This window comes from Gordonia phosphorivorans, assembly GCF_042432625.1.
Lineage (GTDB): Bacteria > Actinomycetota > Actinomycetes > Mycobacteriales > Mycobacteriaceae > Gordonia > Gordonia phosphorivorans.
Window position 1 is genome coordinate 115,343 of record NZ_JBHLWV010000027.1, and the last position, 56,540, is coordinate 171,882.

Sequence of the window (56,540 nt, forward strand, 5' to 3'; positions counted from 1 at the left end):
GCCCGGTGTGCGTGAAGCCGGGAATCACCGACGGCAACTGGGCCATGGCCCCCTGATCGGCGCGCGGATCGGCGACCAGGGTGAACGAGGTGTTGCGTCGCATGGCCGGGTCGCGGTTCCACTCGTCGCGGACATTCCCGGCGACGAGGGCGCCGAAGCTGTAGCCGGTGACGTGGATGGCGCTCTCCGGGCAGCGGGCGCGGAAGGCCCGTGCCTTCGCGTCGAGGGCGTCCTCGCCGCGCTCGGCGGACACATCGCCCGGGGTGAGGCCCACGGGGGCCAGCGAGGCCGGGTAGACGATGCCGGTGGCCCCGGAGGCGCCCGGCACGTGCCGGCCGTGCGTATCGCCCACACCCCCCACCGCGTACTCCTGGGTGTCCGGGCAGGCCCCGCCCGCCTGCGCGGCACCCGCGGCCAGCGCCACCGTCGCGGTGAGGGTGGGCGCCAGGAACGACAGCGCGAGGACGGCGACCCAGCGCGGGCGGCGACGGTCGTCGGACGGGACGGGGGTGAGGCATCGGGACATGAGCGTGATCTCCTGCGGACAGCGGGCCGGGGGCGGGAGCTCACGACGTTGTGAATTCCCTTGGCGGGCAAGCTCATCCGGTCAGACGATGCGCCGCTGTCTATAGAGATATCGGCTCAAATGCGACAAAGAACCGCCGCAGTGTTAACTGACAATGAACACCGTCAGACCCTACGTGCCGCTGGTCACACCCAGAGCGTTCCCGGCCGGGCCGCCGGCGTCGACGGACTCCACGCGGGCGTACGGCGTCTCCGGGCCGGACCCCTCGGGACGGACCAGATCGAGGATGGCCGCGGCGGCCGAGAGCAGCGGCGCACCCGCGCCCGACTCCGACGTCACGGCGCCCGGCAGTTCCAGCGCCAGTTCCACGACGTCGGTCAGCGTGGCGGGGAGCGCCGGCAGCACGACGTCACCGATCGCGTCGGGCACGACATGCGCCAGGGGCGGGGGCACGTAGTCCCGCAGCGGGGTGGGGGTGTACTCGACCAGGGACAGCTCGGCCGGCGGCACCAGCTCCGGGGCTACGGCCCGCGCCAGATCCTGCGTGACGTCGAGCAGCGGCTCCACCTCTTCGGGTGCGGGCAGAGAGGCCAGCAGTCCGAGAATCGGCAGCTGCGGCAGCAACACCGCCAGCAGGAGTCCGGTGGCACCGAGGGCGGCGCCCTCGACGATGTGATCGCCCGGGCTGTCCGGGATCTCGTTGCTGCGGTAGGTGTGTTCGCCGGCGAGGTAGCCGAGGAGGCCGGTCATCAGCGGCAGCGGATTCCGCGTGGGATCGCCCACGTAGCAGATGAAGTCGTTGCCGATCCGGCACACCGAACTGGTGGGGATGGTGCTGAACGGGCGCTGTCCGGTGTGCGTGAAGCCCGGGATGATCGACGGGAGCCGCGACATGGCGCCGTCATCGGCGCGCGGATCGGCGATCAGGGTGAACGAACTGTTCCGCCGCATCAGGGGATCGTGGTTCCAGCTGTCGCGGACATTGCCGGCGACCAGCGCGCCCATGCTGTAGCCGGTGACGTGGATGGCGCTTTCCGGGCACCGCGCACGGAACGTGCGCGCGGCCCGGTTCAGCGCTGCTTCGCCGCGTGCCACCGATACATCGCCCGCCGTGTGGCCCACCGGCGCCAGCGACGCGGCGTAGCCGATCCGGGTGGCGCCGGAGGCCCCGGGGACGAACCGACTCTTGGTGTCGCCCACGCCGCCGACGGCGAATTCCTGGGACGACGGGCAGGCGCCGACCGCCCGCGCCTCGCCGACCGGTAGCGCCAGGGCGGCCAGGATCAGCATCGGCAGGGTCAGAACGAGGAGCCCCGCGGATCGTCGGCGGGCATGGAAATGCCCGGGGCCGGTACCAGTAGACATCGGACGTACTCTCTTCAGACGTGCGCGCAGCGGCGGGACCGCTCCACGGATGTGGACGAGATCAGGTGTGATGGCGCACAGCTGCTGACCCGCGCTTCTGTGTGGTGCCGTACAATCTCTGGGTAATGCGATCCGGCCCACAGCCGGATCGCTCTGCTATTTAAATACCCCATGCCGCGACCGGTTTGGCCGACTTGCCGTGATTTACCCTTGCTCGGGCGAAGGTCGGCACGGATCCGACTCAAATCCATGTCGTCGCGCCCCGGATGGCGGATGGGCGGCGGTCCGGGCCCTGTGCCTACCCGTTGGTAGGGTCGGCGTGCATGAGCCATGTACTCGATGAAGCCATCCAGGTCACCGCCGGCCCAGACGGCGTTTTTCACGCCACGACCCACACCGCCTACGCCAACATGGTCGGCCCGTTCGGCGGTGTCACGGCGGCGACCGTGGTCAATGCGCTGCAGCGGCACCCGGAGGTGCTGGGCGAACCGCTCGCGCTCACGCTGAACTACGTCGCCCCCATCGCCGACGGCGACTGGGACCTGCAGACCGAGATCGTGCGCACCAATCGCACCAATCAGCACTGGATCCTGCGCATCGTGCAGAACGGCGCCACGGTCTCCACCGGTACCGCGGTGTTCGGCCTGCACCGCCCCACCTGGAGCAGCACCGAGGCGCAGCCGCCGACCGTTCCGCCCGTCGAGGACGTGGCCGTCCAGGACTTCCCGGATTTCATCGCGTGGGCCCGCAACTATGACAAGCGATTCGTCGTCGGCGGCCTGGCCGACGGGGCGAGCGAGGACTCGACGTCGACGCTGTGGCTGCGGGATCAGCCCGAGCGCCCGTTGGACTACCCGGCGCTGGCCTCGATCGCCGACACCTTCTACCCGCGGATCTTCCTGCGGCACGGCACCTACATGCCTGCCGGGACGATCACGCTGACCACCTACTTCCACGCCACGCCCGAGGAACTGGCGGCCCAGGGCAGCGCTCACGTGCTGGCGACCGCTCGCGGGGTCCGCTTCGGCAACGGGCACTACGACCAGAACGGCGAGATCTGGTCCGGGCGCGGCGCGGACGCGATCCTGCTGGCCACCACCCATCAGCTGGTGTACTTCAAGGACCCGCAGTAGCGGTTCGCACGAGGGCGGCCGACGGCGCAGAATCGGGCGAACTCCCCGATCCGGATCGGACGGCGTCCATAATCTAACGGAGTCCAAATACAGGCGGCGCATCGTGCGGCCGCGAAACTACTGGTCCACGGAAGAGGGGTGCCGCGATGACGGTGCGTGTGAGAAAGAATCTGGGTCGACGAGTGGGGGGTCTGCTGGTTGCGGCGGGTGCGACGCTCGCGCTGGCCGGGTGCGGCAGTGACGACTCGAGTTCGGCCGACGCCTCCGGCTCCGACACCAGCGGGGCGGTGTCGACGACGGCGGCGAAGGACGGTCTCGACGACGCGAAGAAGCTCGTGCTCCCGGCCGATCAGTTCCCCGCGGGCTACGTGGTCCAGGAGATCCCGGCCGGCCAGCTGGAAGCGACAACCGACCAGCTGCTGGACGCCATGAAGGGCGTGGAGGTCACGCCGGCCTCGTGCGCGCAGCTGACGCTGCTGCCCGATTCGATCGACGTGAGCTCCATCGGTCTGGCGGTGGCGATGAAGGGCAGTGCCAGTCTGAGCACGTCGGTCGCGCCCGCCCAGGTCAGCATGGCCGACCAGCGCAAGTCGGTGTCCGGCAAGTGCGCCAACCTGAAGATGAAATTCACCGAGGGTCAGACCGCCGGAACCACGGCCACGGTGGATCAGAAGGTGCTGAAGGCGCCCAAGACGAAGGCCGATCAGACCATGGTGGTGGAGCAGAAGACCACCATGAACGTCTCCGGCACCACGGTGAACTCGCTCGCCCGCATGGGATATGCCGAGGTCAACGGCTACCAGGTGTCCGTTCAGTACATGGCCGCGCCCGGCTCGACGATCGACTCCGCCGCGTTCGACAAGACGTTCATCGCCGCGGTGAACCGGGCGGTGGAGGGCACCGACTGACGCCGACACTCGACCCTGTTGCGGCACCGCCACCTTCGGGAGGCGGTGCCGCACTCGTTCGGCCGGTCACCGGCGTCCACTACAGTAGCGACAGTCACACTGTTAATTAAAGTGTCTTGTCGAAGGAGTCGCTGTGTCCCAGTTCGCCTCGGAGGTCTTTGTCTACGACGCCGTCCGCACGCCGAAGGGGCGGGTGAAACGCGCAGGTGGAACGCTCTCCGACGTGCCGGCCTATGAGCTGTTGGCGACGCTGCTGCGCGCGCTGCACACGCGCGGGTTGGATCCGGCGCTCGTTCAGGACATGGTGATCGGCACCAGTACGGCCGCGGGCGAGCAGGGCGGCGACATCGCCCGCGCCGCCGCCCTGTGGGCCCAGTGGCCCGACACGGTGCCCGGCGGCGTGGTCTCGCGCCTGTGCTGCTCGGGTCTGGACGCCATCGGCACGGCCGCGGCCAAGGTGGCCTCCGGCATGAACGACGTGGTGCTGGCCGGTGGTGTGGAGTCGATGTCGCGGGTGCCGATGCTCTTCGACAAGCCGGCCTTCGCCTTCGAGGGCGCACTGCAGGATGCGACCGGCTACGTCACGATCGGGGTGGCCGCGGACCTGACCGCCGCCGACGCAGGCTTCACGCGCGAGGAGCTGGACGCCTACGCCGTGCGCTCGCACCAGCGCGCCGCAGCCGCGCCCGCGTCGGCGTCGATCATCCCGATCACCGACGGTGAGACGGTGCTCCTCGATCGCGACGAGGGCGCCCGCCCGGACGCCGACGCCGCCGGCTTCGCGGCCCTGGCCACGCTGTTCGGCGAAGACCCGTCGTGGGACCTGGTCGCGCGGCAGCTGCCGGACTCGCTGCGTCCGGAGGGCGGCCTGCACACCGTCGGCACGGCCCCGCAGCTGTGCGACGGCGCGTCGGCCGCGGTCCTGGGCTCGGCGGCCGCGGGATCGGCGCTGGGCAGCGCGCCCGTCGGTGAGATCGTGGCCGCCACCCAGACCGCGGTGCGCTCGCCCCGGCTCACCGCCGGTGTGCAGGCGGCCCGCGAGGCGCTCGACCGCGCGGGTATCAGTGCCGCCGACCTCGACGTGATCGAAGCCAACGAGTCGTTCTCGGTGTCCCCGCTGCTGCTGACCCGCGAGCTGGGCCTCGATCCGGCGCGCGTGAATCCGAACGGCGGCTCGGTGGCCGTCGGCCATCCGCTGGGTGCCAGCGGCGGTTCGCTGCTGGTCAGTGCGCTCGATCAGCTCGCCCGGGTGGACGGCGAGTTCGCGCTGCTGGCGATCCCCGGGGGCCTCGGACTCGGCGCCGCCGTGGTGGTGCGGCGGGTATGAGCGCCTTCACCGGCGCGCTCGCGGCGCTGGACCTGACGCCGGTCGACGACGACCGGTTCACCGCGCCGAACATCGACCTGGGGGCACGCCGACTCTTCGGCGGCCAGCTGCTGGCTCAGATGCTGATCGCGGCGGCCCGCACGGTACCGGCCCCGGCCGCACCCCATTCGCTGCACGCCTACTTCCTGGCGCCGGGCGACAGCGACGCGCCGGTGGAGTACGCGGTGACGCGCACCCGGGACGGCCGACGGATGTCCAACCGGTCGGTGAACGCACTGCAGGGCGATCGGGTGCTCGCCACCGCGCTGGTCGCGGCGTCGGTCCCCGGCGACGGCTGCGCCCATCAGGCGCCGATGCCCGTCGTCGCGCCGCCCGAGGAATGCCCGACGCTGGCCGCGTGGGCCGAACCCTGGGGCGGACTCACCGAGATCTGGTCCACCATGGACATCGCCGAGCTGCGGGTGGTGCCCGATCCGCCGGACGGCACCACCATGGTGTGGCTGCGCGCCGCGGGCGATGCCGGCGACCGGCCCGAGGTGCATGCGGCGCTGATCCTGCTGATGGCCGACATCACCGCGTTGGCCGCCGGACTCGCCGCGCACGACGTCCCGATCGGCGGCGAACACCTCGGTGATCGGCCCTGGGGTGCGGTGTCGCTGGACCACGCGATGTGGTTCCATCGCGCCGCTCGCGCCGACGAGTGGCTGCTGTACGCGCAGCGGTCGCCGACGTCGGCGGCCGGGCGCGGGCTGGTGGTCGGGGATGTCTTCACCCGCGACGGCCGCTGCGTCGGGTCCTTCACCCAGGAAGGGCTTTTCGCGCAGGCCTGAACCGGTGTACGCGCCGACGACAACGCCCCGCCGAGAAACCCGGCGGGGCGTTGTGCGATTCGGGGGTCGTCGATCAGATGACGCCCAGGGCCAGCATGGCGTCGGCCACCTGGACGAAGCCGGCGACGTTGGCGCCGACGATGTAGTTGCCCGGCGCCTGGTACTTGTCGGCGGTGGTCAGGCAGTTGTCGTGCAGCGCGCCCATGATCTTGCGCAGGCGATCCTCGGTGTGGTTGAAGCTCCAGGAGTCACGCGAGGCGTTCTGCTGCATCTCCAGCGCGCTGGTGGCCACGCCGCCGGCGTTGGCGGCCTTGCCCGGCGCGAAGCTGACGCCCGCGGCCTGCAGCACCTTGATGGCGTCCGGGGTGGTCGGCATGTTGGCACCCTCGGCCACCACGAGGCAGCCGTTGCGGACCAGTGCGGCCGCGTCGTCGGCGTCGAGCTCGTTCTGGGTGGCGCACGGCAGGGCCACGTCGGCGGGCACGTGCCAGAGGCTGCTCTTGTCGCCCATCGTCGCGCCGTTGCCGCGCAGCTCGACGTACTCGCTCAGGCGGCCGCGGCGAACCTGCTTGACCTCCTTGAGCAGCTCCAGGTCCAGGCCCTTCTCGTCGACCACGTAGCCCGAGGAGTCCGAGCAGGCGATCACGGTGCCGCCGAGCTGGTGGATCTTCTCGATCGCGTAGGTGGCGACGTTGCCCGAACCGGACACGAGGACCTTCTTGCCCTCGAAGTCCTGGCCCTTGGCCTTCATCATGTCGGAGGCGAAGAACACGGCGCCGTAGCCGGTGGCTTCCGGACGGACCTGGGATCCGCCCCAGGTGAGGCCCTTGCCGGTCAGGACGCCGGACTCGTAGCGGTTGGTGATGCGCTTGTACTGGCCGAACAGGTAGCCGATCTCGCGACCGCCCACGCCGATGTCGCCGGCCGGCACGTCGGTGTACTCACCGATGTGGCGGTACAGCTCGGTCATGAACGACTGGCAGAAGCGCATGATCTCCAGGTCGCTGCGACCCTTGGGATCGAAGTCGGAGCCGCCCTTGCCGCCGCCGATGGGCAGCCCGGTGAGCGCGTTCTTGAAGATCTGCTCGAAGCCGAGGAACTTCACGATGGAGAGGTTCACCGAGGGGTGGAACCGCAGGCCGCCCTTGTAGGGGCCCAGCGCCGAGTTGAACTCGACGCGGAAGCCGCGGTTGATCTGCACCTTGCCCGAATCGTCGGTCCACGGCACGCGGAAGATGATCTGACGTTCCGGCTCGCACATGCGGGTCAGCACGTCGAGGTACTCCGGATGCCGGTCGATCACCGGGCTCAGGGACTCGAACACTTCCCGAACTGCCTGATGGAACTCCGGCTCACCCGGGTTCCGACGGATCACAACGTCGAAAACATCCTCGAGGGGACCACCCAATTCGCTCACGATTACAACTCCTTCGCTGCGGCAACGCAGCCGTCGTCACCCGGCGCCAGCCGGGTATTTCCGCTTGAACTCTATCGGCGCGCAGCCCGTCAGCGACAATCGGACCCCGCTCCGGCGGGGGTCGGGGTGGCCGCCGAGGATCAGTGATGCACCAGTTCGGGGAAGCGATCGGCTGCTGCGGGGCGCTTACCGCGGCTCAACTGAGCGGACACGATCGCCGCGATCACACCCACCACGGCGAACGCGATCGCGGGCGCCCAGAAGTCGCGCGGGGAGGCGCTGGTGGTGGGGTCGACGCCCGCGACGATCCCCAGCAGTACCGCGCCGAGCAGCGCGACGGCCGCCAGGACGCCCAGGCGCAGGCTCCACCGATGCGCGCTCTGGTACACCTCGTCGTTGATGAAGCCTGCGGGCCGATTGCCGACGTACTCCATCCGCCAGACGTGCAGCGCGCCGACGGCGCCGACGTGCTCCCAGCCGTCGTCCTCGCGGAAGGTGAAGTAGTCCGAGGGCGCCGGATTGGCCCGGCGGTCGACGACGTAGCGGACCTGGGCCTGCTCGCCCTCGTCGAAGCGGAGCCGCACCGGGCTCCACAGGTCGACGTCGTGCAGGTGACGTCCGCGTGCGGCCTGCCGCTCCAGGTAGCGCTCGAACGAGTCGGGAGAGAGGTGGCGCACGGGCGCCAGCCAAGCCGTCGTTGTCATGGGGGACCTCCTGATCCGAGACGACCGATCCTTTTCTCCACTGTGCGAGCGAATCCCCGACGAACGCAAGGCAGCTGAGACGAAAGGTAATCAACGTCTCACCAGGGGGTACGGCGCGATGCCGTCGGCCCCGCCGGGACGGGCGGGGCCGACGGACGCGGACTAGCGGATCAGGCGGGCTGCCGGATCAGGAGGATGGCACCGCCGCGGAGGGCTCCGTGGTGGCCGGGGCCTGGGAGGTCGCGGGGGCCTCCGTGGTGGGAGCCTCCGTAGTGGGAGCTTCCGTGGTGGGGGCCTCCGTCGTCGACGTGGCGGAGGTCAGCGTCTGCCACTGTGCTTCGAGCACCTCGATGGCCGTGGTGTGCCCGATCGGCGTGATCCGCCAGACGCGGTGGGTGTCGGCGTCGACGAGCGGGGTGACCGCCGGTTCCAGCAGATCCTCGCGGTGGAAGGTCAGCGTGCAGTCGCTGTTGGTGGCCGCGACCGTGCTCGACTCGAAGGTCGGCGGGAGGGTGCACGTGACCGTCGTGCCGTCGGCATCTCGGTACACGAGCGTGCCGATGGCGTCGCCGGTGCCGCGGAACTGCGTCGGTGCCGGTGCCGGCGCGCCGGTCTCCGACGGAACCTCGGTGTTCTGCGGGGTTTCGGTGCCCCCTGGGGCTCCGGGGCTCTGCGGGCTGCCGTCGGCAGGGGGATTCTGCTGCTCGCCCGGCACGGTGCCGTCGGTGGACGGCTGGTCGGTGGCGGGCTGGCCGCCGTTCTCGGTGGCGCGCTGCGCGACGGCCTGGTCGGCCTCGGTGGATCCGGCTGCGACGAGTCCCTGCTCCTGCGCCTCGTCGTCCGAGCCGAAGCTAGGCGCGGCGTTCGCCTCGAAGGCGTTCGCGACGAAGTTCGGCAGATCGGCGGGCCGCTCCGCCGGCAGTTCCAGGATGTCGCCGACGGCCTGGTCGATGAGGGTCTGGGTGCGCGCGTCGATGAGTTGCAGGACGGGCGCTGCGGCCGGGGCGGGTGCCGGCTGGTTCACGATCGTGTTGTTGGTGACGTAGGTGTTGTTGTAGGTCACCCGGTAGGTGTTGTTCACCGTGTAGTTGGTCCACGGGCTGCCGGTGACCCGGTAGCCACCGATCGGGGCGTTGGCCGGGGGACGCAACGGGTTGCCGCACGCGCAGACGGCGCGGGGGACGCCGGCGGCGTCGACGAACACCGGGGTGCCCGACTGCAGTACGGCCTGGTAGGCGGAGGCGCTGCCGCTGCGGAAGGAGTAGTTGGTGACCCAGGTGTCCGCGGTCAGCACCACGGGTGTCAGCGAGTTCAGGTACCACGGGATGTCGCTGGTGTGAATGCCCTGGACCCCGGCCCAGGCGCGGGCGGCGGCCGGGTTCGCGGCGAGTTGATTGCCGAGCGAGGCCGCATCGCACGAGGCGGTCCCGGTGGTGGCGTACAGGCCGGCAGCGGTGCCGTTGACCGCACGGACCCCGTTGTTCTGCGCGGTCTCCACCCGGGGCTGGATCGGTTGGGTCTTGTTCACCAAGGCCACCGAGGCGGTGAACGGATCGGGACCGGGATCATCGGCCGAGCGCAGGGTCAGCGCCGGGATCAGCGCCTTGCCGGTCTTGTTGAAGATGACCTGGTTGGCCGCGAACACCAGGACCAGTCCGAGGATCACCACCAACGCGGAGAGAATGATGGTGAGGCGTCGGCGACTGCGTTGCTGGGCGCCGGCCAGGGCGATCGTGGCGGCGGTGTGCGGATCTCCCGGCCCGAAGCCGGGCCCGGGACCGCCGGTGGGGGGATAAGTCATGACATGTCTCCTCGCGGATGGCCGACGCACCGTCGATCGATGATCGGCTGCGTATTCGTCATATCGCGGGGTCGCGGGCAGAAGTAACACCCGATCGGGAGATTCGTCCCTTTGGTGGACGCCGAATCACCGTGCCGCCGGATAATCGCGCGACCCGGGGTCGTTACGGCATAAACGGGGCGAAGCGGGTCACAATGGGGCAGGTCGAACGACGACCACGACACTTCGCATGCCGGAGAGGGGCAGACATGAGTGCACCGAAGAAGATGATCAAGCGGCTCGAGGAACAGATCCGTCGACTCACCGAGGAAGTCATGGCCTTGCGCGACGCGCTCCCCGTGGTCGGTAGCGGCGCACGACGCACCGAACCGGTCGCGGCTCCCCCCGCGCCGGAGCCGAAGAAGGCCAAGCCCGCTGCTGCCAAGCCCGCCGCGGCTGAGAAGGAAGCTCCGAAGAAGCCGGCCGCCAAGAAGCAGGCCCCGAAGAAGGAGGCCCCGAAGAAGGAGGCCCCGGCGAAGGCCGCCCCGGCCGCGGCGCTCACCGGCGCACCGGCCAAGCCCGCGATCGCCAAGGCCGACGAGAAGAAGGCCATCGAGAAGAAGGCCGCTGCCAAGCCCGCCGCTGCCAAGCCTGCCGCCGCCAAGCCCGCCGCCGGCAAGACCGTCGCCGAACTGCGCGCGGAAGCCAAGGCCAAGGGCATCACGGGCTATTCGAGCATGAAGAAGGCCGAACTCATCGCCGCACTCGGCTGAGGATCATCGGCCGACGGTCGCCGGCTGGGAGTCAGCGGCGGAAATCGTCAGCCGGCACGATCTGCGCCCCCAACGGGAGCAGGGAGACCGGCACCATCTTGAAGCTGGCGATGCCCAGCGGGATGCCGATGATCGTGATGCACAGGGCGATACCGGTGGCGATGTGGCCGAGCGCGAGCCAGATACCGGCGAAGATCAGCCAGATGATGTTGCCGATCGTCGACGGCGCCCCGGAGGACGGGTCGCGCACCACGGTGCGCCCGAACGGCCAGAGCGCGTAGTTCGCGATTCGGAAGGATGCGATGCCGAACGGAATGGTGACGATCAGAATGCAGCAGATGATCCCGGCGACCACGTAGCCGATCGCCATCCAGAACCCGCACAGGACCAACCACAGAATGTTCAGGATCGTCTTCATCCATCCATTGTGCGCCGCACGTGCCGCGAGTGCCCAGGGTCGGCCGGTTAGGGTGAAGAAATGAGTTCCCAGGTGACCCGCGAGGCGCTGTGGTCGACGATCACGACCATCGTCCTGATCGCCCGCTTCCTCGCCACGATCGCCACCGTGATGCTGGCTCTGCTGTGGTTGGTCGCCGCGGTGCGCCATACCCTGCTCAACGGCTGGCTGTGGTGGGCCCTCGGCGCCGCCCTGATCTGGCTGGTCACCACCTACCTCTACAGCGTCCTGCGCGTGCGCTACCCCTCCGGCAGCGAGCGCTGGGAGCCCTGAGCCGGAGGAGCTCCCCGAGTCGGGGAGTGCTGGGTCGCCGCTAGAACTGGACCGTCGGGGCCTGGGTGTGCCCGGCGGGCGCCTGGTAGAACTCGCGGGCCTTCACGCCCGACATCGGGGCGAAGAACATCCACGGCAGGGTCTTCACGGCCTGATTCAGGCGCGAGACGGCGTCGTTGTAGTACTGCCGAGCGAAGGACAGCTTGTTCTCGGTGTCGGCGAGCTCGGTCTGCAGGGCGCGGAAGTTCGGCGCGGCCTGCAGTTGCGGGTAGTTCTCGGCCACGGCGAACAGTCGGCCCAGGGCGCCGCCCAACTGTGCGTCGGAGGCTGCCTTCTCCGCGACGCTGGAACCCTGCGCCGCGTGCTGCACATTGGCGCGTGCCGCGGTGACCGCTTCCAGGACGCCCGCCTCGTGAGCGGCGTAACCCTTGACCGTGTTCACCAGGTTGGGGATCAGGTCGGCGCGCCGGGTCAGCTGGACGTCGATGCCGCCCATCGCCTCTTCGCACGCGATGTCGGCCTTGCGGAGCTTGTTGAAGCCCACGATCCCGATCAAGGCGGCGATGATGAACAGGGCGATCACGACGACGAGCACGATGATGAGCACGGTGGTCATGGCAATCCTCTTTCGATAGGGGATGAACTGTCAGTATGCGGGTGGTTCGTCGGGCGATGAGGGGTGGACGTCACCAGGAGCCGCCGCCTCCACCGCCGCCTCCGCCCCCGGAGAAGCCGCCCCCGAAACCGCCGCCGCCACTGCTCGACGACGACTGCGAGGCGGTGTAGGCCGACAACGACGACGACAGGCTGGACTCGAAGCTGTCGAAGGCCGAACCGCCCGCACCGAAACCGCCGACGCCGTGCCCGGAGTAGAAGCCGCCGCCGAACCACACGGGCTCGGGCGGCTCCTGACCGGTGGTGTAGCGGTACTTGTCGGCCCAGGCGTCGGCGCAGTCGAAGGCGATCGCGTACGGGATGTAGTCGGTGTACAGGTCCTTGCGGGCGCTGAAGTCGAGTCGTTCCTGATTGGAGCGGGTGGACAGCAGTCGCTCGAAGCCTGCTGCGCGCGACCACACCTCGCGACCGAGGCGGGTCCGGCGGGTCCCGACGCCGGATGCCCACAGGCCGGCGCCGCCCACCGCGAACGCGGCCAGGGGCAGCGTCCACACCGTCGCGGGCAGCACGGAGAAGACGGCCAGCGCCACGGCCGCGCCGAGGGCGACCAGCACCAGCAGCCGCCCGGTGCTCTCCGAGTGGCTGAGCTTGACGGTGCCGCTGGACGAACCCCAGATCTTCACGGCACTCGCGAGCGAACTCTGCGCGGTGTTCAGCATGGTGCCGGCCGACACCGAGCCGTTGGCGAGGAAGGTGTTGCCCGCCGATTCCAACCCGAGCGCGCGCAGCGTCGCCCGGTCGGCGGCGTCGACGCGGCGCTCGGATTCGGGGGTGGGCGTGGCGGTCACCGTCCAGTCGCTGCCGTCGCGGTCGAGGCGGACCGCGCCGATCTCGGCGAGGTGGAACAGGGTGGCCACCAGCGCGCGTCGGGGCAGCGCCTCATTGGCGACGTAGAAGGTCTGCGCCGGACCGAGGACCGCCCCGGCGACCTGGGGGTCGTCCGGCGGTCCGTACATGACCGGCCGCAGCGGCGGTGTTTCGCGGCTGCGCAGCGTCCACCAGAGACCCAGCCCGAAGGTGATCAGCGACAGCACCGCCAGCACGATCAGGGCGGCGACCGAGCGGCCGAGGACCGGATCGAACCGGATCGACCACGGGAGCACGGTGCGGTCCGGCGCCGGGAAGGGTAGGTCGGCGCGCACGGCGACGCCGGTCATCGGGGCCAGGCGTCCGGTGGTGACCACCCGGGTGGTGGCGTCCGGCGCGGTGATGGTGCAGTCGACGCCGCGATTGGTGGCGCAGGTGAAGGCGAGCGGCTCCGCGGGCAGCCGGATCGTGCTCTCGGTGCGCAGCATGGTCATCTGCCAGCCGTCGGCCACCACCCGCCAGATCAGGCGCGAGGCGTCGTCGTTGCCCCAGCTCGACGTGTCGTTGCGGCCGGCCGGGGTGTTGCCCGGGGCCAGCACGTCGTCCACCCGATACTTGATCACGTAGGTGTGTAGCCCGGGGGTCACATAGCGGTCGGGGTCACCGATCTTCGCCACCCGGAAACGATTGCTCTGCTGCCAGCTCAGTTCGAACGGCACCGCGGCGCCGTCGACGGTGATCGAGATGTCCTTGGGCGGATAGCGGACACCGCGATTGCTGGTGTCGGAGACGTCCCAGAAGCGGAAGATCCCGTGCCGCCCGTACGGGAATTCCGCGGTGACGGTCTCGGTGGCTTGCAGGGAACCGTCCCGGTCGACGGTGACATCGGCCTTGTAGTCGGTCACCACCACCGGGTCGGCGCCCACCGAATCCGACGACGACGTGAACCCCACCGCGGGCAGCAGCAGCGCGATGAGCGCGATCACCAACGCGGCCAACGACAAGAGCACGCGTTTCATGGACTCGCTCCTTGCAGCGGGCGGACGGGGGTCAGTGCGTTAGGGCGACCAGACTACTTGCCGCCGAGCATGCCGCCCAGGATCGACCCGAGCGGGTTGTTGCCGCCGCCCTTGCCGCCGAGGACGCTGCCCAGGATGTCGCCGAGGCCGCCGCCGAGACCGCCCTGGTTGCCGCCGCCGCCCAGCATGCCGCCGAGCAGATCGCCGAGGCCGCCGCCGGAGGCCTGCCCGGTGGTGGTGGACTGCTTGCCGCCCAGCTTGGACATCACGAAGCTGAGCACGATCGGAGCCAGCAGCGGAAGCAGCTTCTGAACCAGACCCTGGTCCACGCCCGCGGCCGGAACGGCGCCGCTGATGCCCTGCGCCACGGTGCCGGCCTGATCTCCGAACAGCTTGCCGACGATCTTCTCGCCGTCGGCGGCGTCGACCTGATCGAGGTCGATGGTGCCCTGGGCCAGGTCGTTGTCGTGCTGGGCCAGCGCGCCGGCGAGCGTGGCGGTGGACTTCTCGTCACCGGTCTGCGCGGCCAGGCCCGCGACGAGGCTCGGCAGTGCCTGCGAGGCGGCGGCCCGCACATCGTCGGGGGTGGCCCCGGTCTGCGCGGCCAGTTGGTCCAACGGCAGCCGGTCGAGGAGTTCGTTGAGATCAGTCATGGCTCGGATTCTGCCACGGCCGCAACGTCTCTCCGTCGCAACTGGAAGTATCCGGGGGACGGTCAGGCCAGGTGGGCGTCGAGGAAGTTCTTCGCCTGCCGGACGGCCTTGCGCGATTCCGGTGTGAAGTACGGGAACATCTGGAACACGTGACCCTGGCCGGCCCACTCCTGCAGTTCCGAGGTGCCGCCGGCCGCCAGGATGTTGGCGTGGACGGCGCGGGCGTCGTCGGCCATCACTTCGCGTTCGCCGAACTGGATCAGGGTGTCGGGGATCGTCATGTCCGGCGTCAGGGCCACCCGCATCCGGGCGTGCGCCCCGGCGGCCCCGCCGACGTACATGCGGAGCAGGCGCCGCGCGGCGACGGCATCGATGTGCGGATCGCGCACGCCGGTGCGTTCGAGCGCGCAGGCCATGTCGAACGAGGGGTCGTACAGCGGGGAGATCAGCAGCATGGCGCGCGGCTGCGGCACCCCGTCACGATGATTGGCGGCGATGAGGTCCTGGGCCAGGTGGCCGCCTGCCGAATCGCCGGCGACGATGATCTGGTCGGCGGCGAAGCCACGGCTCAGCAGCCAGCGGTAGCCGCGGATCGCGTCGTCGCCGCCGGCCGGGAAGCGATGTCGCGGCCCCAGGCGGTAGTCGAGGCTGAACGCGCCGATGCCGCTGCGACGGGTCAGCCGAGCCACCAGTCCGCGGTGGGTCCGGGGCGAACAGATCAGATAGCCGCTGCCGTGCAGGTAGTACAGAATGCTGCGCCCGGAGGCGGGGTCGGGGATGCCGCCGCCGAAGCGGTCGGCCTCATGCACCCACTCGCCGCGCACCTGCCCGCCGTGGTGCCCGGCGCGGAACACGGTGGCGCGGGTGCCGCGGGGCACCGGACTGATGGCGGCCAGGGAGGTGTTGAGGGCGGGTCGGACGGTGGTCAGCGCGGCCGGACCGACCAGCGGAACACGGGTGACCACGCCCATCATCGGGCGTGCGGTGCGCCAGATGTAGCCGTTGAGGGTGCGGGCGCGCAGTGAGCCGCGCCCGGCCAGACCGTCGGAGATCTCTGTGCTGCTCACGGTGAGACGATACGACGAATCTGCCTCATTACGGGCCGGTTTCGCGGCGATGACCACTCGATTTTGCGCGCGCCGAGGATGCCGTGGCACAATAAATTCACTGCGCTCGGCTTCGGTCGAGCGGGCCAGCAATGAAGCTGATCTCCCCGGCGGTGCGTTCGGCACTGATTCTTCCGGGACTTCTCCAGTACGTATGAGTGCGCAGCGTGGCGTACGGAGTAGGCAGATCCATGATGCACTTGCCGGGGCCCGTCGGGCTCTACGATCCGATCAACGAACACGACGCGTGCGGCGTCGCCTTCGTCGTCGACATGTACGGCCGTCGCAGCCGGGACATCGTCGAGAAGGCGATCACCGCGCTGGTGAACCTCGAACATCGCGGCGCCGCGGGTGCCGAGCCCAACACCGGCGACGGCGCCGGGATCATGCTGCAGGTTCCCGACCGGTTCCTGCGCGCCGTGGTCGACTTCGATCTCCCGCCGGAGGGCGAGTACGCCACCGGCATCGCCTTCTTGCCGCAGGCCGCCGACGACGTGGTCGACGCCATCGCAGGCGTGGAGAAGATCGTCGCCGCCGAAGGCCTGGTGCTGCTCGGATGGCGCGAGGTGCCGGTGGATGACGCCTCACTCGGCGCGCTGGCGCGCGATGCCATGCCGACCTTCCGCCAGGTGTTCATCGGCGGCGCCGCCGGTATGGACCTGGAACGGCGCGCCTACGTGGTGCGCAAGCGCATCCAGTACGAGCTGGGGGAGAAGGGCGCCGGCCAGGACGGCCCGGGCCGCGACACCGTGTACTTCCCGAGCCTGTCGGGCGCGACCATGGTGTACAAGGGCATGCTGACCACGCCGCAGCTGCGCGACTTCTACCTCGACCTGCAGGACGAGCGGGTGGAGAGCGCGCTGGGCCTGGTGCACTCGCGCTTCTCCACCAATACGTTCCCGTCGTGGCCGCTGGCGCACCCGTTCCGGCGGGTGGCCCACAACGGTGAGATCAACACCGTCACCGGCAACGAGAACTGGATGCGGGCCCGCGAGGCGCTGATCGACGCCGACGTCTTCGGCGCCGGTGCGGCCGACAAGATCTTCCCGGTGTGCACGCCGGGCGCGTCGGACACGGCCCGCTTCGACGAGGTGCTCGAACTGCTCCACCTGGGTGGTCGCAGCCTGCCGCACGCCGTCCTGATGATGGTCCCCGAGGCCTGGGAGCGCCACGAGGACATGAAGCCCGAGCACCGGGCGTTCTACGAGTACCACTCCGCCCTGATGGAGGCCTGGGACGGACCGGCGTCGGTGTGCTTCACCGACGGCACTCTGGTGGGCGCCGTGCTCGACCGCAACGGTCTGCGGCCGTCGCGCATCTGGGTCACCCGGGACGGTCTCGTGGTGCTCGGCTCCGAGGTGGGCGTGCTCGACATCGATCCCTCCGAGGTGGTCTCGCGGCAGCGTCTGCAGCCGGGCAAGATGTTCCTGGTCGACACCGCGCAGGGCCGCATCGTCGGCGACGAGGAGCTCAAGGACAGCCTGGCCGGCGAGCACCCGTACCAGCAGTGGCTCGACGAGAACCAGCTCAAGCTGGCCGATCTGCCGGAGCGGCCGAAGGTGTTCATGAACCACGATCGCGTGGCGCACCGGCAGCAGCTGTTCGGTTACACCACCGAGGATCTGCGCATGCTGGTGGCGCCGATGGCCGCCTCCGGCGCCGAGGCCATCGGGTCGATGGGCACCGACACCCCGATCGCCGTGCTGTCGGCACGTCCGCGGATGCTGTTCGACTACTTCCAGCAGCTGTTCGCCCAGGTGACCAACCCGCCGTTGGACGCCATCCGCGAGGAGATCGTCACCTCCCTCGGCCAGCGGCTCGGCGGGGAGCGCGACCTGCTCAATCCGGGCCCGGAGTCGGCCCGCCAGATCGTGCTGAGCCAGCCCATCCTGGACAACGAAGAACTGTCCCGGCTGGTCGACATCGACGCCGCCGCCACCGGCTTCCCGTCGGTGCACATCCACGGCCTGTACCCGGTGGCCGAGGGCGGCGCGGGTCTGCGTCGCGCCCTGGACGAGGTGCGCGCCCAGGTGTCGGCGGCCATCGCCGACGGCGCACGGATCATCGTGCTGTCCGATCGCGAGTCCAACGAGACGCTGGCGCCGATCCCGTCGCTGCTGATGACCGCCGCCGTGCATCACCACCTGGTGCGGGAGCGCACCCGGACGCGGGCCGGCATCGTCGTCGAATCCGGCGATGCCCGCGAGGTGCACCACATGGCGCTGCTGATCGCCTTCGGCGCGGTGGCGATCAACCCCTACATGGCTTTCGAGTCGATCGACGACATGGTCGATTCCGGGGTGCTGTCGGTGGACTACCCGACCGCGTGCGGCAACTACATCAAGGCCGCGGGCAAGGGCGTGCTCAAGGTGATGAGCAAGATGGGCATCTCCACCGTCCCGTCGTACAACGGTGCCCAGCTGTTCCAGGCCATCGGTCTGAGCCAGGGCATGGTGGACGAGTTCTTCACCGGCCTGCGCAGCCAGCTCGACGGCATCGGGCTCGACGAGCTGGCCGCCGAGGTGGCCGCACGGCACGAGCTCGCCTTCACCGAGCGGGCCTCCGAGCGCGCTCATCGCGAACTCGAAGTGGGCGGCGAGTACCAGTGGCGGCGGGAGGGGGAGTACCACCTGTTCAACCCCGAGACCGTGTTCAAGCTGCAGCACTCCACGCGCACCGGGCAGTACAGCGTGTTCAAGGAGTACACCAAGATGGTCGACGATCAGTCGGCCCGTCTGGGCACGCTGCGCGGGCTGTTCGACTTCAAGTTCGGCGACCGGGACCCGATCCCGATCGACAAGGTGGAGCCGGCCAGTGAGATCGTCAAGCGGTTCTCCACCGGCGCGATGAGCTACGGCTCGATCTCCGCCGAAGCGCACGAAACCCTGGCCATCGCCATGAATCGCCTTGGCGCACGGTCCAATTCGGGTGAGGGCGGGGAAGACCCGCGGCGTTTCATCCGGGACGAGAACGGCGACTTCCGGCGCAGCGCCATCAAGCAGGTGGCCTCGGGTCGGTTCGGCGTGACCAGCCACTACCTGACCAACTGCACCGACATCCAGATCAAGATGGCGCAGGGCGCCAAGCCCGGTGAGGGCGGCCAGCTGCCGCCGCACAAGGTGTACCCGTGGATCGCCGAGGTGCGTGGCAGCACGCCTGGCGTCGGCCTCATCTCGCCGCCGCCGCACCACGACATCTACTCGATCGAGGATCTCGCCCAGTTGATCCACGACTTGAAGAACGCGAATCCGGAGGCTCGGATTCACGTGAAACTTGTCTCCGAGCTGGGTGTGGGCACGGTGGCCGCCGGCGTCTCGAAGGCGCACGCCGACGTGGTGCTGATCTCCGGGCACGACGGCGGGACCGGCGCGAGCCCGTTGACCTCGCTCAAGCACGCGGGTGCGCCGTGGGAGATCGGGCTGGCCGAGACGCAGCAGACGCTGCTGCTCAACGGCCTGCGCGACCGGATCGTGGTGCAGGTGGACGGTCAGCTCAAGACCGGGCGCGACGTGATGATCGCGGCGCTGCTCGGCGGCGAGGAGTTCGGCTTCGCCACCGCGCCGCTGGTGGTCTCGGGCTGCATCATGATGCGCGTCTGCCACCTCGACACGTGCCCGGTGGGCGTCGCGACGCAGAATCCGCTGCTGCGCGAGCGCTTCACCGGTAAGCCGGAGTTCGTCGAGAACTTCATGCTGTACATCGCCGAAGAGGTTCGGGAACTGTTGGCGCGCTTGGGCTTCCGCACCCTGCAGGAGGCCGTGGGTCAGGTGGAGGCGCTCGACACCGGCAAGGCCATCGCGCACTGGGGCCAGGCGAAGGCCGGCAAACTCGACCTGTCGCCGATCCTGACGCAGCCGGAGTCGCCGTTCATGAACCAGGACCTGTACTGCTCCGGCACCCAGGACCACGGTTTGGACAAGGCTCTCGACAACGACCTGATCGAGAAGGCCCGCCCGGCCATCGAGTCGGGGACCCGCGTGCACATCGACACGCCCATCACCAACGTGAACCGGACGGTCGGCACCATGCTGGGCCACGAGGTGACCAAGGCCTACGGTGCCGCGGGTCTGCCCGAGGGCACCATCTCGGTGGCGCTCACCGGTTCGGCGGGCAACAGCTTCGGCGCGTTCCTGCCCTCCGGCATCACCATGCGGCTGACCGGCGACGCCAACGACTTCGTCGGCAAGGGCCTGTCCGGCGGCAAGATCGTGGTGTCCCCGTCGGTCGACGCACCCGCGGGCTTCCTCGCCGAAGAGAACATCATCGCCGGCAACGTCATCGGTTTCGGCGGCACCGCGGGCAAGATCTTCCTGCGCGGGGTGGCCGGTGAGCGGTTCTGCGTGCGGAACTCGGGCGTGCACGCCGTCGTCGAGGGCGTCGGTGATCACGGCTGCGAGTACATGACCGGCGGGCGCGTGATCGTGCTCGGCACCACCGGGCGCAACTTCGCGGCCGGCATGTCCGGCGGCGTCGCCTACGTCTACGACCCCAAGGGTGAGCTGGCCGGGAATCTCAACACCGAGCTGGTGGACCGGGAGGTTCCCGACGCCGACGACCTGGCCTACCTGCAGGCCATGCTCACCGAGCATCGAGACGAGACGCGGTCGCCGGTGGCGGCCAAGATCCTCGGCAACTGGGCCGTGGCCCAAACCAAGTTCGCGAAGGTCATGCCTCGCGACTACAAGAGAGTGCTTGTCGCCATCGACGTCGCCGAGCGCACCGGACGAGATGTGAACGAAGCGATCATGGAGGCGGCTCGTGGCTGATCCGAGAGGTTTTCTCAAGTACACCGAACGGGAGACGCCCACCCGGCGTCCCGTCGAACTTCGACTGCGTGACTTCCACGAGGTCTACAACAAGTTCGACAGCGGCACCCTGCAGAAGCAGGCGAGTCGTTGCATGGACTGCGGAATCCCGTTCTGCCACAACGGATGTCCCCTCGGGAACCTGATTCCCGAGTGGAACGACCTGGTGTTCCGCGGTCGCTGGGCCGACGGCATCGAACGACTGCACGCGACCAACAACTTCCCGGAATTCACCGGGCGGCTGTGCCCGGCGCCGTGCGAGGCCTCGTGCGTGCTGGGGATCAACGCTCCGGCGGTGACCATCAAGCAGGTGGAGGTGGAGCTGATCGAGAAGGCCTTCGCGGACGACTCGGTGGTTCCGGTGCTGCCGTCCGAACCCACCGGACGGTCGGTGGCCGTGGTCGGCTCCGGGCCGGCCGGACTGGCCGCCGCCCAGCAGCTCACCCGGGCCGGGCACGCCGTCACCGTCTTCGAGCGCGCCGACCGGATCGGTGGCCTGCTGCGGTACGGCATCCCCGAGTTCAAGATGGAGAAGCGGATCATCGACCGTCGTCTGGAGCAGATGACGGCGGAGGGCACCGTGTTCCGCACCGGCGTCAACGTCGGCGTCGACCTCACCGTGGAGGAACTGCGAGCCCAGTTCGACGCCGTGGTGTTGGCCAACGGCTCGACGATCGGCCGCGATCTGCCGATCCCGGGCCGCGAACTGACCGGCATCTACCAGGCCATGGAGTACCTGCCGCAGGCCAACCGCACCGCGGTGGGCGACGTGGTGCCCGACCAGGTGACCGCGGAGGGCAAGAAGGTCGTCATCATCGGCGGCGGCGACACCGGCGCCGACTGCCTGGGGACGGCGCTCCGCCAGGGTGCCGAGGTGGTCCACCAGTTCGAGATCATGCCGCGACCGCCGGCCGAGCGCGCCGAGCAGACCCCGTGGCCGCTGTACCCGCTGATGTACCGGGTGTCCTCGGCACACGAGGAAGGCGGTGAGCGCGTCTTCAGCGTCAACACCGAGCAGTTCCTCGGCGCCGACGGACACGTCACCGGGCTGCGTGCGCACGAGGTGCGGATGGTGGGCGGCCGGTTCGAGAAGGTGGAAGGCACCGACTTCGAGTTGGAGGCCGACCTGGTGTTGCTCGCGATGGGCTTCGTCGGCCCCGAGCGCGGCGATCTCCTGGACGAGTTGGGCGTCTCCTATGACCCGCGCGGCAACGTCGCGCGCGGCGAGGACTTCGGGGCCAACGGCGTCCCCGGAGTCTTCGTTGCCGGTGACGCCGGACGCGGGCAGTCGCTCATCGTGTGGGCCATCGCCGAAGGCCGCGCCGCGGCCGCCGGCGTCGACGAGTACCTGATGAGCAGCACCGAGCTCCCGGCTCCGATCGTGCCCACGCAGGTGGCGCAGCGCTGACGCGAGGGTTTCTCTACCGCCGCGCGGTAGAGCCGCGGGCGACCAGTTCCACCGGCAGGATTACGTCGGCGGGCCTGGTCGCCGGCTGGGCGAGGCTCTCCAGCAGCAGTCGGACGCCGACGGCGCCGATCTCGCGGGCCGGGGTGACCACCGTGGTCAGCGGGACCGGAAGCTGGGCCGCCACCGGGATGTCGTTGTACCCGACCAGGCCCAGCTGGTCGGGCACCGACAGGCCCCGATCGCGTGCGACGCCGAGGATGCCGATGGCGATGGAGTCGCTGGCGGCGAAGATCGCGTCGGGCGGGTCGGGGGCGTCCAGCAGACGGTGGGCGGCCTCGATGCCGCCGGCCACGTCGAACGCGGCATGCACGACGTGCTCGGGGGGCAGCGTGACGCCGGCGTCGGCCAGGGCGGCGACGAATCCGGCGAGGCGGTCGTTGCCGGTGGTGGCGTGCGGCGGTCCGCCCACCACGGCCGGGCGGCGGTAGCCGGAGTCGAGCAGGTGCCGGCCGGCGAGCATTCCGCCGCGGTGGTCGTCGCCCCCGACGTACGGCAGGCCCGAGTCGGCGTGCCGGTTCAGGGCGACGGTCGGCACGGTGAGACCGAGGTCGGCCACGAAGTCGGCGGCGGGGCCGTGCAGGCTGCTGAGCAGCAGTCCGTCGACCTGACGCCCGGTCAGCAGATCGATGGCGGCGCGCTGGTCGGCCGGATCGTCGGGCGGACTGCTGAGCAGCAGCGAATAGCCCGCGGTGCGTGCGGCCTCCTCGGCGCCCTGGTAGATGGTGGCCACCACGCCGTCGGTGAGGCGCGGCATCACCGCGCCGATGGTGGTGGTGCGTCGGGTGCGCAGGCTGGCCGCCCAGAGATTGGGCCGGTAGCCGAGTTCGTCGGCCACCGCGCGGATCCGCAACGCCGAGTCCGACCAGCCGTCGACCGGCTCGCTCTGACGCAGCACCCGCGACACCGTCGAGGTGTGCACCCCGGCGCGTTCGGCGATCTCCTTCATCGTCGGCGGGCGTGCGGTGCGCCTGGCTTCGGACATCTCGTGGACCTTCGGTTGGTGGGGATTGACCCGACGCCGGGACCCTGGTTAACCTCATTTCAACACGGTGCAATCGATTGCGCAAACGATTGTCGGGTCGGTGCGGCCGTGACCTCCGCTTCCGTATTCACGAAGGAACCCCCATGGCCGACACTCGCACCGTCACCGAACTCTTCGCCCTCGATTCGCTCCTGCACGACGACGAGCGGCAGATCCGCGACACCGTCCGGCAGTTCGGCGCCGAGCGGATCCGTCCGCACATCGCGGACTGGTTCGACGAGGCGCGTCTCCCGGCGCGGGAACTGGCCAAGGAACTCGGCGAGCTGGGCGTGCTCGGCATGCACTTGGAGGGCTATGGGTGCGCCGGGATGAGCGCGGTGACCTACGGGCTGGCCTGCCTGGAACTGGAAGCCATGGACTCAGGGATTCGCTCGCTGGTGTCGGTACAGGGGTCGCTGGCGATGTTCGCCATCCACCACTGGGGCAGCGAGGAGCAGAAGCAGCAGTGGCTGCCGCGGATGGCCGCGGGCGACGCCATCGGCTGCTTCGGCCTCACCGAACCGGACTTCGGTTCCGACCCCGGCGGGATGCGCACCCGGGCGGTGCGCGACGGCGGCGACTGGGTGCTCAACGGCACCAAGATGTGGATCACCAACGGGTCCATCGCCGATGTGGCCGTGGTCTGGGCCAACACCGACCTGGAGGAGGGTGCGCGCGGTATCCGCGGCTTCGTGGTGCCCACCGACACGCCCGGTTTCTCGGCCCCGGAGATCCGGGCCAAGATGTCCCTGCGCGCCTCGGTCACCTCGGAGCTGGTGCTGGAGGACGTGCGGCTGCCGGCCTCGGCCATGCTGCCGGAAGCGGCGGGGCTGCGCGGACCGTTGAGCTGCCTCAACGAAGCCCGGTTCGGCATCATCTTCGGCGCCATCGGCGCCGCGCGCGACTGCCTGGAGAGCGCCGTGGACTACGCGACCACCCGGCTGGTGTTCGACAAGCCGCTCGCGGCCTACCAACTGACCCAGGCCAAGCTCGCCGACATGGCGTTGGAAGTGGGCAAGGGGCACCTGCTGGCCTACCAGCTGGGGCGCCTCAAGGATGCGGGCGAGGTGGAGCCCGCGCAGGTGAGTCTGGGCAAGCTGAACAACTGCCGCGAGGCCATCAAGGTGGCGCGCGAATGCCGAACCATCTTGGGCGCCAACGGAATCACCCTCGCCTACCCGGCGATCCGGCACGCGAACAATCTGGAGTCGGTGCTGACCTACGAGGGCACCTCGGAGGTCCATCAGCTCAGTATCGGGCGCGCCCTCACCGGCGCCTCCGCGTTCCGGTGACCGCGTCGGTCGGCGCCCTCGACGGACTGGTGATCGCCGACTTCGGTCGCGTCCTCGCCGGGCCGTACGCCACGATGCTGCTCGCCGACCTCGGCGCCGAGGTGATCAAGATCGAACGGCCCGACGGCGGCGACGACACCCGCTCGTGGGGTCCGCCGTTCGCCGACGAGCAGGCCACGTACTTTCAGGCGGCCAACCGCAACAAGCGGTCGTGGGCGCTGAATCTGCGTGACGAGGCCGACCTCGCGGCCGCGCAGGCGCTGGCGGCCCGGGCCGACGTGGTGGTGGAGAACTTCCTGCCCGGCGCCATGGACCGGCTGGGGCTGGGCTATCGGGACGTGGCGCGGGTCAATCCCGGCGTCGTCTACTGCTCCATCACCGGCTTCGGCGGCCACAACGAACTGCCCGGCTACGACCTGCTGGTGCAGGCCGTCGGCGGCCTGATGAGGGTCACCGGACCCTCGCCGGACGAGCCGACCAAGGTGGGGGTGGCGCTGGTCGACGTGGTGACCGGCCTGCACGCGGCGGTGGGGATCCTGGCGGCGCTGCGCCATCGCGATGCGACCGGCGAGGGCCAGCGGGTGGAGGTGAACCTGCTGTCGTCGTTGCTGTCGGCACTGGTGAACCAAGCGTCGGGCTTCGTGGGCGCCGGAGTGGTCCCACGCGCCATGGGCAATCGGCACCCGAGCATCGCACCGTACGAGCTGCTGCCCACCGCCGATCGGGCGCTGGTGCTGGCCGTCGGCAATGATCGGCAGTTCGCCGCGCTGGCCGAGATGCTGGGTGCCGCGGAGCTGGCCGCCGATGCCCGGTTCGCCACCAACACGCAGCGGGTGGCGCACCGCGGCGAACTGCTCGAACGACTGACGGGGCTGCTGGCCGCCGATACCGCCGACGGCTGGTTCACCAGGCTCACCGCGGTCGGGGTGCCGTGCGGTCCGGTGAACGATCTCGCGGAGGCCTTCGCGCTCGCCGAGCGACTGGGCTTGGGTCCGATCGCCGAGATCGACGATCCGGGGCGGGACGGCCCGGTGCGGACCGTTGCGCACCCGATCACCTTCTCCCGGACCCCGGCGACCTATCGGACCGCACCGCCGGCGCTGGGCGAGCGATGAGGTCCGTCCCGGCTTCATGCCGTGCGCCGCAGTCTTGTGTGTTGCCGACGCCCGACCACGAAAGATCGCGACCGACCTCGCGAGGCGAGGTCGGTCGCGATCGTTCCGGCGTGGACTACTAGGTCAGATTGACCGTCACGCCGTCGGAGAACATGGAGTCGTGCAGCTCCAGGCTCTGCGCCGTGGCGCCCTTCGGCATATCGAAGACCAGCTTCACGTTGACGCTGTTGCCGGGGTTGATGCTGTCCCAGACAGCGATGTCGGTGTCGCCCAACGCGATCTGCGCGGAAGAGTCGCTCTCGAACGTGCGTCCCTGGCTGTCCTTCAGCTTCTGCTCGCTCGGGCTGAACGACTGCGGCTTGTCGCTGGTGTTGGAGACGGTGAGTGACACCACCACGAACTGGCCCTGGGCCTTCTCGGTGAGGTACGGGTTGTCGCCGACTTCCGAGAGCCCCGACTCGACACCGGTAACGGTGAACTCGAACTTGCCGTCGCGCACCGCGGTGTTCAGGCCGGCGGTCTTGCCCTTGTCGTTGCCCTTTCCTGCGTCACCCGAGGTGCTGGACGAGGAATCGGTGGAGTCATTGGCCGTTTCGCCCCCGCTGGTGGCGACGGCGACGATGACGATGAGCGCCACGATGCCGAGGAGGATCCACAACCACTTGCGGCTCTTCTTCTCGGGCGGTGGCGGCGGCGGGGGTGCGTAGTAGCCGGGAGGCGGGGTGCCGGGTGGGGGTGCAGTCGTCATGGCGTTTCCTTCGTGGTGCGGGCCAGAGAATGATCTGGAACATGCTGGAGGTTATGTGAAGGCTCGGACACTCAGCGCTTGTCGATCGTTCGAACGACACTGTGGCGGGGACGTGCGGCACGCCACAGGCGGCGCGCCGTGGACGTATCGCCGCGTAACACTTGGGGCTCTGAGCACGACATACTGGCCAAGAGCACATCCAGAGATTCCGGGGAGGGGTCGCATGTCATCGCCAGCCAGCGATCGGGGTCGACGACGGTCCGGGCGCGGAGTCGCCCGCAGTGTGTGGGGTCGACTCCGGGCACCGCGGTCGCTGGCCGCGGACCGTGAGCGCCTGGTCTCGACGGAAGAATTCCGCCGCCTGCGCCGCGCTGCTTGATCAGCGCCGCTGCACCCGATGAGACATTCGGGCACAGTGGAGGCGTGAAATCGGTCCTCGCCACCTTCCGTCGTTCTCCGAGACTCATCGTCGACGCGATCCGCGTCGCGACCCTTCGACAAGCCGTCGTGGCATTCTTGGTGGCCGGCGTGATGCTCCTCCTGGTCGGTCTGGCGACCGTGCTGATTCCGAATTCGGTGTTCACCCGGGAGATCCCGCCGACGGCGTGGAACTATCCGGTGTGGATCCTCACCGCGGTCCTGGCCGGTCTGCTCGCGGCGACCTATGTGACGAGCGGGGACGCACCCGCCGACGAGGACTCCGATCGCGAAGGTCGGTGGGGGATCGCCGGCGCCGTCCTCACCTGGTTCGCCGTCGGCTGCCCGGTGTGCAACAAGATCGCCCTGCTCGCGCTCGGCTACTCCGGCGCCCTGGCCTGGTTCGCGCCGCTGCAGCCGATCTTGGCGGCGCTCGCATTGCTGCTGCTGTGGTTCGCGCTGGCCCGACGACTCGAAGGCGCCCGCATGTGCGTCCTGCCTCCGGTGCCCGCCGACGCAGGCTCGACCGCCTAGATGTGATGTCCACCTAGACCGCGGCCCCCGCCCCGCGCCGCTCACCCATGTTCGCGCCGCTCACACACGTACGCGTCGGACGCGGTCGCCGCGAACGTACGTCTACCGACGCGGACGGCGAACCGGTCGCAACCAGCGGAAACCCACCTCGACGTGGTGGTCTGCGGGACCGTTTTTGTCGGGGGGTAGGTCTACCATGGTCCTAGAACACCAGAACTAGGAAAAGGTGTGCTGACTCGCTTGGGGAGGTGAGTGGCCGTGGCGCAGCGAACCGCATCCGCGTGGCCCGACGCCGACCTGACCAGTTGCGGCCTCCCTACTCCCGGCACCGACCTGGCGAACCTGCCCACCGCGTGCGTCGTCGGCGCGATCACCGCGGCCAAGAACGGCCACTGCTTCCTCGACTGGCAACTGTTTCAGTTCGCGCTGTCGCTGCACTCGCGTGTCTGCGCCTCGACGAGCGATCTCGTCGCGACCCAGAAGTCGCTGATCGATGCCGAAGCCCAGACGACGCTGGAATTGCAGATGAGTCTGGAGAGCACCGAGTACGCCGCCGAAGCGCTCCTCGCCGACGCCCTCGACGCTCGAGATCGACTGCCGCGCGTGTACGCGACAATGCGGCTGGGTCTGATCGACCGCGATCGCTTCCATCGGATCGCCCACGAGACTCGCTTGGTGGTCGACGAAGCCCTCATGAGACAGATCGACGCCCTGATCGCCGCCGAGATCACCGGCGCCCAGCGCGGCTACACATGGATCTCGGTTGCCAAGACCGGCGCGCTGGCCCGTCGGCTGGTCGCCGAGAACGATCCCGACGCCGTGCGCCGTGAACGCGAGGGCGCCAAGGACGGCCGCAGCCTCGGCCACCAGACCCTCGAAGCGGGGATGGCGCAACTGTTCCTCACCGCGACCGCGGAGGACGTGCGCCTCGCGCGGCAGATGCTCGACGCGGTGATCGCCGGCCGCTGCCCCGCAGACCCCCGCACCAAAACTCAAGCGCGCTCGGACGCGGCCATCGCGCTGCTGCAGCGCAAGCCGTTCACGTGCGCCTGCGACAGTGACGGCTGCACCGCGGCAATCAGCGACGTCGAACTCGACGCGCGCGCGGCCCGCATCGTCGTGCACGTCCTCTGCGACGCCACCACCCTCGAAGGTGGTGATAAGTGCGGCTACCTCGACGGGCACGGCCCGATATCAGCTGAGCACGTTCGGGAGATCGCCGCCCGCGGTGATGCCGTGATTCACCGGCACCGTCTCGATGACCTGCTGGCACCCAACCCTGCGAGTGCATCCGGCGCTGCGGAGCGTCCCGACGAGGCGGCGCTGCATCGACGAGCGCCCCGCTCCGACACCCCGGACGAGCGCCGGGGCGATGGCTCACGGCCCGAGGCCGGAAACGACGGACGACCGGCCGTCGTCATCGCCAAGACCGCTCTTCCGAGCGATCCGTACCGGCCGAATCTGCTCACCGACCTGATCGCGCGGTTCCTGTGGGGCACCTGCTCGATCCCGGGTTGCGAGCGCGCGGCGTTTTCGTGCGATCTGGACCATGTGGCCGAGTTCGACAACGTCCGTCCGGACCTCGGCGGGCCCACGTGCGTTTGCAACCTGTTGCCCAAGTGCCGCTATCACCATTTGGTGAAGACCAATCTGGAGGGCTTCGTCGACGACCTGTGGATCGACGAGGCTGGGCGCTACCACTCGAGCGTGACCACGCCCCTGGGCCAGACGGTGGAGGTGCTCGCACCCAACCAGTGGCTGATCCCGCGACTGGCCGACCTGCGCTGCACGCACCAGTTGGTCGGGGAGCGGGCGACCGGGACTGCGGGCGGCACCGTCGAGGATGCTCCGCGGCGGGCCCGCACCCGCACGGCGGCCAAGCACGCGCGACGTCGTGCCGAACGCAAGGCCAACCGGGAACGTCGCCTTGCCGAGCACTCCGATCCGGCGCCGGAACCCGAGCCCGCCGTCGACACCGTCGACGAGGACGACGACGAGCCGCCGTTCTAAGTGCTCGGAAAGCCCGCGATTAAGTCTGGCTGCCCGCGCGTACGCGTACGCGGATACCGCCGAGTTCCACCACGTCGCCGTCGTGCAGCTGCCGACCGCGGCGAGTCTCGAGTTCGTCGTTCACGGTGACGAGCTCATCGGCGAGGACCAGCTTGGCATCGGCACCCGTCTCAATGAGGTTGGCCAGCTTGAGGAACTGGCCCAGGCGGATGCTGTCGTCGCGAATCTCGATGTCGTCCACGCGGCCCATTGTGCCCGGTCCACGCGTGGTTCCCGGCGGTGACGTGTGTTACCGGGCGGTACAGTCAGGACGCCATCCGGCCTACACTCGGTGTCATGACCGCGATCGAATTCACGCCCACCGCTGACCTCGTCGACCAGATCGGCGACGATGTCCGCAGCTGCGACACCCAGTTCACCCAGTACGGCGGCAACCGCGAGTTCGTCGGAGTGGTGACGACCGTCCGCTGCTTCCAGGACAACGCCCTGCTCAAGTCGATCCTGTCCGAGCCCAATCCGGGCGGCGTACTGGTGATCGACGGTGCGGGCTCGCTGCACACGGCGCTGGTCGGCGACATCATCGCCGAACTGGGCCGCAGCAACGGATGGGTCGGCATCATCGCCCACGGCGCCATCCGCGACGCCAAGACGATCGGCACCATGGACATCGGTGTCAAGGCCCTCGGCACCAACCCGCGCAAGTCGTCCAAGACCGCCGCCGGTGAACGCGACGTTCCGGTGGAGCTGGGCGGCATCGTGTTCACCCCGGGTGACCACCTCTATTCCGACGACGACGGCATCGTCGTCGTGACGCCCTGATCCGACCCGGCTCGTTCCCACCTGATTTGGAGAAGAAGCATGGCTAAGCCCACCCCCGCGTATTTCAAGCGATTGGCCGCACTCGCGGCGATCGACGACCCGGCCGACCGCCCCGCCAAGCCGGTGCTGGAGGCGTTCAGCGGCGCCGAGATGGCCACCGTTCCGGTCGCCACCGTCGACGACCTGGTGCTCGCCGTGGAGCGTGCCCGCCTCGCGCAGCAGGACTGGGCCAAGCGGAGCACGGCCGAACGGGCCGCGGTGATCAACCGTTTCTCCGAGCTGGTGTACGACAACTCCGACGCGCTCATGGACATCGCGCAGGCCGAGACCGGCAAGGCGCGCATCTACGCCCAGGAAGAGGTCCTGGACGTGGCGCTGACCGCGCGCTACTACGGCACCCACGGCCCCAAGATGCTCGCCGAGCGCAAGGTGCCCGGCATGCTCCCCGGTGCCACCGACGTGCGGGTGCGCTACCAGCCCAAGGGCGTGGTCGGCGTGATCAGCCCCTGGAACTACCCGCTGACGCTCGCGGTCTCCGACGCGGTGGCCGCGCTGGTCGCCGGCAACGCCGTGGTGATCAAGCCGGACAGCAACACGCCCTACTGCGCCCTGGCGCTGGCCGAGCTGCTGTACCAGGCCGGACTGGCCCGCGAGCTGTTCGCGGTGGTGCCCGGACCGGGTTCGGTGATCGGGCAGGCCATCGTCGAGCACACCGACTACCTGATGTTCACCGGATCGTCGGCCACCGGGTCGCTGCTGGCCCAGCAGGCCGGTAAGCGCCTGATCGGCTTCTCCGCCGAGCTAGGCGGCAAGAACCCGCTGATCATCACCGCCGACGCCGACCTCGACCGCGCCGTCGAGGGTGCGGCCCGCGCCTGCTTCTCCAACTCCGGGCAGCTGTGCATCTCGATCGAGCGGATCTACGTCGACGCGTCGATCGCCGACGAGTTCAGCCGCAAGTTCGCCGACTACGTCGAGAACATGAACCTCGCGGCCACCTACGACCTGTCGGCCGACATGGGCTCGCTGGCTTCGGCCGATCAGATCAAGACAATGGAAGAGCACGTCGACGACGCCGTGACCAAGGGCGCCACGGTGCTGGCCGGCGGACGCAAGCGCGCCGACCTCGGACCGTTCTTCTACGCGCCGACGGTGCTGACCGGCGTCACCGACGACATGCTGTGCGCCCGCAACGAGACCTTCGGTCCGCTGGTGTCGATCTACCCGGTGTCCTCGGTCGACGAAGCCGTCGAGCGGGCCAACGACACCGAGTACGGGCTCAACGCCAGTGTCTTCGCCGGCAGCAGCGCCCTGGCCCAGCAGATCGCCGAGCGGCTGCGTGCGGGCACGGTGAACATCAACGAGGGCTACGCCGCGGCCTGGGGTTCGACCGCCGCGCCGATGGGCGGCATGGGCATCTCCGGTGTCGGCCGTCGCCACGGCGAGGAAGGCCTGCACAAGTACACCGAGCCGCAGACCATCGCCGCGCAGCGGTTCATCGGGCTCGACGGTATGGCGGGCGTGCCGCGCAACGTCTTCCTGAAGCTGACGCCGCTGGCGATCCGCACCCTGAAGTACCTGCCGGGCCGGTAGCCCGGGCCGTCGCCGTCGGCCGCGCTGATCTCAGGCGCGCCGGCGGCGGAGCACGGCCGCGAGCAGCACGAGGGCGGCCACCAGGGCCGCGACCATGCCGGGGGTGACGCGGTCGCCCGGAAGTTGCGTCGGCGAGGTGCGGCGCAGCTGTCGGAACAGGTCGCGGGCCGCGTCGGCCTGGGCGACGGAATCGTCGGTCGGGACGGGCGCGGGAACCGGCGCCGGAGCCTTTTCCGGTGCCTTCTCGGTAGCCTCGGCCTTCGGCGCCGGCGTCTTGGTTGCCGTCTTCTTCGCCGCCGTCTTCGTGGCCGCAGTCTTCTTCGCGGGGGCCTTCTTGGCGGGTGCCTTCTTCGCGGCGGTCTTCTTGGCGGGCGCCTTCTTGGCAGGAGCCTTCTTCGCCGCTGCCTTCTCCGCGGGCGCGTCGGCCGCGGGAGCCGGATCGGCGTCGTCGGGCTGACCGAAGGGCAGAGTGGGTTCGTTATCGGCCATCGGTGGGCGTCTCCTTACGGGTGGACGTTCAGGCGGGCGAGCAGATCGTTGTCGATCGCGGTCAGCTCACTGCCGATCGCTCGCTGCGCGGCGCGGCGCTGAGCGGGAGGCATGGTGTCGGCGGCGTCGGCGGCCACCACCAGATTGTTGAGGCGGCCGAGCATCGCGTTGACGAAGGCGGTCGATTCGGGGGTCGCGTCGGCCGCGCCCGCCTTGTGCACCGAGTCCTGGGCGGCAGCGATCCGCGCGCGCAGCGCGGCGCTGGGGCCGCCGAACTGGGTGAGAGTGGCGGCCGGAACCCCGGCGCGACGGGCCTGCAGCGCGGTGATCTCCGCGCGCGCGGCGATGGCGCCGCGGTACAGGATCGGGCCGGCGATCGGGGCGACGATGCGTCCCACGGTGAGGTAGCGGCGGATCTTCGCGGGGCTCAGGATGCCCTGCTTCTCGGCGGCCTTGGCTTGGGCGGCAATGGTTTTCGCTTCTGCGGCCGCGGTCTTCTGCTGGGCCTTGCCGGCGTTCTTCGTGGTCTTCCGCTCGGCCTTGTGGGCCTTCATGGCGTACTTGTGCTCGGCCTTGAGGGCCTTCTTGTGACGCTTGGCTTCCTCGTGGGCCCCGACCTTGGCTTCCAGCTGGACGCGAGTCTTGACGGCCTTCTCTTCAGCCTTACGAATCTTGGCTTCGGCCTTGCGCTGAACGCGTGAGGCCCGGCGGGACGACAAGAGACCCATGGTGTCCTTTCCTGCGGAAGACCGGCGCTTGACGCCTGACTGATACCAGCATTGCATAGTGTCATTAGGGGATGAGACGGTGGCGCGGCGTTGCCACATCGGTGATGCGGGGTTGGAGAGGTAGGCGGCAGGTGGGTTCAGCGGTCCTCGGTGCACGAGACCTGGCGGGGTGCGAGCACCGGTTGGCACTGGACTCGGCGGCACGTCAGACCGGCGACGGACCGGAGGTGCTGGAGTCTCCGGATGCGCGCCGCCGGATCGAGGCCGCGCAGGCCCACCGCGCCGAGGTGGTCAACACCCTCCGGGACCTGTTGGAGTCGCAGCCGACCACCGTCGTCACCATCGACCCGGACCTTCCCCGCCGGGAGCGCGCCGAGCTGACCATGCGTGCCTGCGCCGACGGCGTCGACTGGATCTTCACCGCGGTGCTCCCGACCGACGTCGAGGCCGGCCGTCGCGGACACGCCGAAGCGCTGATCCGGAGCGGCGCGGGATACGTACCGCTGATCATCGTGAACCATCGCATCACCACCCCGTCCAAGGTCGAGCGCGACCCGGACACCCCGGTCTCGGTGCAGACCAGTCCGCTGGGGCAGTGGCGGCCGGCTCCGGATGCCAAGCGCAGCGTCCGGAGCAACCGTCGCGACGCCCTCCGGTTGGCGCAGCTGGCCGCGATGCTCGAGGCCCAGGGCCTGGCGCCGTCACCGCGACGCGCGGACTGGGTGGGCGCGGTCATCGGGGTCGACGCCGATTGCATCCTCGCGGTGCCCCTCGAGTCGGTGATGGCGGAGTACGACGCGACGTTCGCTCGACGACGGGCCGTGGCCGCCGGGACGGTGGCCACGGCGCCCCGCCGGATCAACGAGTGCCGCAGCTGTGACTGGTGGCCGCAGTGCGAGGCCGAACTGGTCGCCGCCGACGACGTGAGTCTGGTGGTCGGCGGAACCGGCACCGCGGCGCTCACCGCCGCCGGGATCACCACGGTGGAGCAGCTGGCGGACTATCGGGGCGGCCCGCCCCAGGACTGGCCGGGCAACCTCGCCTTCCTGGACGCGGTGGTCGCGGCCAACTGCCGCCGCCTGGACGTTCCCCTGGTGCGGCGGCTCGACCGGCCGACGGTGTACCGCGCCGACGTCGAGGTGGACATCGACATGGAGAGCTACGGCGAACGCGGCGCCTACCTGTGGGGCACGCTGCTGACCGATCGCTCGGCACCCGAGCGCACCGCCCAGTACCTGCCGTTCGTCACCTGGGATCCGCTGCCGACCTTCGACGAGGGGCACGCCTTCGGGCGCTTCTGGTCGTGGCTCACCGAACGCCGTCGGCTGGCCCGCGAGGCCGGTAAGACCTTCGCCGCCTACTGCTACTCCGAACAGGCCGAGAATCGGTGGCTGCGCGCCAGCGCGGACCGCTTCGCCGGGCTGCCCGGGGTGCCCACGCGCGCCGAGGTGGACGCCTTCATCGCCTCCGACGAGTGGGTGGACATCTACGTCGCGGTGAACCACAACTTCATCTGCCCCAACGGGAAGGGCCTCAAACGCATCGCGCCGGTGGCCGGGTTTGCCTGGGACGACGCCGAGGCCAGCGGGGAAGCGTCGATGGAGTGGTACGCGGCCGCCGTGGGTCTGGACGGGGGCGTCGTCGATGCGAGCCAGCGGGACCGGCTGCTGCGCTACAACGAGGACGACGTGCAGGCCACCAAGGTGCTGCGCGAGTGGCTCAGCTCGGAGCAGATCCTGCGCCTGCCGACGGTCGCCGACCTCCTCGACTGACCCTCAGGGCAGCGGCACCGGCTGCTCGACCCGGCGGGCCGCGGCCTCGCGCGCTCGACGCCGACGGGTTGCGACGATCACCGCGGCACCGATCGCGAGGAGCGCGGCCACCGCGGCGAGCGTGCCGATCAGCAGCGGCAGCGAGGCGCCGACCAGGCCCTCCACCAGCAGCCAGACCGCGAAACCGAAGAACAGCGCGGCGGCGATCAGGGCGATGAGCCGTTCGGGCAGATGCTTGCCCAGGAGGCGACCCACCACGATGGCGACGGCGTCGGCGGCGACCATGCCCAGCGTGGAACCGATCCAGATGCCGAGCCAGTTGTTGTCGGTGGCCAGCGTGATGGTGGCGAACATCGTCTTGTCGCCCAGCTCGGCCAGCATGAACGCGCTCATCACGGCGAGGAAGACCGAGCCGCTCACGCGCGCGGCGCGCGAGGTCTCGTCGTCGGTCAGCTCGTCGCCGCGCAGCGTCCACAGGGCGAAGGCGAGCATGGCCAGGCCGCCGGCGATGGACATCATGTCGGCGGGGATCGAGGCGCCCAGGAAGTGCCCGAAGAACACCGACACCGCGTGCACCGCGGTGGTGGCGACCAGAATCGCGCCCAGCACCACCCACCAGCGGTACCGCAGGGCGTAGGTCAGGGCCATCAGCTGCGACTTGTCGCCCAGTTCGGCGACGAAGATCACGCCGAACCCGAGGATTGTCGCTGCGATCATGAAGGCCAGGCTAGGCACGCGCGCGAGCCGGTTGCAACACTCGTCGCGGCCGCATCATCGCAGGTCCCAGGGCCAAAACCGGAGTTTCGGGCACCCGGTTCGGTCGGCGTCGGTGCTCCGGCGCTTTGCGGGCCGGTGGTGAGGACCAGGCACAATGGCCGGGTGACGTCCCCAACTACCGATCTGCGTGCGCGCCCGATCGCCGGTCCGCTGCGTCCGCTGGAGATCGCGATCGTCGCGATCCTGTCCGGTCTGACCGTGGTGGCGGTGGTGGTGGCCGCGGTGATCCCGATGGCGACGGCCGCCGGGCTGTTCGCACCCGTGCCGATCGCCCTGATCGCCGCCCGCACCCGACCGCGTGCCGTGCTGGCCGCCTCGGTCACCTCCACCGCTGTCACGTTCGCCGTGGCCGGCATGGGTGCGGCGCTGTCGGTGCTGGCCGCGGCGGTGGTCGGTGGAGTGGTGGGCGAGGTGAAGCGTCGCGGCGGCGGTGCCGTGGTGCTCACGGCGGCGTCGTTGATCGTCGCGCCGGTGCTCGCCTCGGTCTCGGTGCTGGTGCTGTGGGTGCTGGTGCCGCTGCGCGAGCTCGCGCTGGAGATGCTGAAGAACCTCATCGAAGGCTTCGGCAAGGCCGTGGTGTGGGTCGGCGAGCGGTTCGGCGCCGACATCACCGGGGTGGGCGACTGGTTCAAGGGGCTGGCCACCAACATCGTCGACAACTGGTGGATCTGGCTGTGGGTGTCGGGCACCGTCGGTTCGCTGCTGTCGCTGCTGGTGGCGTGGTGGATCCTCAAGGGCGTGGTGAACCGGCTGGCTCACATCAAGATGCAGGACACCCTCGAAGCGCACCGCGATCTGCGGGCCGAGGAGGCGGTGGATCCGCTCCCGCTGCGCATGGTGGGCGTGGGCTACCGCTACCCGGGCACCGAGGTGGACGTCCTCGCCGGCATCGATCTGACGCTGATCCAGGGCGAGTTCGTCGCCGTGGTGGGGGCCAACGGATCGGGCAAGTCGACGCTGTCCAAGCTGCTGGCCGGCACGCCCGCGACCATCGGCATCATCGACCGACCGGGCGATCCCGGGCTCGGTCGCCGCGGCGGCACCGCCATGGTGCTGCAGCGTCCCGAAGCCCAGATGCTCGGCTCCCGCGTGGCCGACGACCTCGTGTGGGGGCTGCCCGCCGACCAGGAGGTCGACGTCGACGGCCTGCTCGCCGAGGTGGGTCTGACCGGCCTGGCCGAGCGCGAGACGTCGGACCTGTCCGGTGGGCAGCAGCAGCGGCTGGCGCTGGCCGCCGCGCTGGCCCGCGAACCCCGCCTGCTGATCGCCGACGAGGTCACCTCGATGGTGGATCCGGAGGGGCGCCGCGAACTCATCGAGATCCTCGCCGACCTGCCGCGCCGCCGCGGCATCACCGTCGTGCTGATCACCCACCGCGATGTGGAGGCCCGATCGGCCGACCGCGTGATCCACCTGGAGGCGGGGCGGATCGTGACCCATCATCCCGAGTGGATGCGGCCGGAGGCGCACACACCGGTGCTGCCCGCCGTCCACGACGGCGAACCGCTGCTGGAGGTCGACGACGTCTCGCACACGTATCTGGCGGGCTCGCCATGGGAGGTCACGGCGCTGCACCGGGTGGACCTGGTGGTCAACCGCGGCGACGGTGTCCTCATCGTCGGCGGCAACGGCTCGGGCAAGACCACTCTGGCCTGGATCATCGCCGGGCTGATCGAGCCCAGCAGGGGAGAAGTGCTGCTGGAGGGCACCCCGATGACCGAGCAGATCGGCAGCGTCGGCCTGGGCTTCCAGCACGCCCGGCTGCAGTTGCAGAAGACCACGGTGAGCGAAGAGATCATGGCCGTCGGCGGCGAATCGGTGGGCACCACCGAGGTGGCCCGCGTGCTCGACCTGGTCGCCCTGCCGCGGGAGATCGCCGCCCGCCGCGTCGACTCGCTCTCCGGCGGCCAGATGCGGCGCGTGGTGCTGGCGTCGCTGGTCTCCTCCGAGCCGAAGGTGCTGGTGCTCGACGAACCGCTGGCCGGACTGGATCCGGGCGCCCGCGAAGAGGTCCTCGACGTCCTCGCCGGGCTGCGGCACCGCGGCATCACCATCGTGATCATCTCGCACGACCTGGAGGCCCTCGACCGCGTCTGCAACCGGCGAGTGGAACTGGTCGACGGCACCCTGGAGGCACGACGATGACCCTGCGCACCCCGCCCCTGCGGCAACTGCCGGGCGACTCGGTGATCCACCGCCTGTGGGCCGGCACCAAACTGATCATCGTGCTGGTCCTGGGCATCATGACCTGGGTGCTGCCCACCTGGCCGAGTCTGGGTTTCGTGGCGCTGTTCGTGGTGATCTTCGCCGTGCTGGCCGGCATCCCGCTGGGCGCGATCCCGCGGCCGCCGTGGTGGTTCTGGGGCCTGATGGGGATCGGCATGGCGGTGACCGCGGTGTCCGCTGGCGGCTCGGGCGTGCTGGTGTTCCTGCGCGGTACGGCGCTGGGGCTGATCGTGCTGGCGATGAGCATCATGGTGGTGTGGACGACGCCGATGGCCGAGATCGCTCCGGCGATCGCCCGCCTGATGACTCCGCTGCGGTGGCTGCGCCTGCCCGTCGACGAATGGGCGGTCTGCATCGCGCTGTCGTTGCGCGGTCTCCCGCTGCTCATGGAGGAGATGCGGATGTTGCGCGCCTCGTACCGCCTGCGGCCCAAGTCGAACGCCAACTCCGGGCATCCGTCCGCCGAGATGTCGATCATCGACATGGTGGTGGCGGCGATGAGTTCGGCGATGCGCCGGGCCGCGGAGATGGGCGAGGCGATCACTGCGCGCGGCGGCACCGGGCGGCTCACCGCCTATCCGTCGCGGCCGGGCCGGGCCGACGCCGTCGCGTTGGGGCTGACGGCGCTGGCGTGCGCCGCTGCGATCACCCTGACCGTTCTGCTCTGACCCGTCGGACTCCGACTCGTCGGGCCTGTCTCGGATGCGCCGACGGCGGCCACCCCGGTGGGGGTGACCGCCGTCGGTCGTTCTGCGATGGAGCCGATCAGGCGGGGACGATGAGGCCCTTGCCCGCCGTGGTGGCGCGCGCGTAACGCTCGGCGGCGTCGTCCCAGTTGACGACGTTCCACCAGGCCTTGACGTACTCCGGCTTGACGTTCTGGTAGTCCAGGTAGAAGGCGTGCTCCCACATGTCCAGCATGACCACCGGGATCAGGGCGGCGGAGGTGTTGCCGCTCTGGTCGGTCAGCTGCTGGATCACCAGGCGGTTGCCGATGGTGTCGTAGCCGAGGATGGCCCAGCCGCTGCCCTGCAGCGTGGTGGCCGCAGCGGTGAAGTGCGCCTTGAACGCCTCGAAGCCGCCGAAGTCGGTGCCGATGGCCTCGGCCAGGGCGCCGGTGGGCTCGCCGCCGCCGTTGGGCGACAGGTTCTTCCAGAAGATCGAGTGGTTGGTGTGGCCACCGAGATGGAAGGACAGGTTGGCCGAGAGTCCGTAGACCTTGCCGGCGATGTCCCCGGCTTCGCGCGCGTCGGCCAGCTTCTCCAGGGCGGTGTTCGCGCCGGCGACGTAGGTGGCGTGGTGCTTGCTGTGGTGCAGCTCCATGATCTTGCCGGAGATGTGCGGCTCCAGGGCGCCATAGTCGTAATCGAGTTCGGGCAGGGTGTAGTCAGCCACGATCTTCCTCTCTTCGGTTGTATTTCCGGATCAGGTCCATTTTCTACACTTCCCCACCCGGGGGAGGTTCGCAAGTGGCCGCGCGAGGCTGGTAGACGGCCGCTTCTTCCGTACCCTGGATGCATGAGCCTCTTCGATCGGATCATGGCCGCAGCCGACGTCAAACGCGTCATGGTGAGTCGGGCCGAGGCCTTGCCCGGTCGCGACGCGACGATGCCGATCCCCGCCGAGCACGCGGTGCTCGGGCATCCGCTCCGCGGCGGGGCCGCGGCGGACGGGACCTACGCCGCGGGCGGCCTCGGGACGTGGCCGTCGCCGCTGCACACCATCGTGCTGGCGGGCGGCTGTTTCTGGGGTGTGGAGGAGATCTTCTGGCAGGTGCCGGGCGTCTATACGACGGCCGTCGGTTATGCCGGTGGCTACACCCCGAACCCGACGTACGAGGAGGTCTGCACCGCGCGGACCGGCCACACCGAGGCGACCCTGGTGGTGTTCGATCCCACGCAGGTGAGCGTGGACGAGCTGCTGGCGCTGTTCTTCACCACCCACGACCCGACGCAGGAGATGCGGCAGGGCAACGACGTGGGCACGCAGTACCGGTCGGCGATCTACACCGCCACCGCCGCCGACGCGCAGACGGCGGAGGCGGCGGCCGAGCGCTTCGCCCCGGTGCTGGCGGCCGCCGGTTACGGTCCGATCACCACCGAGATCGGAGAGTTGACCGGGGTGGGCGACGGCCGGTTCTACTACGCCGAACCGATGCATCAGCAGTACCTGCACCACAATCCGCACGGCTACCGCTGCCATGCGGCGACCGGACTGACCTTCCCCGCCGCGGACTGAGCGCCGTCGTGCCCGTGCACGTCACCGCCGATCAGGCGAATCGGACGCTGCTGCACCGCCAGCATCTGCTCGAACGCATCGACGAGGACGCCGTGGAGGTGATCGACCGGTGCGTGGGCCTGCAGGCGCAGGATCCGCAGGCCCCCTTCTATGCGCTGTGGTCGCGCCTGGCCGATTTCGATCCGGCCGAGGTGGACGAGCTGCTCTCCGAGCGGGAGCTGGTGCGGATGCCGTTGCAGCGCGGCACCGTCTTCCTGATGGATGCGCTGGACGCGCGGTGGATCCGGCCCGCGGTCCAGACTGTGTTCGACACGAGCCTGGCGCGCACCCATCTATCGGCGTTGACGGCGATCGACGTCGACGAGGTGGTGGCCGTCGCGCACGGCCTGCTCACCGAGGAGTCCCCGGAGTCGGGTGTGCCGGGGGCGAGGCTGCGGGCCGCGTTGGGCGAGCGGTGGCCCGAGGCGCCCGTCGAGTCGTTGACAGCGCTGGTGCGCGGACGCCTGCCGCTGGTGCAGACGCCCCCGCGCGGCCTGTGGGGCCGATCCGGTGCCCCCGCGTTCCGACTGCTCGACGACTGGATCGGGCCGGGTGAACCGGCCGTCGTCGACGAAGAGGCGCGCAAAGACCTGATTCGGATGTACCTGCGAGGCTTCGGGCCGGCGTCGGCGGCCGCCATCTCCGGCTGGACCGGGCTGACCGGCTTGGGGCCGCTGCTGAAGGCGATGGACGCCGACTGGGAGCTGGTCACCCTGGTCGGACCGGACGGCGGCGAACTGTACGACCTCGACGGTCTGCCGTTGATCGACGGCGACCGACCGGCGCCGGTCCGCCTGATCGCTCCCTTCGACCAGGTGCTGGTGGCCAATGCCGACCGGCACCGGATCGCCGCGCCGGAGGTGTACCGCGCCACCGTCACCCCCAACGGGCGATCGCCGGGCTTCGTGCTCGTCGACGGTCGACTCGCCGGCACGTGGCGGCTGGCCGACGGCGCGGTGGAGCTGACCGAGCTGGTCGATCTGCGGGCCGCCGAGCGCGCCGACGTGGAGCGCGAAGCGGCGCTGCTGGCGGACTTCGTCGCGTCGTGATCGCGCCTGTCCTCCGTTCGTGGGACGGGCGCATCGGAGCGACACGCGCAACTCGAAAGTAAAACTTGAGAGTGTCGGCGCGCGTGTTGTCCACACTCTGTCCACAGGAGTGCGTAGGCCGGGCGGGGTGGACAACGGCGAACGTCAAGGTGGCCGACGACCGACGTGCCGCCGAAAACGGCCCGAATATATGAGGAAAACGTCAGGTTCCGGGCTCCGACCTAGGTCTTGTCCACAAATCCACAGGGTTGTACACAGTAACCGGCGCGGTGGGGACAAGTTGTGGACAACCTGTGTTCTCCCGCCCTGTGGATAACTTGGCCCTACCTCGAGGGGTGATCGGCGTCGGGGATTTCGCGCCGATGTGGTAGTCGCCGTCGACGTCCGTCCGCTCACGGTGACCGCGGGTGCGGCGTGGACGATTGTGGAAACATGGAGAGCGTGAGCATGGACATCGAGCAGATCGACGTCGCCGGATTGCCGGACGACTTCACCGATGTTGACGACCGCGTCCTGTTGGACGTCCGCGAGGACTACGAGTGGGCGGCCGGGCACGTGCGCGGCGCCCTGCACATCCCTCTCGACGATGTGCCCGCGCGGCTGGACGAGGTGGACCCCGACCGCGAGTTGCTGGTGATCTGTCGAACCAGTGGCCGTTCCTTCCGGTTGCTCCAGTACTTGGCGATGCGGGGAATCGACGGAACCTGCGTGACCGGGGGCATGGTGGCGTGGGAGGCCGCGGGCAAACCGGTCGACGTGGAGACGGACGAAGCAGGGCCGGGGCAGTCGACTTGATGCTCGACGTCTGCCTCCGCTGCCAGATTCAGGCCGACCATCTGCCGGGCCGCGCCACCTGCCCGCGCTGCGGCGGCAATCTCGTGGTGCTCGACGCGCAGACGCGTCGCGCCGTGCAGGTCGCCGCGCCTGCGCAGGCACCGCCCAGGCCCCCGGCTCCCATGCCCCCGACTCCCATGCCCCCGACTCCCATGCCCGGGGCCCGGCGAGCGGCCCCCGCGCGCACGCCGCTGCGCTGGGTGGCCCATCGGCCGCTGAACACCCTGCCGCCCACCCGGCCGCCGCGTGCGGTGCGCGAGTCGCGCACGCCGCGCTACACCTACCTCCCGCTGTGGGGTTTGCACGACGTCGTGCCCGCGCCGGAGAGCGACGCCGTCGCGGCCCCCGATCCGGGGCGGCGCCTGCGCTGGGCGCTGCAGATCGTGTGGCCGATCCTGGCGGTGGCCGCCGGTTTGCAGCTGCTGCGCTACGCCCTCCTGATGCTCAACCGCTCCCATCCCATCCCGTACTGGCTGGATCTGGCCGTCGTCTGGCTGCTGCTGTTCGCGGGCGCGGCGGCCACCGGGGCGGCGATCTGGGCGCTGGTGCTGTTCGCACGATGGCTGGTGGCCGCGCGCGAGTCGGCCTATGCGGCGGTGGCGGCTCGTGATCCGCGTCGCCGCTGGCTGGTGATCGCGGGTGCGGTGACCCCGTTCGTCAACGTCGTCACCGCGCCGTTCCTCCTGCTGGAGGCGGCCGCGGCGGTCGGGGCGGACCAAGCACAGCGCGTGCGTCCGGCGATCAACCGCGTCGCGGTGGCCTGGGCCCTGGTCAGCGGCGTCGGCCTGATCGCGCTGGGCTACCGGATCGCGGCGTGGTCCAGCGGTTCGATCCAGGTGGGCGCGGACGCGATGATGGCCGCCCTCCTCACCTTCGTGGCGTCCGCGCTGTTCGCGGTCTGGGTGCGGCCCCGCCTGGCCGGGCTGGTGGTCACCGACGCCGCACCGGCGCCGCAGACCCGTCGTCTGGTGGTGGCCGCGTGAGCGCCGCCGAGGTGTCCCGGTCGGGGAAACCGGCCGTCGTGGCCCATCGCGGGTCGTCCGCCGATCACGCCGAGCACACGCTCGCCGCGTACGAGGCGGCCCTGCGCGAGGGCTCGGACGGACTGGAGTGCGATGTCCGCCTGACCGCCGATCAGCAGCTGGTGTGCGTGCACGACCGCACCATCGACCGCACCTCCGACGGCTCCGGCGTGGTCAGCGAACTGACCCTGGACCAGTTGCGCGAGCACGACTTCGGGTCCTGGCACAGCGGCACACCGGCCGCCGTGCTGACGCTCCCGGAACTGCTCGAACTGACGCTGGACTGGCACCGACCCGTACGGCTGTTCATCGAGACCAAGCATCCGGTGCGCTTCGGCGGACTGGTGGAACAGCGGTTGCTGGAGACGCTGCACCAGTTCCAGGTCGGGTCGCCGCCGTCGGCCGATCACAGCCGCGCGGTGGTGATCTCGTTCTCCGCCTCGGGAATCTGGCGGATCCGGCGGTCGGCGCCGATGCTGCCCACCATCCTGCTCGGCGAGACGGCGCGCGGGGTGAGCGCCGGTGCCGCGACGGCCGTCGGCGCCACCGGCATCGGGCCGTCGGTGCAGACCCTGCGGGCCCATCCGGATCTGGTGGACAAGGCCGCGGCCGGGGGTCGGGTCACGTATGCGTGGACCGTCGACCACCGCGAAGACGTGCAGCTGTGCGCGGATCTGGGGGTGCGCTGGATCGCGACCAACCACCCCGCTCGGGTGCGCGACTGGCTGGTGACCGTCGACTGAGAAGTCGGCAATGAGAGGCTGATGGCATGGCGAAGAAGAGCAAGCGCAACAGTGGCCCCCGCCCGGGCAGCAATCGGGCCGAGCGGGTAGCGGCCCGGAAGGCCCGGCAGGCGGCCTCGTTGGCGCCCCCGGTCCGGCCGTTCCAGGCGCTCCCGGCGGCCGAGTGCGATCTGGTGGCGCTGCGTGCCTTCGTGGCGTCGGCGACGGCCCAGATCTCGTTCGCCGACGGCTTCCAGGCACCCAACGAACTGGACTTCGCGACCATCCTGCCCGGTGCGGGCGCCGCACTGGTGCGCTCGCGGGATGCCGCCGCCTGGGGTGAGCGCGGTGCCGCGGCCGGGGTCGACGGCAAGGTGACGCAGGGCCTGGTGGCCCTGCAGACCGATCCGGAGCCGACGGATCTGGCGGCCTCGGTGGCCGCGGCCCTGCACTGGGCGGCCCGCGCCGAGCCGGGCAGCGAATATCGCGTCGGCTCGGATTCCGCACCGGGCCTGGCCGACATCGTCGACCCGACGAAGCCGCTGGACGTGGTGGTCTACAAGGACTTCTCCTGGTGGTTCGCCGACGACGTCGACGTGACGCCGCAGATTCGGGCCATGCTGGAGCGGGCCGAATCGACGATCATGCCGACGGCGCGACTGACCCCCAAGAGCGGTGTCGGGGCGCCGTGGTGGGTGGACGCGGGCGACCGCGCGCACCTGCGCTGGGTGCGGCCCGAGGACGAGGACACCCTGATGAAGGCGATGGCCCGCTTGCACGCGGCCGGGCACCTCACGATGGGCGAGGGCTCGCGGTTCGCCGGCTCCTTCCGTACGCACGGCCTGGTGGTGCCGGTCTTCGATCTGGACAACGACATGCATCACGAGGAGTGGTACGACGGCCTCGAGCAGCTCGACGAGTGGTTCGCCGAGGCTCTGGCCGACGACTCGGATCTGACCGCGGCCGAACGCAGCTCGCGGGCCGGCATCCTGGGGCGTCAGGTCACGTTGCGCTGAGCAGCTCTGCGGGCACCGGCTTGCCGCGGCGCAGGTAGTCGAAGAAGTCGGCCGTCGACTGGTCGGTGGCCAGTGAGTCGCCGTCATCGGTGTAGGTGGAACCGCCGGTCGGGACGGTGGTGGTCACCGTGTCGCCGTTGAGCTTGTACGCCAGCCAGGCCAGATGCCACAGGTGATCGCCCTCGGCGACGGTCAACGCGTCGACCGCGCCGTTGAGGAACGGCACCAGCTGGAACGGGTTGAGCAGCACGCTCGGACTCAAGGCGCGATGCATCAGCGCGGTGAGGAACTTGCGCTGGTTCACCACCCGTTCGAGGTCGGCGTTCGGGAAGGCGCGCGTGCGCACCAGGCCGAGGGCCTGCGCGCCGTCGAGTCGCTGGCAGCCGGACTTCAACCGCAGGCCCGCCTTGGGGTCGCGCAACGGCTGATCCAGGCACATCTCGACGCCGCCCACCGCGTCGACCAGGCGATCGAAACCGCCGAAGCCGATCTCCGCGTAGTGGTCGATGCGCAGGCCGGACAGGTCTTCCACCGTGCGCACCAGCAACTGCGGGCCGCCCTCGTTGAAGGCGGCGTTGATCTTGTGGCTGCCCATGCCCGGGATCGGCACGTACAGGTCCCGCGGAATCGAGATCAGCATCGCGGACCCGCTCGGCGGCAGATGGGCCAGCATGATGGTGTCCGTGCGCGCGCCGTCGCTGTCGCCGGTGGCGAGCTTGTCCTTCTGGTCCTGGCTCAGGTCCGCACGCGAATCGGTGCCGACGATCAGCCACGTGGTGCCCGGCGAACCGGCCGGGCGTCCGGAGTAGCCGGCGAGGGCGTCGACGCGATGCAGCTTCGCGTCGTAGTAGAACAGCAGACCCACCGGTAGCAGGACCAGGATCAGCAGCAACACCAGGAACCAGCGCAGCGGATGGCGTTTGCGGGTGCGCTTGGGGGCGGCGGGCGCCGTCGGCGGGCGGTTCGCGCCCTCGGGCGGGCCACCCCGGCGCGATCCGGCGTCCGGTCGGGTCCGGCGCTGGGCGGCCGGCTCGGCGGCCGGGATCGGCTCGGGTTCCTGACGCGGCGCGTAGCGGCGGGGTTCCGGAGCGGCCGCCTGCGGCGGGTTCCCCGGGGGTGGTGTGTGTATCGGGGCAGCAGGGGACGCGGGCCGCCCGGCCGGCTCGCGGGACCAGGCCTGCGGAGCCGGTCGCGGCGGCGGGCCCGGCGTCAGCGTGGTGCGGGGGTCCTGCGGAGCCGGTCGGCGCGGTGGGCCCGGCGGCCTCGCCCCGGGTTGCGGTGCTCCGGGTTGGGGACGGCGCGGCGGCATGGGCGGCGGCCCGGCCCGGTTCGGCGCCGGGACGGGCGGTGCAGGCGGTCGGGAACCGGGGGGAACGGCCTCCGGCGGACGGCCCGATCCGCCGGGCACCCGCCGATACGGCGGTTGCGGAGGCTGATTCATCCTGGCCAGAATACCGGCGCATCACGATGCGCCGGGTGTCCTGCCCGTCGGCCGGTCGGGATCAGCGGGGTTCGAGGACCTCGAAACCGGTGAACCGGGCCAGTTCCTCGGGGATCCGCACCGAGCCGTCCGGCTGCTGGTGGTTCTCCAGGATCGCCACCAGCCAGCGCGTGGTGGCCAGCGTCCCGTTGAGGGTGGCGGCGGTCTGCGGCTTGCCGTTCTCGTCGCGGTAGCGGGTGGCCAGTCGACGCGCCTGGAAGGTGGTGCAGTTGGAGGTCGACGTCAGCTCGCGGTAGGTGTTCTGGGTGGGCACCCAGGCCTCGCAGTCGAACTTGCGGGAGGCCGAGCTGCCCAGGTCACCGGCGGCGACGTCGATCACCCGGTACGGCACGTCGACGGCGGCCAGCATCGACTTCTCGAAGTCGAGCAGGCGCTGATGCTCGGCGGCGGCGTCCTCGGGCTTGCAGTAAACGAAGCCCTCGACCTTGTCGAACTGGTGCACGCGGATGATGCCGCGCGTGTCCTTGCCGTACGAGCCGGCCTCGCGGCGGAAGCAGGTGGACCAGCCGGCGTAGCGCTTCGGACCGTCGGACAGATCCAGGATCTCGTCGGAGTGGTAGCCGGCCAGCGGCACCTCGGACGTGCCGACCAGGTACATGTCGTCCTGCTCCAGGCGGTACACCTCGTCGGCGTGCGCGCCCAGGAAGCCGGTGCCGTCCATCACCTCGGGCCGCACCAGGACCGGCGGGATCATCATGGTGAAGCCGGCGGCGGTGGCCTTGGCGGCGGCCATGTTCAGCAGGCCGAGCTGCAGCATGGCGCCCGGGCCGGTGAGGAAGTAGAAGCGGGAGCCGGACACCTTGGCGCCGCGGGCCATGTCGATCAGCCCGAGGGACTCGCTCAGCTCGAGGTGGTCCTTGGGCTCGGCGATCTCGGTGGGCGTGCCCACGTGCTCGAGCACCCGGTAGTCGTCCTCGCCGCCGGGCGGGGTCTCCGGCGCGATGATGTTGGAGATGGCGCGGTGCAGTTGGTTGAAGGTCTGCTCGGCCTCGGACTGCTTGGCGACGGCGGCCTTCACCAGGGCGCCGAGCTGCTTGCCGCGTTCGAGCAGGGCGGTCTTCTCCTCGCCCTGGGCCTTGCCGACCAGTTTGCCCAGACCCTTCTGCTCGGAGCGGAGGCCGTCGGCTTCGACGATCGCGCCGCGGCGCGTGGCGTCGGCGTCGAGCAGCTGGTCGACGAGTGCCGGATCCTCGCCGCGTGCCCGCTGAGAGTCACGAACCAGATCCGGGTTCTCCCGCGCAATCTTCAGGTCAATCACGCCTCAAACCCTACTCGGAGCACAGCGCCGGACATCGCCAGGCATGATGGATCACGATGAGTGATCCCGAAGTCGATACCCAGAGGCCCGGCGGCGGCGACAACGCGCGCCGCCGGATGCCGGCCACCCGGCTGGTCGCGATGTTGGTGGCGGTCCTGGTCGGGGCGGCCGTGGCCGGCGGCGTGCTCGCGTGGCGCGGCGGATTCTCCGAGCCGGGTGGACTCGGCGACACCGTGATCGGCGAGGGCAACTCGTACACCGAGACCGACTTCACGCGCTCGAAGCCGGGGGATTGCCTCACGTGGGCCACCGAGACGGCGGGGACGCCGAGCAAGGTGGCCTGCAGCGAGCCGCACCGTTTCGAGGTGGCCGGCACCGTCGACACCGAGCAGTTCCCCGGCGCCGAGTTCGGTGCCACGGCGCCCTGGCCGGGACCCGAGCGATTCGTGACCATCCGCGACGAGCAGTGCGGTGTGATCGTCGACCGGTATCTCGGCAGCGGCGGTCTGGATCCGCAGGGCCGCTTGGCGGTGGGCTTGATGTATCCGTCCAAGTCGCAGTGGGAACGCGGCGCCCGAGTGCTGCGCTGCGGCATCGAGGAGCCGGGACCGGGCGGTACCCAGCTGGAGACCGCGGGTACCGCGGCCGACGCCGACCAGTCGTTCGCCTGGCCCGACGGCACCTGCATCGGCTTCGACGACGCGACCCGTAAGCCGACCACCCAGCCGGTGGACTGCTCCGAGCCGCACGCCTTCCAGACCACCGGCGTGGTGGATCTGTCGCAGCGTTTCGGCGGCCGCGACTCGGGTAAGCCGTGGCCGACCGTCGCCGCGCAGAACGAATACCTGCAGACCATCTGCCCCAACCAGACCAACCGCTTCTTCGGCGGCGAGAAGAACTTCGCAAAGACCACCCTCAATGTGCAGTGGTCGGTGATCTCCGAGGTCAGTTGGCACAGCGGCAGCCGCCGGGTGGTCTGCTACGTCGCACTGCCCGACCGCGGCGGCTTCGCCAAGCTGGTCGGCGATGCGCGCGAACAGGTGTTGATCAACGGGAAGGTGCCCACCGCACCGGCCCAGGGCCCGCCCGGCCGGGCCCTGCCCACCCCGGTGCCGTTGCCGCCGGGATACGCCCCGAGCGATCGGGAAATGCAAGCTCCCTCAGGAGGGTGACGTTGGCAGTCAAGATGTCCGACGAGAAGTTCGAGATTCTCGTCGGGGAGGCTTTGGATCTCCTCCCGGAGGAGCTCATGCGCGCCATGGACAACGTGGTGATCCTGATCGAGCCGTTCAATCCGGAGAACCGCAACCTGCTGGGTCTGTACACCGGGGTGGCGCTGACCCGTCGTACCCACGACTACAACGGCATGCCGGACACCATCGCGATCTACCGCGACATCATCCTGTCGATCTGCCACACCTCCGACGAGGTGCGTCAGCAGGTGGCGATCACGGTGCTGCACGAGATCGGGCACCACTTCGGTATCGACGACGACTGGCTCGACGCCCACGGCTGGGGCTGACCCCCGCACCATCAGTTTCCGTTCACGCCCCCGGTTTCGGGTCTACCCGTCGTTCTAGAACGACGGTGTCTCCCGAAACCGACGGTGCGAACCCAGATCGACGGAGCGTCACTCGCCGACGAGGTGGAAGTGGTGGAGCCAGCGCAGCACCTCCGGCACCACCCGGTTGCGCTCCAGGTCGGCCCAGACCCAGCGGACCACCATCACCCCGAGGGCACGCAGTTCGTCCTCGCGGCGCTTCTCCTCGCCGACGATGTCGGCCGGCGTCTGGCCGGGGCGTGCGTAGGTGCGGCCGTATTTGACCAGTCCGTCGAACTCGCCGACGAGACGTCCGCCCCACGAGAAGTCGGTGCGCGCGGTGCGCGTCCGGCACCGGTAGGGCACCTGCAACTGCGCGGGCGGTAGGTCGGCCAGGATGAACTGCGCGCGGCTCCACGATTCCCCGACCGACTCCGCGCCCGCGTCGGCGTACTCGAGTGCTCGCCGAGCCATCGCCGCGCCGCGTCGACGCCGGGCGGCGAGCTCCGCGCGGAGGCTGTCCAGCGTCGCTCCCAGGCGCAGCGCCCCGTCCAGCGCGGTCAGGGCCTGCGCGAACTCGGCGGCGCAGGCGACGTCGATCGTCGTCCGCTCCAGCGTGGTGACCCGAACGGCGTCGACGACGATCGCGGCGGTCGCCACGCCCGGGTGGATGTGGCGCTGATGGCACCGATCCCCGCGGCCGGCCTGCCCGCTGAGCAGGTGGACGCGGGTGTGCTCGGGCTTGAGCAGCGGCAGCCCGTGAACGGCCGCCGCGGATTGGTGCGACAGCACCGGGGCAGCGCCGCGACCGGCGGTGGCGAAGGCGATGCAGCGCAGGCGGTAGACGGCGTCGTCGCGCTGCGGGTCGTCGGGCAGGCGACCGGCCGGGGCGTAGGCGCCGTGGCCGAGGTGGATCAGGTCCCCGGCCCTGGTCCGGGCTTTGAGCAGATCATCGGTGTGGCCGTGGCGCAGCACCGCGGTGCGCCGCACGATGCCGAAGCGGTCGACGGGAAGGTCCATGGCACTTAGACGCGGTGACCCCCGTCGTCGGTTCCCTCGCCGCGCCTCACGCCCCCGGTTTCGGGTCTACCCGTTGATCCAGAACGACGGGTAGACCCGAAATCAGGGGTGTGAACTGAAAGCGCGGGTGTGAACGGAAACCGATGGTGCGGGGTCAGCCGAGGGGGTTCTCGTCGGGGGTGAAGTCGGTGAGGGCGCCCCAGCGGAGCAGCTGCCAGCCGTCCGGGGTCAGCTCCAGCTCCACCGAGTCGGTGTTGCGCAGATGGTTGCGCATGGCGAACTCCGGGTCGACGCCGGCCAGGTGGGCGGCCACCAGGCGGATCGCCGCGCCGTGCGAGACCACGTACACATCGCGCGGCGTCTCGACGGTGAGGTTTTCCGCGGCGAGGCGGTCGATCACCGGGACGTACCGGTCGCGGAGCATCTCCAGCGACTCGCCGCCGGGGAGCCGCACGTCCAGGTCGCCGTGGTGCCACGCGTGCACCACGTCCCGGAACTTCTCGTGGGCCTCGCGGTCGCTGCGGCCCTCGAGGTCGCCCACCTGGACTTCGTGGACGTCGTCGATGGCGGCGGTGTCGGTGTCCCACGCGGAGGCGATCAGCTCCGCCGTCTGCTGCGCGCGGTTCGCCACCGAACTCAGCAGCACCGCCGGCGCGGCCAGCGGGTTGTCCAACCCGAACCGAATGCCTTGGCGGGCACCGAAATCGGTGAGGTGAGCACCCGGCAGGGCAGTGTCGAGCTGCTGCAGCACATTGGCCGTGGTCTCGCCGTGGCGGACCAGGAACAGGCGGGCCATGTCAGTCTCCTCCTTGTTCGAGAGCCGCGAACCAGCGCAGGCTCTCCGCATGATCGGTGGGCGGCGTGGCATCGCCGTTGCGGTCGACGGGCCAGGAGCCCAGGTAGACGACGCGCTCGGCGCCGCGGTGCAGCGCGCGCAGCGCTTCGCCGACCGCGGCATCGTCCAGGTGCCCCGCGGCGTCGAGGAAGAAGCGGTACTGGCCGGAGCCGCCCCGGCGGCGCGGGCGCGACTCGATGCGGGTCAGATCGACACCGCGAGAAGCGAATTCGGTCATCGCGGTGACCAGCGAACCCGGTTCATTGGTGAGGTCGAGGATCACCGACGTGCGGTCGGCGCCGGTGCGCGCGGGCGGCGGGCCGGGTCGGCCGACGAGGAGGAAGCGCGTGTGTGCGTCGGGCGAATCGGCGACGTCGCGGGCCAGTGACACCAGGCCGTGTAGGTCGGCGGCGATCTGCGTGGTGACGGCCGCGTCCGCCAGACCTTGTGAAACATCTTGGGCCGCACCGGCATTGGACGAGGCCGGGACGAAGGTGGCGTGGGGGAAGCGCTCGGCCACCTGCTCGCGGACCTGCGCGGCGGCCACCGGGTAGGCGGCCAGGGTGCGCACCTGATCGGCGTCGAGTGATTCGCGCGCAGCGAGGGTGAAGGCCACGTCGAGCGTCACTTCGGCGTAGGCCTGGACGCGGTGCTCGCCGGGCGGCGACACCAGCGCGTCCATCGTCGCGGGCACCGAGCCTTCCAGGGAGCTCTCGATCGGTACGCAGGCGTAGTCGACGGCGCCGCTGCGCACCATCGCGATCGCCGCGGCGGGGGAGTCGGCGGCCACCGTGCGCGCCGATTCGGTGCCGTCGACCACGCCGCGCTGGAGCAGTCGGTTCAGCGCCATCTCGGTGAAGGTTCCGGCCGGGCCGAAGTATGCGAAGGCGGACACACTCACAGGGTAGTCGGTGGCGCGTGGGGCGATTGCTGTTGACGGCGGGACGCGCGGGCTTTAGGTTAGGTCACACTTAGTTAGGTCAACCTAAGACGAATCACTCCAAGACGAAGGGAAGGTCCCATGACCGGAGCCGAATCCACCGCAGTGTCCGCCCCGTGCGATGCCGAGCGCATTCAGTCGGCCTGCCGTCGTGCGCACGAGGGCACACTGTCGGTCGACGGGTGCGCGCCGATGGCGGTCGCCATGGTGCACCTCTTCGAGGCCGAGGCCTTTCTCCTGGTCCCGAGCAACTCCGTCGACTCGGACCTGCCCGCGACGTCGGGCTTCGGCGGCGCGGGGGTGCCGGCGATGCTGGAGCTGGCCGACTGCGCGCCGATCAGCCTGCGCGAGCGGGTGCGTTCGCTGGTGTGGCTGTCCGGCACGGTGCACGGAGTGCCGACGCAACTGGAGCGGGAGCTGGCCATCGAGATCGCCGGCGACCACCCCGACGCCCGGCTCCTGGACGTGGGCCACACCCACAGCCTGCTGCGACTGGCCGTGGACAATGCGGTGATCGCCACCGCCACCGGCGCCGCGGCGGTGGAAGCGGTGGCGCTCTCGACCGCTCAGCCGGACCTGTTCTGGGAGTACGAGAGCCAATGGCTGGCGCACCTGGATGCCGATCATCCCGACCTGGTGACCCGCCTGGCGGACCAGTTCCCCGAGCATCTGCGGCGGGGCCGCGTGCGGCCCCTGGGGCTGGACCGCTTCGGCATCACCTTCCGCGTGGAGACGCCGTCGTCCGACGACGACGTCCGGCTGTCGTTCGAGCGGCCGTGCACCGGTGTCGGCGATCTCTCGGCCGCCCTGCACCAGCTGGTGGGCGGCCACTGACCGTCGCCCGGCCGCCGCGCCGTTTAGGCTGACGGCGTGAATCTGTGGGCACGGGTGGTGCGGGCACCGGAACCGGACGTGCCGGTGGTGTCCGACCCCGCCGAGCGGCGCGCCCTGATCTGGGAGTTGGTGATCGTCGGGATCCTGACGTTCGGCTTCTCCGCCCTGGGCGCGCTGCTCGCGCTGATCGACGCCGAGCTCAGCGGCGGCATCGGGCAGACCACCGTGGCCCTCAATCCGGAGCAGGCGCAGGTCGGCGTTCTCGACCTCATCGCCCAGCTGATGCGGGCGACGAAGCTGCTCGCCATCGGTGGCCTCGGCGTCTACCTGTTGTGGCGCAGCGGGATTCGGTTGCCGTTGGTGGGCGTGAGGCGGCCCGCACGCCGGGACGTCCCGCCCGGCCTGGCGCTGGCCGCACTGATCGGCCTGCCCGGCCTCGGTCTCGTCGCGGTGGCCCGGCTGCTCGGCCTCAACGCCGCGCTGGTGCCCAGCGACACCGGCGGGCCGTGGTGGCAGTACCTCACGCTGGTCCTCCTCGCGATCGGCAACGCCGTGGCCGAAGAGGTGATCGTGGTGGCCTACTTCCTGGTCCGACTCCGCCAGCTCGGCGTGCGGCAGAACGTGGCGCTGGCCGCTTCGGCGCTGCTGCGCGGCGGCTACCACCTCTACCAGGGCTGGGGCGGCGGCCTGGGCAACGTGGTGATGGGCGTGATCTTCGGCCGGTGGTATCAGGCCACCGCACGACTGTGGCCGCTGATCATCGCGCACGCGACGATCGACGTGGTGGCCTTCGTCGGCTACGCGCTGCTGGCGCCGCACCTGACCTGGCTGACCGGCTGACGGTCGCCGCTGCCGAGCGCCCGGGCCCGTCCGGCGCGCATGGGTATGGTCGCGGAATGGAAGAAGTTCGGCTCAGCGCGCACGTATCGCTGCTGCGCGGCAGCAACGGCGGCGCGTACCCGTACGGGAATCCGATTCGGGTCCGCGGCGGCGACACCGTGGTCCAGATCGATTCGTCGCTGGAGGCGCCCGCCACGAGCACCGACCTGGTGCTGCTCAGTCACTACCACGAGGACCACGTCGTCGGCCTCGGCGAGACCGCGGCACCGCTGCGCATCCATGCCCGGGATCTGCCCGCGGTCACGTCGTGGGACGAGTTCTGCCGGTACATGGACTCCCCGCCGGAGGAGATCGGCGAGGAACTGCGGCGCCAGTTCCGCTGGTCCGCCCGCCCGGATGCCACCGCGCTGCACGACGACGAGGTGATCGACGTGGGCGGCGGCGTCCGCATCCGAGTGGTGCACCTGCCCGGCCACACCGGCGGACACTGCGGCTTCTTCGTGGAACCGGACGGGGTGTTCTTCCTGGCCGACGTCGACCTGTCGTCGTTCGGTCCGCTGCACGCGGATCTGGAATCGCGGCTGTCTGACGTGCGCTCCAGCCTGGCGCGCTGCGCCGAGATCGAGGCCGCAGTGTACACCACCTACCACCACAAGGGCCCGTACACCGAGCGCGCCGAGTACCTCGCCGACCTGCGGCGGCACACCGCGGCCGTCGAGGAGCGCGGCGCTCGGATCCGCGATCTGCTGGCGCAGGGCGTGCCCGCCGATCGACTGGTGGGCCGCGGCGTGATCTATCGCCTCGACGGACGACGCCCCTGGTACGCCGACGCCGTCGAAGAAGTCATCGTGGGTCAGTACTTGGCGGAGTTCACCGGCGGCGCACAGCGCGCCGACGAGATCGCGCGCTGACACCCGACCGCGCAGCAATACGGTCACAGTCACGCTTTTCACCAGGCCGAACGCCTGCCGCGCGGGACAATGGCGACATGACGATCCGACACGCAGGGGCATGGTTCTCGATCGCGGCGGCGGCCGCGCTGGTGCTGTCCGGCTGCAGCGACGACGCCGCCGCACCGTCGGCGACGAGCGCACCGTCGACCGTGAGCGTCACGGTCACCGAGTCGGCGACGGCGGCGTCGCCCGCCTCGCCCACCGCCCCGGACACGCAAGGACCGACGAGCCCCGCGCCCCTCACCGGGCAGTTGCCGGTCAGCCGCGATGCCTCCTCGGGTGCGCGCCTGACGGTGACCGATGTGCGCGTGGGTCGGCACGACGGTTTCGACCGCGTGGTGTTCGAGTTCGGCGGCGTCGGCACCCCGGGGTGGCGGATCGACTTCACCACTGATCCGCGGCAGGACGGCAGCGGCAACCCGGTGGCGGTGCCGGGTGCCAGCATCGTCGCGGTGACGATCACCGGTGTCGGATACCCCGGCGACACCGGTGTGCCCGCCTACAGCGGACCGAACCCGGTGCCCGGCGTTGGCAACGTGACGCAGGTGAATCTCGCGGGAGTCTTCGAGGGCCAGCAGCTGGCCTTCATCGGGGTCGACGCCGATCGGCCCGCCGTGCAGGTGAGCGCCCTGAGCGGACCGACCCGACTGGTCATCGACATCGCCCGGTGACCGGCCGCGGTCAGTCACCATCTATCGGGCGGCCCTAGATACGGGGATCGTTGGCCCCCAGGCTTCACACCCCGTCCGCTCCTGGAGGATGTCGTTAAACTCCCCTGCCTTACCTCGGGCAATCACTTCATCGGTTGCTAACTCTGGAGGCAAGAACCCCACATAAAGGTAGTAGCCCTCATCGTCCTCATCGAACCGCGAACAGGCAGTTAGGATCTTGAAGTCACCCGTGTAGCTGGAGAACTCATCGCCTCGATCGGGATTCACACGTCGAGAAAAGTTCAATCCTTCTGTAGCGACCAGCACGCCGTTCCCTAAGTCGCGCAGGTTCCCGTCACCGAATGAGGTTTCTAGCTGACTGGGGGCGAACAACTTACTGTTGAGTTCGTTGGCATCGATACCCACAAGATCGATGGGGTCGATATCACCTCGTTCATCCTGCGCTGGAGGCAGCGAGGGTCTACTTGGATCGGGCTGAAGGCCCTCCTCGGTCGAGCAGCCCATCAGAACTGAAATCATAAGGATCGCGGAAGACAATGCGGCTACTACGCCTCGCGTACGATGGTTACGCAATGAACTCCCCTGCCTTCCTTGGCGCTCTGCGCACTACCTTTGCAGTGACCGTGTCACTGGAAGTGGCCGAGAGTTCGGCCTTGACAAACTCATTGCTCAGACCGCCGGTGAATCCGACCGTCACTCCGCGCTGAGTTTCGTGAGAGAGCGTGCACGGGTGGCTGTTTGCATCGTACGAGCATGCTCCCGCCTGATCGTTAAAGTCAGTTTCGATCTCTGCCGTCAGCTGCGTTACTTCCTCCCGATAGTGGTGGCAGTTAGACCCGATCCGGGTTTCCGTCTGTCGACGGCGCTTGAAAACTGAACACTAACGGCGCTCGAAAAGTGAACACTCTGCTGACGATTGGAGGGTGATCACTTTGGAGGATTGGGCGTTGATCCGCAGGCTGGCCGCTGATGGTGTGCCGCACAAGCGGATCGCCGAGCAGTTGGAGATCAGCAGGACGACGGTGATCAAGGCTGTCGGGTCGCATGAACCGCCGAGGTATCGGAGATCGGCCGGGCCGACGTCGTTCACGCCGTTCGAGGCGCGGGTGCGTGAGTTGCTGGCCGAGACGCCGGGTATGCCGGCGACGGTGCTGGCTGAGCGGGTGGGCTGGACTGGGTCGATCCGCTGGTTCCGGGACAACGTCAAGCGGGTGCGGACCGAGGGTGCTCGGATCGATCCGGCTGATCGGTTGTCGTGGTCTGCCGGTGATGCGGCGCAATGCGATCTGTGGTTCCCGCCGTGCAAGATGATTCTCGAAGACGGTTCGCGATCGTTGCTGCCGGTGCTGGTGATGGTTCCGGCGTTCTCACGGCACATGTACGGCCGGATGATTCCCACCCGCACGAGCACCGATCTGCTGTTGGGGTCGTGGGAGCTGTTGCGCCAACTCGGTCGGGTACCGCGCCGCCTGATCTGGGATAACGAGCCCGGGATCGGACGAGGAAAACCGACTGAGGCTGCGGCGGTGTTCGCTGGGTCGCTGGCGACCAAGTTCGTGTTGCTGTGCCCTCGTGACCCCGAATCCAAAGGGATTGTCGAGCGCCGTAACGGGTTCTTCGAGACCTCGTTCATGCCGGGCCGTACATTCACCTCCCCGGCC

Annotated in this window: 53 protein-coding genes (2 of these 53 running past the window's edge); 30 read left to right on the forward strand and 23 right to left on the reverse strand. The window is 69.8% G+C overall.

Annotation, left to right across the window (positions count from 1 at the left end):
• Positions 1-526, reverse strand: the 5' portion of a protein-coding gene (locus ACFFJD_RS14885; RefSeq protein ID WP_382365526.1) for a cutinase family protein. It extends 500 nt beyond the left edge of the window; 526 of the gene's 1,026 nt are visible here — the first part of the coding sequence; it begins with the start codon at positions 524-526; its stop codon lies off the left edge, out of view.
• 171 nt (positions 527-697) lie between these two features.
• Positions 698-1,891: a PE-PPE domain-containing protein gene (locus ACFFJD_RS14890; protein WP_382365528.1), complete on the reverse strand. Its 1,194-nt coding sequence runs from the start codon at positions 1,889-1,891 to the stop codon at positions 698-700.
• A 323-nt stretch (positions 1,892-2,214) separates the two neighbouring features.
• Here ACFFJD_RS14890 and ACFFJD_RS14895 point away from each other — a divergent pair, with 323 nt between their 5' ends.
• The 4 genes from ACFFJD_RS14895 (at position 2,215) to ACFFJD_RS14910 (ending at position 6,089) form a co-directional block, all read left to right on the forward strand.
• Positions 2,215-3,024, forward strand: coding sequence for a thioesterase family protein (locus tag ACFFJD_RS14895; protein ID WP_382365530.1), 810 nt, complete (start codon positions 2,215-2,217; stop codon positions 3,022-3,024).
• A 146-nt stretch (positions 3,025-3,170) separates the two neighbouring features.
• Positions 3,171-3,932, forward strand: a complete 762-nt coding sequence (locus ACFFJD_RS14900) for a hypothetical protein (protein WP_382365532.1) — start codon at positions 3,171-3,173, stop codon at positions 3,930-3,932.
• Between the two features lie 133 nt (positions 3,933-4,065).
• On the forward strand, positions 4,066-5,259 hold the full coding sequence (locus tag ACFFJD_RS14905) for a thiolase family protein (protein ID WP_382365534.1): 1,194 nt from the start codon (positions 4,066-4,068) through the stop codon (positions 5,257-5,259).
• Positions 5,256-6,089 (forward strand): acyl-CoA thioesterase, encoded by an 834-nt coding sequence (locus ACFFJD_RS14910; protein WP_382365536.1) that lies wholly within the window; start codon positions 5,256-5,258, stop codon positions 6,087-6,089. The genes ACFFJD_RS14905 and ACFFJD_RS14910 overlap by 4 nt, the downstream gene beginning before the upstream one ends.
• 73 nt (positions 6,090-6,162) lie before the next feature.
• On the opposite strand, the gene gdhA is transcribed toward ACFFJD_RS14910, so the two are convergent.
• From gdhA to ACFFJD_RS14925, 3 genes are all read right to left on the reverse strand, one after another.
• Positions 6,163-7,506, reverse strand: a complete 1,344-nt coding sequence (gene gdhA / locus ACFFJD_RS14915; protein WP_382365538.1) for an NADP-specific glutamate dehydrogenase — start codon at positions 7,504-7,506, stop codon at positions 6,163-6,165.
• Positions 7,507-7,646: 140 nt separating this feature from the next.
• A complete protein-coding gene (locus tag ACFFJD_RS14920; protein WP_382365540.1) occupies positions 7,647-8,210 on the reverse strand; it encodes a DUF2812 domain-containing protein in 564 nt (187 codons plus the stop codon).
• Between the two features lie 187 nt (positions 8,211-8,397).
• Complete coding sequence (locus ACFFJD_RS14925; protein WP_382365542.1) at positions 8,398-10,011, reverse strand: DUF6777 domain-containing protein; 1,614 nt, start codon at positions 10,009-10,011, stop codon at positions 8,398-8,400.
• A gap of 248 nt (positions 10,012-10,259) precedes the next feature.
• Between ACFFJD_RS14925 and ACFFJD_RS14930 the strand changes: the two genes are divergently transcribed.
• Positions 10,260-10,763 (forward strand): Rho termination factor N-terminal domain-containing protein, encoded by a 504-nt coding sequence (locus ACFFJD_RS14930; protein ID WP_382365544.1) that lies wholly within the window; start codon positions 10,260-10,262, stop codon positions 10,761-10,763.
• A 31-nt stretch (positions 10,764-10,794) separates the two neighbouring features.
• On the opposite strand, the gene ACFFJD_RS14935 is transcribed toward ACFFJD_RS14930, so the two are convergent.
• Positions 10,795-11,181: a YccF domain-containing protein gene (locus tag ACFFJD_RS14935; protein ID WP_382365546.1), complete on the reverse strand. Its 387-nt coding sequence runs from the start codon at positions 11,179-11,181 to the stop codon at positions 10,795-10,797.
• 60 nt (positions 11,182-11,241) lie between these two features.
• On the opposite strand from ACFFJD_RS14935, the gene ACFFJD_RS14940 reads away from it, so the two are divergent.
• Positions 11,242-11,493, forward strand: coding sequence for a hypothetical protein (locus tag ACFFJD_RS14940; protein ID WP_382365548.1), 252 nt, complete (start codon positions 11,242-11,244; stop codon positions 11,491-11,493).
• 40 nt (positions 11,494-11,533) lie between these two features.
• Here ACFFJD_RS14940 and ACFFJD_RS14945 read toward each other — a convergent pair whose 3' ends face one another.
• The 4 genes from ACFFJD_RS14945 to ACFFJD_RS14960 form a co-directional block, all read right to left on the reverse strand.
• A complete protein-coding gene (locus tag ACFFJD_RS14945) occupies positions 11,534-12,109 on the reverse strand; it encodes a LemA family protein (protein ID WP_382365550.1) in 576 nt (191 codons plus the stop codon).
• Between the two features lie 70 nt (positions 12,110-12,179).
• The gene (locus ACFFJD_RS14950; RefSeq protein WP_382365552.1) at positions 12,180-13,994 is read right to left on the reverse strand and encodes a DUF2207 domain-containing protein; all 1,815 of its coding nucleotides are present in this window, start codon (positions 13,992-13,994) and stop codon (positions 12,180-12,182) included.
• A 53-nt stretch (positions 13,995-14,047) separates the two neighbouring features.
• Complete coding sequence (locus ACFFJD_RS14955; RefSeq protein WP_382365554.1) at positions 14,048-14,647, reverse strand: DUF937 domain-containing protein; 600 nt, start codon at positions 14,645-14,647, stop codon at positions 14,048-14,050.
• Between the two features lie 62 nt (positions 14,648-14,709).
• Positions 14,710-15,714, reverse strand: a complete 1,005-nt coding sequence (locus tag ACFFJD_RS14960; RefSeq protein WP_382365556.1) for an alpha/beta hydrolase — start codon at positions 15,712-15,714, stop codon at positions 14,710-14,712.
• Positions 15,715-15,944: 230 nt separating this feature from the next.
• Between ACFFJD_RS14960 and gltB the strand changes: the two genes are divergently transcribed.
• Both gltB and ACFFJD_RS14970 read left to right on the forward strand, forming a co-directional pair.
• A complete protein-coding gene (gene gltB, locus ACFFJD_RS14965; RefSeq protein WP_382365558.1) occupies positions 15,945-20,519 on the forward strand; it encodes a glutamate synthase large subunit in 4,575 nt (1,524 codons plus the stop codon).
• Positions 20,512-21,966, forward strand: a complete 1,455-nt coding sequence (locus tag ACFFJD_RS14970; RefSeq protein ID WP_382365560.1) for a glutamate synthase subunit beta — start codon at positions 20,512-20,514, stop codon at positions 21,964-21,966. Before gltB ends, ACFFJD_RS14970 begins: the two co-directional genes overlap by 8 nt.
• Positions 21,967-21,979: 13 nt before the next feature.
• Here the strand turns inward: ACFFJD_RS14970 and ACFFJD_RS14975 are convergent, their stop codons facing one another.
• Positions 21,980-23,008: a LacI family DNA-binding transcriptional regulator gene (locus tag ACFFJD_RS14975; protein WP_382365562.1), complete on the reverse strand. Its 1,029-nt coding sequence runs from the start codon at positions 23,006-23,008 to the stop codon at positions 21,980-21,982.
• Between the two features lie 143 nt (positions 23,009-23,151).
• Here ACFFJD_RS14975 and ACFFJD_RS14980 point away from each other — a divergent pair, with 143 nt between their 5' ends.
• Both ACFFJD_RS14980 and ACFFJD_RS14985 read left to right on the forward strand, forming a co-directional pair.
• The gene (locus ACFFJD_RS14980; protein WP_382365564.1) at positions 23,152-24,339 is read left to right on the forward strand and encodes an acyl-CoA dehydrogenase family protein; all 1,188 of its coding nucleotides are present in this window, start codon (positions 23,152-23,154) and stop codon (positions 24,337-24,339) included.
• Positions 24,336-25,454, forward strand: coding sequence for a CaiB/BaiF CoA transferase family protein (locus ACFFJD_RS14985; RefSeq protein WP_382365566.1), 1,119 nt, complete (start codon positions 24,336-24,338; stop codon positions 25,452-25,454). Before ACFFJD_RS14980 ends, ACFFJD_RS14985 begins: the two co-directional genes overlap by 4 nt.
• 118 nt (positions 25,455-25,572) lie before the next feature.
• Here ACFFJD_RS14985 and ACFFJD_RS14990 read toward each other — a convergent pair whose 3' ends face one another.
• A complete protein-coding gene (locus tag ACFFJD_RS14990) occupies positions 25,573-26,202 on the reverse strand; it encodes a DUF4352 domain-containing protein (protein ID WP_382365568.1) in 630 nt (209 codons plus the stop codon).
• Positions 26,203-26,709: 507 nt separating this feature from the next.
• Here ACFFJD_RS14990 and ACFFJD_RS14995 point away from each other — a divergent pair.
• Both ACFFJD_RS14995 and ACFFJD_RS15000 read left to right on the forward strand, forming a co-directional pair.
• Entirely contained in the window at positions 26,710-27,153 is a 444-nt protein-coding gene (locus tag ACFFJD_RS14995; protein WP_382365570.1) for a hypothetical protein, read from the forward strand.
• A gap of 258 nt (positions 27,154-27,411) precedes the next feature.
• Positions 27,412-29,163 carry a DUF222 domain-containing protein gene (locus tag ACFFJD_RS15000; RefSeq protein ID WP_382365572.1) on the forward strand — a complete coding sequence of 584 codons (1,752 nt, stop codon included), beginning with the start codon at positions 27,412-27,414 and terminating at the stop codon, positions 29,161-29,163.
• A gap of 19 nt (positions 29,164-29,182) precedes the next feature.
• On the opposite strand, the gene ACFFJD_RS15005 is transcribed toward ACFFJD_RS15000, so the two are convergent.
• Complete coding sequence (locus ACFFJD_RS15005; protein WP_382365574.1) at positions 29,183-29,413, reverse strand: RNA-binding S4 domain-containing protein; 231 nt, start codon at positions 29,411-29,413, stop codon at positions 29,183-29,185.
• A gap of 86 nt (positions 29,414-29,499) precedes the next feature.
• Here ACFFJD_RS15005 and rraA point away from each other — a divergent pair, with 86 nt between their 5' ends.
• Positions 29,500-29,982 carry a ribonuclease E activity regulator RraA gene (gene rraA / locus ACFFJD_RS15010; protein ID WP_382365576.1) on the forward strand — a complete coding sequence of 161 codons (483 nt, stop codon included), beginning with the start codon at positions 29,500-29,502 and terminating at the stop codon, positions 29,980-29,982.
• A gap of 39 nt (positions 29,983-30,021) precedes the next feature.
• Positions 30,022-31,575 carry a succinic semialdehyde dehydrogenase gene (locus ACFFJD_RS15015; protein WP_382365578.1) on the forward strand — a complete coding sequence of 518 codons (1,554 nt, stop codon included), beginning with the start codon at positions 30,022-30,024 and terminating at the stop codon, positions 31,573-31,575.
• A 30-nt stretch (positions 31,576-31,605) separates the two neighbouring features.
• Here the strand turns inward: ACFFJD_RS15015 and ACFFJD_RS15020 are convergent, their stop codons facing one another.
• The gene (locus ACFFJD_RS15020) at positions 31,606-32,064 is read right to left on the reverse strand and encodes a hypothetical protein (protein WP_382365580.1); all 459 of its coding nucleotides are present in this window, start codon (positions 32,062-32,064) and stop codon (positions 31,606-31,608) included.
• 14 nt (positions 32,065-32,078) lie between these two features.
• Positions 32,079-32,792, reverse strand: coding sequence for a DUF6474 family protein (locus ACFFJD_RS15025; RefSeq protein WP_382365582.1), 714 nt, complete (start codon positions 32,790-32,792; stop codon positions 32,079-32,081).
• A 131-nt stretch (positions 32,793-32,923) separates the two neighbouring features.
• On the opposite strand from ACFFJD_RS15025, the gene ACFFJD_RS15030 reads away from it, so the two are divergent.
• Positions 32,924-34,564: a TM0106 family RecB-like putative nuclease gene (locus tag ACFFJD_RS15030; RefSeq protein ID WP_382365584.1), complete on the forward strand. Its 1,641-nt coding sequence runs from the start codon at positions 32,924-32,926 to the stop codon at positions 34,562-34,564.
• Positions 34,565-34,567: 3 nt separating this feature from the next.
• Here the strand turns inward: ACFFJD_RS15030 and ACFFJD_RS15035 are convergent, their stop codons facing one another.
• Positions 34,568-35,281 (reverse strand): TMEM165/GDT1 family protein, encoded by a 714-nt coding sequence (locus ACFFJD_RS15035; RefSeq protein ID WP_382365586.1) that lies wholly within the window; start codon positions 35,279-35,281, stop codon positions 34,568-34,570.
• Between the two features lie 162 nt (positions 35,282-35,443).
• On the opposite strand from ACFFJD_RS15035, the gene ACFFJD_RS15040 reads away from it, so the two are divergent.
• Both ACFFJD_RS15040 and ACFFJD_RS15045 read left to right on the forward strand, forming a co-directional pair.
• Positions 35,444-37,486: an ABC transporter ATP-binding protein gene (locus ACFFJD_RS15040; RefSeq protein ID WP_382365588.1), complete on the forward strand. Its 2,043-nt coding sequence runs from the start codon at positions 35,444-35,446 to the stop codon at positions 37,484-37,486.
• A complete protein-coding gene (locus tag ACFFJD_RS15045) occupies positions 37,483-38,235 on the forward strand; it encodes an energy-coupling factor transporter transmembrane component T family protein (protein WP_382365590.1) in 753 nt (250 codons plus the stop codon). Before ACFFJD_RS15040 ends, ACFFJD_RS15045 begins: the two co-directional genes overlap by 4 nt.
• Before the next feature lie 97 nt (positions 38,236-38,332).
• Here ACFFJD_RS15045 and ACFFJD_RS15050 read toward each other — a convergent pair whose 3' ends face one another.
• Positions 38,333-38,962 carry a superoxide dismutase gene (locus ACFFJD_RS15050; protein ID WP_382365592.1) on the reverse strand — a complete coding sequence of 210 codons (630 nt, stop codon included), beginning with the start codon at positions 38,960-38,962 and terminating at the stop codon, positions 38,333-38,335.
• Between the two features lie 123 nt (positions 38,963-39,085).
• On the opposite strand from ACFFJD_RS15050, the gene msrA reads away from it, so the two are divergent.
• From msrA to ACFFJD_RS15080, 6 genes are all read left to right on the forward strand, one after another.
• The gene (gene msrA, locus ACFFJD_RS15055; protein WP_382365594.1) at positions 39,086-39,805 is read left to right on the forward strand and encodes a peptide-methionine (S)-S-oxide reductase MsrA; all 720 of its coding nucleotides are present in this window, start codon (positions 39,086-39,088) and stop codon (positions 39,803-39,805) included.
• Between the two features lie 8 nt (positions 39,806-39,813).
• Positions 39,814-40,893, forward strand: coding sequence for a winged helix DNA-binding domain-containing protein (locus ACFFJD_RS15060; RefSeq protein WP_382365596.1), 1,080 nt, complete (start codon positions 39,814-39,816; stop codon positions 40,891-40,893).
• 447 nt (positions 40,894-41,340) lie between these two features.
• Positions 41,341-41,688: a rhodanese-like domain-containing protein gene (locus tag ACFFJD_RS15065; protein ID WP_382365736.1), complete on the forward strand. Its 348-nt coding sequence runs from the start codon at positions 41,341-41,343 to the stop codon at positions 41,686-41,688.
• Positions 41,688-42,710, forward strand: a complete 1,023-nt coding sequence (locus ACFFJD_RS15070; RefSeq protein WP_382365598.1) for a DUF4328 domain-containing protein — start codon at positions 41,688-41,690, stop codon at positions 42,708-42,710. Before ACFFJD_RS15065 ends, ACFFJD_RS15070 begins: the two co-directional genes overlap by 1 nt.
• Complete coding sequence (locus ACFFJD_RS15075) at positions 42,707-43,492, forward strand: glycerophosphodiester phosphodiesterase family protein (protein ID WP_382365600.1); 786 nt, start codon at positions 42,707-42,709, stop codon at positions 43,490-43,492. The genes ACFFJD_RS15070 and ACFFJD_RS15075 overlap by 4 nt, the downstream gene beginning before the upstream one ends.
• Positions 43,493-43,518: 26 nt before the next feature.
• Positions 43,519-44,487, forward strand: a complete 969-nt coding sequence (locus tag ACFFJD_RS15080; RefSeq protein WP_382365602.1) for a DUF5926 family protein — start codon at positions 43,519-43,521, stop codon at positions 44,485-44,487.
• Here ACFFJD_RS15080 and ACFFJD_RS15085 read toward each other — a convergent pair.
• Positions 44,474-45,928, reverse strand: coding sequence for an LCP family glycopolymer transferase (locus ACFFJD_RS15085; RefSeq protein WP_382365604.1), 1,455 nt, complete (start codon positions 45,926-45,928; stop codon positions 44,474-44,476). The genes ACFFJD_RS15080 and ACFFJD_RS15085 overlap by 14 nt on opposite strands.
• A 61-nt stretch (positions 45,929-45,989) precedes the next feature.
• Positions 45,990-47,246, reverse strand: a complete 1,257-nt coding sequence (gene serS / locus ACFFJD_RS15090; protein ID WP_382365606.1) for a serine--tRNA ligase — start codon at positions 47,244-47,246, stop codon at positions 45,990-45,992.
• Between the two features lie 56 nt (positions 47,247-47,302).
• On the opposite strand from serS, the gene ACFFJD_RS15095 reads away from it, so the two are divergent.
• Positions 47,303-48,418 carry a septum formation family protein gene (locus ACFFJD_RS15095; protein WP_382365608.1) on the forward strand — a complete coding sequence of 372 codons (1,116 nt, stop codon included), beginning with the start codon at positions 47,303-47,305 and terminating at the stop codon, positions 48,416-48,418.
• A gap of 2 nt (positions 48,419-48,420) precedes the next feature.
• Positions 48,421-48,768 carry a metallopeptidase family protein gene (locus tag ACFFJD_RS15100; protein WP_345312624.1) on the forward strand — a complete coding sequence of 116 codons (348 nt, stop codon included), beginning with the start codon at positions 48,421-48,423 and terminating at the stop codon, positions 48,766-48,768.
• Between the two features lie 108 nt (positions 48,769-48,876).
• Here the strand turns inward: ACFFJD_RS15100 and ACFFJD_RS15105 are convergent, their stop codons facing one another.
• The 3 genes from ACFFJD_RS15105 to pheA form a co-directional block, all read right to left on the reverse strand.
• A complete protein-coding gene (locus ACFFJD_RS15105) occupies positions 48,877-49,806 on the reverse strand; it encodes a hypothetical protein (protein ID WP_382365610.1) in 930 nt (309 codons plus the stop codon).
• A 154-nt stretch (positions 49,807-49,960) separates the two neighbouring features.
• Positions 49,961-50,602 (reverse strand): histidine phosphatase family protein, encoded by a 642-nt coding sequence (locus ACFFJD_RS15110; RefSeq protein ID WP_382365612.1) that lies wholly within the window; start codon positions 50,600-50,602, stop codon positions 49,961-49,963.
• A gap of 1 nt (position 50,603) precedes the next feature.
• Positions 50,604-51,536: a prephenate dehydratase gene (gene pheA, locus ACFFJD_RS15115; protein ID WP_382365614.1), complete on the reverse strand. Its 933-nt coding sequence runs from the start codon at positions 51,534-51,536 to the stop codon at positions 50,604-50,606.
• 126 nt (positions 51,537-51,662) lie between these two features.
• Here pheA and ACFFJD_RS15120 point away from each other — a divergent pair, with 126 nt between their 5' ends.
• The 4 genes from ACFFJD_RS15120 (at position 51,663) to ACFFJD_RS15135 (ending at position 54,879) form a co-directional block, all read left to right on the forward strand.
• The gene (locus tag ACFFJD_RS15120; protein WP_382365616.1) at positions 51,663-52,415 is read left to right on the forward strand and encodes a DUF2470 domain-containing protein; all 753 of its coding nucleotides are present in this window, start codon (positions 51,663-51,665) and stop codon (positions 52,413-52,415) included.
• A 36-nt stretch (positions 52,416-52,451) separates the two neighbouring features.
• Positions 52,452-53,255, forward strand: coding sequence for a CPBP family intramembrane glutamic endopeptidase (locus ACFFJD_RS15125; protein ID WP_382365618.1), 804 nt, complete (start codon positions 52,452-52,454; stop codon positions 53,253-53,255).
• A gap of 56 nt (positions 53,256-53,311) precedes the next feature.
• Complete coding sequence (locus ACFFJD_RS15130; protein ID WP_382365620.1) at positions 53,312-54,166, forward strand: MBL fold metallo-hydrolase; 855 nt, start codon at positions 53,312-53,314, stop codon at positions 54,164-54,166.
• Positions 54,167-54,243: 77 nt separating this feature from the next.
• Positions 54,244-54,879, forward strand: coding sequence for an AMIN-like domain-containing (lipo)protein (locus ACFFJD_RS15135; RefSeq protein ID WP_382365622.1), 636 nt, complete (start codon positions 54,244-54,246; stop codon positions 54,877-54,879).
• A 21-nt stretch (positions 54,880-54,900) separates the two neighbouring features.
• Here ACFFJD_RS15135 and ACFFJD_RS15140 read toward each other — a convergent pair whose 3' ends face one another.
• On the reverse strand, positions 54,901-55,383 hold the full coding sequence (locus ACFFJD_RS15140; protein ID WP_382365624.1) for a hypothetical protein: 483 nt from the start codon (positions 55,381-55,383) through the stop codon (positions 54,901-54,903).
• 419 nt (positions 55,384-55,802) lie between these two features.
• Here ACFFJD_RS15140 and istA point away from each other — a divergent pair, with 419 nt between their 5' ends.
• Positions 55,803-56,540 carry the 5' portion of an IS21 family transposase gene (istA, locus tag ACFFJD_RS15145; protein ID WP_382365626.1) on the forward strand. Its footprint extends 474 nt past the window's final position, so 738 of the gene's 1,212 nt are visible here — the first part of the coding sequence; its start codon is at positions 55,803-55,805; its stop codon lies beyond the right edge, outside the window.

Excerpts from the sequence above, each read along its gene's own strand:
- ACFFJD_RS14890 (WP_382365528.1), bottom strand. The coding sequence starts at position 1,891 with ATGTCTACTGGTACCGGCCCCGGGCATTTCCATGCCCGCCGACGATCC.
- ACFFJD_RS14895 (WP_382365530.1), top strand. The coding sequence starts at position 2,215 with ATGAGCCATGTACTCGATGAAGCCATCCAGGTCACCGCCGGCCCAGAC.
- ACFFJD_RS14900 (WP_382365532.1), top strand. The coding sequence starts at position 3,171 with ATGACGGTGCGTGTGAGAAAGAATCTGGGTCGACGAGTGGGGGGTCTG.
- ACFFJD_RS14910 (WP_382365536.1), top strand. The coding sequence starts at position 5,256 with ATGAGCGCCTTCACCGGCGCGCTCGCGGCGCTGGACCTGACGCCGGTC.
- ACFFJD_RS14920 (WP_382365540.1), bottom strand. The coding sequence starts at position 8,210 with ATGACAACGACGGCTTGGCTGGCGCCCGTGCGCCACCTCTCTCCCGAC.
- ACFFJD_RS14925 (WP_382365542.1), bottom strand. The coding sequence starts at position 10,011 with ATGACTTATCCCCCCACCGGCGGTCCCGGGCCCGGCTTCGGGCCGGGA.
- ACFFJD_RS14930 (WP_382365544.1), top strand. The coding sequence starts at position 10,260 with ATGAGTGCACCGAAGAAGATGATCAAGCGGCTCGAGGAACAGATCCGT.
- ACFFJD_RS14935 (WP_382365546.1), bottom strand. The coding sequence starts at position 11,181 with ATGAAGACGATCCTGAACATTCTGTGGTTGGTCCTGTGCGGGTTCTGG.
- ACFFJD_RS14940 (WP_382365548.1), top strand. The coding sequence starts at position 11,242 with ATGAGTTCCCAGGTGACCCGCGAGGCGCTGTGGTCGACGATCACGACC.
- ACFFJD_RS14945 (WP_382365550.1), bottom strand. The coding sequence starts at position 12,109 with ATGACCACCGTGCTCATCATCGTGCTCGTCGTCGTGATCGCCCTGTTC.
- ACFFJD_RS14950 (WP_382365552.1), bottom strand. The coding sequence starts at position 13,994 with ATGAAACGCGTGCTCTTGTCGTTGGCCGCGTTGGTGATCGCGCTCATC.
- ACFFJD_RS14955 (WP_382365554.1), bottom strand. The coding sequence starts at position 14,647 with ATGACTGATCTCAACGAACTCCTCGACCGGCTGCCGTTGGACCAACTG.
- gltB (WP_382365558.1), top strand. The coding sequence starts at position 15,945 with ATGATGCACTTGCCGGGGCCCGTCGGGCTCTACGATCCGATCAACGAA.
- ACFFJD_RS14975 (WP_382365562.1), bottom strand. The coding sequence starts at position 23,008 with ATGTCCGAAGCCAGGCGCACCGCACGCCCGCCGACGATGAAGGAGATC.
- ACFFJD_RS14980 (WP_382365564.1), top strand. The coding sequence starts at position 23,152 with ATGGCCGACACTCGCACCGTCACCGAACTCTTCGCCCTCGATTCGCTC.
- ACFFJD_RS14990 (WP_382365568.1), bottom strand. The coding sequence starts at position 26,202 with ATGACGACTGCACCCCCACCCGGCACCCCGCCTCCCGGCTACTACGCA.
- ACFFJD_RS15005 (WP_382365574.1), bottom strand. The coding sequence starts at position 29,413 with ATGGGCCGCGTGGACGACATCGAGATTCGCGACGACAGCATCCGCCTG.
- rraA (WP_382365576.1), top strand. The coding sequence starts at position 29,500 with ATGACCGCGATCGAATTCACGCCCACCGCTGACCTCGTCGACCAGATC.
- ACFFJD_RS15015 (WP_382365578.1), top strand. The coding sequence starts at position 30,022 with ATGGCTAAGCCCACCCCCGCGTATTTCAAGCGATTGGCCGCACTCGCG.
- ACFFJD_RS15020 (WP_382365580.1), bottom strand. The coding sequence starts at position 32,064 with ATGGCCGATAACGAACCCACTCTGCCCTTCGGTCAGCCCGACGACGCC.
- ACFFJD_RS15025 (WP_382365582.1), bottom strand. The coding sequence starts at position 32,792 with ATGGGTCTCTTGTCGTCCCGCCGGGCCTCACGCGTTCAGCGCAAGGCC.
- ACFFJD_RS15035 (WP_382365586.1), bottom strand. The coding sequence starts at position 35,281 with ATGATCGCAGCGACAATCCTCGGGTTCGGCGTGATCTTCGTCGCCGAA.
- ACFFJD_RS15045 (WP_382365590.1), top strand. The coding sequence starts at position 37,483 with ATGACCCTGCGCACCCCGCCCCTGCGGCAACTGCCGGGCGACTCGGTG.
- msrA (WP_382365594.1), top strand. The coding sequence starts at position 39,086 with ATGAGCCTCTTCGATCGGATCATGGCCGCAGCCGACGTCAAACGCGTC.
- ACFFJD_RS15065 (WP_382365736.1), top strand. The coding sequence starts at position 41,341 with ATGGACATCGAGCAGATCGACGTCGCCGGATTGCCGGACGACTTCACC.
- ACFFJD_RS15070 (WP_382365598.1), top strand. The coding sequence starts at position 41,688 with ATGCTCGACGTCTGCCTCCGCTGCCAGATTCAGGCCGACCATCTGCCG.
- ACFFJD_RS15080 (WP_382365602.1), top strand. The coding sequence starts at position 43,519 with ATGGCGAAGAAGAGCAAGCGCAACAGTGGCCCCCGCCCGGGCAGCAAT.
- ACFFJD_RS15085 (WP_382365604.1), bottom strand. The coding sequence starts at position 45,928 with ATGAATCAGCCTCCGCAACCGCCGTATCGGCGGGTGCCCGGCGGATCG.
- ACFFJD_RS15095 (WP_382365608.1), top strand. The coding sequence starts at position 47,303 with ATGAGTGATCCCGAAGTCGATACCCAGAGGCCCGGCGGCGGCGACAAC.
- ACFFJD_RS15105 (WP_382365610.1), bottom strand. The coding sequence starts at position 49,806 with ATGGACCTTCCCGTCGACCGCTTCGGCATCGTGCGGCGCACCGCGGTG.
- ACFFJD_RS15110 (WP_382365612.1), bottom strand. The coding sequence starts at position 50,602 with ATGGCCCGCCTGTTCCTGGTCCGCCACGGCGAGACCACGGCCAATGTG.
- ACFFJD_RS15120 (WP_382365616.1), top strand. The coding sequence starts at position 51,663 with ATGACCGGAGCCGAATCCACCGCAGTGTCCGCCCCGTGCGATGCCGAG.
- ACFFJD_RS15130 (WP_382365620.1), top strand. The coding sequence starts at position 53,312 with ATGGAAGAAGTTCGGCTCAGCGCGCACGTATCGCTGCTGCGCGGCAGC.
- ACFFJD_RS15135 (WP_382365622.1), top strand. The coding sequence starts at position 54,244 with ATGACGATCCGACACGCAGGGGCATGGTTCTCGATCGCGGCGGCGGCC.
- ACFFJD_RS15140 (WP_382365624.1), bottom strand. The coding sequence starts at position 55,383 with ATGGGCTGCTCGACCGAGGAGGGCCTTCAGCCCGATCCAAGTAGACCC.